The organism is Nocardia pseudobrasiliensis NBRC 108224 (genome assembly GCF_001613105.1).
GTDB lineage: Bacteria > Actinomycetota > Actinomycetes > Mycobacteriales > Mycobacteriaceae > Nocardia > Nocardia pseudobrasiliensis.
On sequence record NZ_BDBS01000005.1, the window covers coordinates 1 to 56,687 of the forward strand.

General features: G+C 67.0%; 55 protein-coding genes and 1 pseudogene (1 of these 56 running past the window's edge). 31 read left to right on the forward strand and 25 right to left on the reverse strand.

Going from position 1 to position 56,687, the window contains the following annotated elements:
• Positions 1-27 precede the first annotated feature (27 nt).
• From NP4_RS07020 to NP4_RS07030, 3 genes are all read left to right on the forward strand, one after another.
• Positions 28-714 carry a hypothetical protein gene (locus NP4_RS07020; RefSeq protein ID WP_067993811.1) on the forward strand — a complete coding sequence of 229 codons (687 nt, stop codon included), beginning with the start codon at positions 28-30 and terminating at the stop codon, positions 712-714.
• A gap of 415 nt (positions 715-1,129) precedes the next feature.
• Positions 1,130-4,615: a DNA-directed RNA polymerase subunit beta gene (gene rpoB / locus NP4_RS07025; protein ID WP_067993814.1), complete on the forward strand. Its 3,486-nt coding sequence runs from the start codon at positions 1,130-1,132 to the stop codon at positions 4,613-4,615.
• 95 nt (positions 4,616-4,710) lie between these two features.
• Complete coding sequence (locus NP4_RS07030; protein WP_067993817.1) at positions 4,711-8,664, forward strand: DNA-directed RNA polymerase subunit beta'; 3,954 nt, start codon at positions 4,711-4,713, stop codon at positions 8,662-8,664.
• Between the two features lie 183 nt (positions 8,665-8,847).
• On the opposite strand, the gene NP4_RS07035 is transcribed toward NP4_RS07030, so the two are convergent.
• Positions 8,848-9,792, reverse strand: coding sequence for an EamA family transporter (locus tag NP4_RS07035; RefSeq protein ID WP_067993820.1), 945 nt, complete (start codon positions 9,790-9,792; stop codon positions 8,848-8,850).
• Positions 9,793-9,830: 38 nt separating this feature from the next.
• Here NP4_RS07035 and NP4_RS07040 point away from each other — a divergent pair, with 38 nt between their 5' ends.
• From NP4_RS07040 to NP4_RS07050, 3 genes are all read left to right on the forward strand, one after another.
• Complete coding sequence (locus tag NP4_RS07040) at positions 9,831-10,361, forward strand: CGNR zinc finger domain-containing protein (protein WP_067993823.1); 531 nt, start codon at positions 9,831-9,833, stop codon at positions 10,359-10,361.
• A gap of 186 nt (positions 10,362-10,547) precedes the next feature.
• Positions 10,548-11,741, forward strand: coding sequence for a Cmx/CmrA family chloramphenicol efflux MFS transporter (locus NP4_RS07045; RefSeq protein WP_067993826.1), 1,194 nt, complete (start codon positions 10,548-10,550; stop codon positions 11,739-11,741).
• Positions 11,742-11,770: 29 nt separating this feature from the next.
• Positions 11,771-12,241 (forward strand): PaaI family thioesterase, encoded by a 471-nt coding sequence (locus NP4_RS07050; RefSeq protein ID WP_067993829.1) that lies wholly within the window; start codon positions 11,771-11,773, stop codon positions 12,239-12,241.
• On the opposite strand, the gene NP4_RS07055 is transcribed toward NP4_RS07050, so the two are convergent.
• Entirely contained in the window at positions 12,210-12,863 is a 654-nt protein-coding gene (locus tag NP4_RS07055; protein ID WP_067993832.1) for a DUF8020 domain-containing protein, read from the reverse strand. The genes NP4_RS07050 and NP4_RS07055 overlap by 32 nt on opposite strands.
• Before the next feature lie 105 nt (positions 12,864-12,968).
• Positions 12,969-13,973 carry an aldo/keto reductase gene (locus NP4_RS07060; protein ID WP_067993835.1) on the reverse strand — a complete coding sequence of 335 codons (1,005 nt, stop codon included), beginning with the start codon at positions 13,971-13,973 and terminating at the stop codon, positions 12,969-12,971.
• Between the two features lie 101 nt (positions 13,974-14,074).
• Between NP4_RS07060 and NP4_RS07065 the strand changes: the two genes are divergently transcribed.
• Positions 14,075-14,950 carry a helix-turn-helix transcriptional regulator gene (locus tag NP4_RS07065; RefSeq protein WP_067993838.1) on the forward strand — a complete coding sequence of 292 codons (876 nt, stop codon included), beginning with the start codon at positions 14,075-14,077 and terminating at the stop codon, positions 14,948-14,950.
• On the opposite strand, the gene NP4_RS07070 is transcribed toward NP4_RS07065, so the two are convergent.
• The 4 genes from NP4_RS07070 to NP4_RS07085 are packed head-to-tail and all read right to left on the reverse strand — an operon-like array spanning position 14,947 to position 17,219.
• Positions 14,947-15,915: a pirin family protein gene (locus tag NP4_RS07070; protein WP_067994770.1), complete on the reverse strand. Its 969-nt coding sequence runs from the start codon at positions 15,913-15,915 to the stop codon at positions 14,947-14,949. The genes NP4_RS07065 and NP4_RS07070 overlap by 4 nt on opposite strands.
• A 9-nt stretch (positions 15,916-15,924) precedes the next feature.
• On the reverse strand, positions 15,925-16,239 hold the full coding sequence (locus NP4_RS07075) for a GNAT family N-acetyltransferase (RefSeq protein WP_067993842.1): 315 nt from the start codon (positions 16,237-16,239) through the stop codon (positions 15,925-15,927).
• A 4-nt stretch (positions 16,240-16,243) separates the two neighbouring features.
• Entirely contained in the window at positions 16,244-16,723 is a 480-nt protein-coding gene (locus tag NP4_RS07080; RefSeq protein WP_067993844.1) for a carboxymuconolactone decarboxylase family protein, read from the reverse strand.
• 34 nt (positions 16,724-16,757) lie between these two features.
• Positions 16,758-17,219, reverse strand: coding sequence for a MarR family winged helix-turn-helix transcriptional regulator (locus NP4_RS07085; RefSeq protein ID WP_067993847.1), 462 nt, complete (start codon positions 17,217-17,219; stop codon positions 16,758-16,760).
• Positions 17,220-17,313: 94 nt separating this feature from the next.
• Here NP4_RS07085 and NP4_RS07090 point away from each other — a divergent pair, with 94 nt between their 5' ends.
• Positions 17,314-17,928, forward strand: a complete 615-nt coding sequence (locus NP4_RS07090) for a GTP cyclohydrolase II (protein ID WP_067993850.1) — start codon at positions 17,314-17,316, stop codon at positions 17,926-17,928.
• Between the two features lie 23 nt (positions 17,929-17,951).
• Here the strand turns inward: NP4_RS07090 and NP4_RS07095 are convergent, their stop codons facing one another.
• The 5 genes from NP4_RS07095 to NP4_RS07115 all read right to left on the reverse strand — a co-directional run bounded on the left by NP4_RS07095 (position 17,952) and on the right by NP4_RS07115 (position 23,851).
• Complete coding sequence (locus NP4_RS07095) at positions 17,952-18,275, reverse strand: STAS domain-containing protein (protein WP_067993852.1); 324 nt, start codon at positions 18,273-18,275, stop codon at positions 17,952-17,954.
• The gene (locus tag NP4_RS07100; protein ID WP_067993855.1) at positions 18,272-22,141 is read right to left on the reverse strand and encodes a SpoIIE family protein phosphatase; all 3,870 of its coding nucleotides are present in this window, start codon (positions 22,139-22,141) and stop codon (positions 18,272-18,274) included. The genes NP4_RS07095 and NP4_RS07100 overlap by 4 nt, the downstream gene beginning before the upstream one ends.
• Positions 22,138-22,509: an STAS domain-containing protein gene (locus NP4_RS07105; protein ID WP_067993858.1), complete on the reverse strand. Its 372-nt coding sequence runs from the start codon at positions 22,507-22,509 to the stop codon at positions 22,138-22,140. Before NP4_RS07105 ends, NP4_RS07100 begins: the two co-directional genes overlap by 4 nt.
• Before the next feature lie 44 nt (positions 22,510-22,553).
• Positions 22,554-23,276, reverse strand: coding sequence for a PAS and ANTAR domain-containing protein (locus NP4_RS07110; RefSeq protein WP_245997724.1), 723 nt, complete (start codon positions 23,274-23,276; stop codon positions 22,554-22,556).
• A 143-nt stretch (positions 23,277-23,419) separates the two neighbouring features.
• Positions 23,420-23,851, reverse strand: coding sequence for a MerR family transcriptional regulator (locus NP4_RS07115; RefSeq protein ID WP_067993861.1), 432 nt, complete (start codon positions 23,849-23,851; stop codon positions 23,420-23,422).
• A gap of 67 nt (positions 23,852-23,918) precedes the next feature.
• Between NP4_RS07115 and NP4_RS07120 the strand changes: the two genes are divergently transcribed.
• Positions 23,919-24,119, forward strand: a complete 201-nt coding sequence (locus NP4_RS07120) for a hypothetical protein (RefSeq protein ID WP_062514336.1) — start codon at positions 23,919-23,921, stop codon at positions 24,117-24,119.
• Here NP4_RS07120 and NP4_RS07125 read toward each other — a convergent pair.
• The gene (locus NP4_RS07125; RefSeq protein WP_067993864.1) at positions 24,116-24,607 is read right to left on the reverse strand and encodes a SixA phosphatase family protein; all 492 of its coding nucleotides are present in this window, start codon (positions 24,605-24,607) and stop codon (positions 24,116-24,118) included. The two genes, NP4_RS07120 and NP4_RS07125, sit on opposite strands and share 4 nt — an antisense overlap.
• Positions 24,608-24,785: 178 nt before the next feature.
• On the opposite strand from NP4_RS07125, the gene NP4_RS07130 reads away from it, so the two are divergent.
• Complete coding sequence (locus tag NP4_RS07130; protein ID WP_067993867.1) at positions 24,786-26,453, forward strand: FAD-dependent oxidoreductase; 1,668 nt, start codon at positions 24,786-24,788, stop codon at positions 26,451-26,453.
• A 5-nt stretch (positions 26,454-26,458) separates the two neighbouring features.
• On the opposite strand, the gene NP4_RS07135 is transcribed toward NP4_RS07130, so the two are convergent.
• A complete protein-coding gene (locus NP4_RS07135; protein ID WP_067993869.1) occupies positions 26,459-27,196 on the reverse strand; it encodes a hypothetical protein in 738 nt (245 codons plus the stop codon).
• Positions 27,197-27,206: 10 nt separating this feature from the next.
• Positions 27,207-27,998 (reverse strand): acyl-[acyl-carrier-protein] thioesterase, encoded by a 792-nt coding sequence (locus NP4_RS07140; protein ID WP_082875639.1) that lies wholly within the window; start codon positions 27,996-27,998, stop codon positions 27,207-27,209.
• A 222-nt stretch (positions 27,999-28,220) separates the two neighbouring features.
• Between NP4_RS07140 and NP4_RS43530 the strand changes: the two are divergent.
• Positions 28,221-28,721, forward strand: a pseudogene (locus NP4_RS43530) (DUF7373 family lipoprotein); the annotation flags it as partial.
• 57 nt (positions 28,722-28,778) lie between these two features.
• On the opposite strand, the gene NP4_RS07150 reads toward NP4_RS43530, so the two are convergent.
• Together NP4_RS07150 and NP4_RS07155 are read right to left on the reverse strand one after the other, a co-directional pair.
• Positions 28,779-29,954 (reverse strand): transglycosylase SLT domain-containing protein, encoded by a 1,176-nt coding sequence (locus NP4_RS07150; protein WP_067993878.1) that lies wholly within the window; start codon positions 29,952-29,954, stop codon positions 28,779-28,781.
• The gene (locus tag NP4_RS07155; RefSeq protein ID WP_067993879.1) at positions 29,951-30,265 is read right to left on the reverse strand and encodes a WXG100 family type VII secretion target; all 315 of its coding nucleotides are present in this window, start codon (positions 30,263-30,265) and stop codon (positions 29,951-29,953) included. Before NP4_RS07155 ends, NP4_RS07150 begins: the two co-directional genes overlap by 4 nt.
• 116 nt (positions 30,266-30,381) lie before the next feature.
• Between NP4_RS07155 and NP4_RS07160 the strand changes: the two genes are divergently transcribed.
• From NP4_RS07160 to NP4_RS07170, 3 genes are read left to right on the forward strand one after another with little or no spacing between them, the layout of a single operon-like run.
• Positions 30,382-31,356, forward strand: a complete 975-nt coding sequence (locus tag NP4_RS07160) for an NADPH:quinone oxidoreductase family protein (RefSeq protein WP_067993881.1) — start codon at positions 30,382-30,384, stop codon at positions 31,354-31,356.
• A gap of 45 nt (positions 31,357-31,401) precedes the next feature.
• Positions 31,402-32,382: a phosphotransferase gene (locus NP4_RS07165; protein ID WP_169813682.1), complete on the forward strand. Its 981-nt coding sequence runs from the start codon at positions 31,402-31,404 to the stop codon at positions 32,380-32,382.
• Positions 32,379-33,500, forward strand: coding sequence for a winged helix DNA-binding domain-containing protein (locus NP4_RS07170; protein WP_067993884.1), 1,122 nt, complete (start codon positions 32,379-32,381; stop codon positions 33,498-33,500). The genes NP4_RS07165 and NP4_RS07170 overlap by 4 nt, the downstream gene beginning before the upstream one ends.
• A gap of 1 nt (position 33,501) precedes the next feature.
• Here NP4_RS07170 and NP4_RS07175 read toward each other — a convergent pair whose 3' ends face one another.
• Complete coding sequence (locus NP4_RS07175) at positions 33,502-34,023, reverse strand: Lrp/AsnC family transcriptional regulator (protein WP_062514311.1); 522 nt, start codon at positions 34,021-34,023, stop codon at positions 33,502-33,504.
• A gap of 136 nt (positions 34,024-34,159) precedes the next feature.
• Here NP4_RS07175 and hppD point away from each other — a divergent pair, with 136 nt between their 5' ends.
• The 8 genes from hppD (at position 34,160) to nshR (ending at position 42,135) form a co-directional block, all read left to right on the forward strand.
• Positions 34,160-35,362, forward strand: coding sequence for a 4-hydroxyphenylpyruvate dioxygenase (gene hppD, locus NP4_RS07180; protein WP_067993888.1), 1,203 nt, complete (start codon positions 34,160-34,162; stop codon positions 35,360-35,362).
• A 50-nt stretch (positions 35,363-35,412) separates the two neighbouring features.
• On the forward strand, positions 35,413-35,943 hold the full coding sequence (locus tag NP4_RS07185) for a DUF3558 domain-containing protein (RefSeq protein WP_067993898.1): 531 nt from the start codon (positions 35,413-35,415) through the stop codon (positions 35,941-35,943).
• An 8-nt stretch (positions 35,944-35,951) separates the two neighbouring features.
• On the forward strand, positions 35,952-36,488 hold the full coding sequence (locus NP4_RS07190; protein ID WP_067993901.1) for a DUF3558 domain-containing protein: 537 nt from the start codon (positions 35,952-35,954) through the stop codon (positions 36,486-36,488).
• A gap of 370 nt (positions 36,489-36,858) precedes the next feature.
• Positions 36,859-37,233 carry a 30S ribosomal protein S12 gene (gene rpsL, locus NP4_RS07195; RefSeq protein WP_062514304.1) on the forward strand — a complete coding sequence of 125 codons (375 nt, stop codon included), beginning with the start codon at positions 36,859-36,861 and terminating at the stop codon, positions 37,231-37,233.
• Positions 37,233-37,703, forward strand: coding sequence for a 30S ribosomal protein S7 (gene rpsG, locus NP4_RS07200; protein WP_062514302.1), 471 nt, complete (start codon positions 37,233-37,235; stop codon positions 37,701-37,703). The genes rpsL and rpsG overlap by 1 nt, the downstream gene beginning before the upstream one ends.
• A 164-nt stretch (positions 37,704-37,867) precedes the next feature.
• Positions 37,868-39,973: an elongation factor G gene (gene fusA, locus NP4_RS07205; protein ID WP_067993903.1), complete on the forward strand. Its 2,106-nt coding sequence runs from the start codon at positions 37,868-37,870 to the stop codon at positions 39,971-39,973.
• Positions 39,974-40,051: 78 nt separating this feature from the next.
• The gene (gene tuf, locus NP4_RS07210; RefSeq protein ID WP_062514297.1) at positions 40,052-41,242 is read left to right on the forward strand and encodes an elongation factor Tu; all 1,191 of its coding nucleotides are present in this window, start codon (positions 40,052-40,054) and stop codon (positions 41,240-41,242) included.
• Between the two features lie 92 nt (positions 41,243-41,334).
• On the forward strand, positions 41,335-42,135 hold the full coding sequence (gene nshR / locus NP4_RS07215) for an NshR/TsnR family 23S rRNA methyltransferase (protein ID WP_067993906.1): 801 nt from the start codon (positions 41,335-41,337) through the stop codon (positions 42,133-42,135).
• Between the two features lie 13 nt (positions 42,136-42,148).
• Here the strand turns inward: nshR and NP4_RS07220 are convergent, their stop codons facing one another.
• The 4 genes from NP4_RS07220 to NP4_RS07235 all read right to left on the reverse strand — a co-directional run bounded on the left by NP4_RS07220 (position 42,149) and on the right by NP4_RS07235 (position 45,383).
• Entirely contained in the window at positions 42,149-42,895 is a 747-nt protein-coding gene (locus tag NP4_RS07220; protein ID WP_067993908.1) for a hypothetical protein, read from the reverse strand.
• A gap of 100 nt (positions 42,896-42,995) precedes the next feature.
• Positions 42,996-44,180 (reverse strand): lipase family protein, encoded by a 1,185-nt coding sequence (locus tag NP4_RS07225; RefSeq protein WP_373863817.1) that lies wholly within the window; start codon positions 44,178-44,180, stop codon positions 42,996-42,998.
• A 226-nt stretch (positions 44,181-44,406) separates the two neighbouring features.
• Positions 44,407-45,036, reverse strand: a complete 630-nt coding sequence (locus NP4_RS07230) for a TetR/AcrR family transcriptional regulator (RefSeq protein WP_114755603.1) — start codon at positions 45,034-45,036, stop codon at positions 44,407-44,409.
• The gene (locus NP4_RS07235; RefSeq protein WP_067994783.1) at positions 45,036-45,383 is read right to left on the reverse strand and encodes an SPW repeat domain-containing protein; all 348 of its coding nucleotides are present in this window, start codon (positions 45,381-45,383) and stop codon (positions 45,036-45,038) included. Before NP4_RS07235 ends, NP4_RS07230 begins: the two co-directional genes overlap by 1 nt.
• A gap of 155 nt (positions 45,384-45,538) precedes the next feature.
• On the opposite strand from NP4_RS07235, the gene NP4_RS07240 reads away from it, so the two are divergent.
• From NP4_RS07240 to NP4_RS07250, 3 genes are all read left to right on the forward strand, one after another.
• Positions 45,539-46,723 carry an NAD(P)/FAD-dependent oxidoreductase gene (locus NP4_RS07240; RefSeq protein ID WP_082875642.1) on the forward strand — a complete coding sequence of 395 codons (1,185 nt, stop codon included), beginning with the start codon at positions 45,539-45,541 and terminating at the stop codon, positions 46,721-46,723.
• A gap of 478 nt (positions 46,724-47,201) precedes the next feature.
• Positions 47,202-47,981, forward strand: a complete 780-nt coding sequence (locus tag NP4_RS07245; protein WP_067993920.1) for a glutamate racemase — start codon at positions 47,202-47,204, stop codon at positions 47,979-47,981.
• Entirely contained in the window at positions 47,978-48,712 is a 735-nt protein-coding gene (locus NP4_RS07250) for a DNA alkylation repair protein (protein WP_067993923.1), read from the forward strand. Before NP4_RS07245 ends, NP4_RS07250 begins: the two co-directional genes overlap by 4 nt.
• On the opposite strand, the gene NP4_RS07255 is transcribed toward NP4_RS07250, so the two are convergent.
• On the reverse strand, positions 48,709-49,764 hold the full coding sequence (locus NP4_RS07255) for a ferredoxin--NADP reductase (protein ID WP_067993926.1): 1,056 nt from the start codon (positions 49,762-49,764) through the stop codon (positions 48,709-48,711). The genes NP4_RS07250 and NP4_RS07255 overlap by 4 nt on opposite strands.
• Positions 49,765-49,802: 38 nt before the next feature.
• Positions 49,803-50,426 carry a mycofactocin system transcriptional regulator MftR2 gene (gene mftR2, locus NP4_RS07260; RefSeq protein ID WP_082875643.1) on the reverse strand — a complete coding sequence of 208 codons (624 nt, stop codon included), beginning with the start codon at positions 50,424-50,426 and terminating at the stop codon, positions 49,803-49,805.
• A gap of 382 nt (positions 50,427-50,808) precedes the next feature.
• Between mftR2 and mftF the strand changes: the two genes are divergently transcribed.
• The 3 genes from mftF to NP4_RS43320 all read left to right on the forward strand — a co-directional run bounded on the left by mftF (position 50,809) and on the right by NP4_RS43320 (position 54,115).
• Positions 50,809-52,200 (forward strand): mycofactocin biosynthesis glycosyltransferase MftF, encoded by a 1,392-nt coding sequence (gene mftF / locus NP4_RS07265; protein WP_067993929.1) that lies wholly within the window; start codon positions 50,809-50,811, stop codon positions 52,198-52,200.
• A 133-nt stretch (positions 52,201-52,333) separates the two neighbouring features.
• On the forward strand, positions 52,334-53,707 hold the full coding sequence (locus NP4_RS07270) for a GAF domain-containing protein (RefSeq protein WP_067993931.1): 1,374 nt from the start codon (positions 52,334-52,336) through the stop codon (positions 53,705-53,707).
• A gap of 42 nt (positions 53,708-53,749) precedes the next feature.
• Positions 53,750-54,115 carry an acyl-CoA synthetase family protein gene (locus tag NP4_RS43320; protein ID WP_067993933.1) on the forward strand — a complete coding sequence of 122 codons (366 nt, stop codon included), beginning with the start codon at positions 53,750-53,752 and terminating at the stop codon, positions 54,113-54,115.
• Between the two features lie 70 nt (positions 54,116-54,185).
• On the opposite strand, the gene NP4_RS41560 is transcribed toward NP4_RS43320, so the two are convergent.
• Positions 54,186-54,512, reverse strand: a complete 327-nt coding sequence (locus NP4_RS41560) for a hypothetical protein (protein ID WP_169813681.1) — start codon at positions 54,510-54,512, stop codon at positions 54,186-54,188.
• Here NP4_RS41560 and NP4_RS07280 point away from each other — a divergent pair.
• The 3 genes from NP4_RS07280 to NP4_RS07290 all read left to right on the forward strand — a co-directional run.
• The gene (locus NP4_RS07280; protein ID WP_082875687.1) at positions 54,433-54,606 is read left to right on the forward strand and encodes an MbtH family NRPS accessory protein; all 174 of its coding nucleotides are present in this window, start codon (positions 54,433-54,435) and stop codon (positions 54,604-54,606) included. The genes NP4_RS41560 and NP4_RS07280 overlap by 80 nt on opposite strands.
• 17 nt (positions 54,607-54,623) lie before the next feature.
• Complete coding sequence (locus NP4_RS07285; protein ID WP_067993939.1) at positions 54,624-55,334, forward strand: NUDIX hydrolase; 711 nt, start codon at positions 54,624-54,626, stop codon at positions 55,332-55,334.
• Between the two features lie 99 nt (positions 55,335-55,433).
• Positions 55,434-56,687, forward strand: partial view of an ArnT family glycosyltransferase gene (locus NP4_RS07290; RefSeq protein ID WP_114755604.1) — the 5' portion only. 663 nt of this gene lie beyond the right edge of the window; the window shows 1,254 of its 1,917 coding nt (coding positions 1-1,254); its start codon is at positions 55,434-55,436; its stop codon lies beyond the right edge, outside the window.

The window sequence follows — 56,687 nt, forward strand, 5'->3', positions numbered from 1 at the left end:
GCCCGGACAGTAAGGAGGTTCACGACCATGAATTCCCGTCGCCCGATCAACCGGGTCACCTCCCGCCGTCGTCCCGCCGCCGCGCTCGCGCCCGCGAAGAAGACCACCACGCGCCGGGTCGCCGGTCGTCCCGGTCCCGCGCAGCAGCGCAAATCCGAGGTCGTCGAGGAGTCCGCCGCATCCGGTCGGCGCTGGCGCCTGCCCCGGCGCGCCGAGATCGTCGGCGCCTCGCCGTGGCGTCCGGCCGTGCTCTGCCTGATCGCCGCGGCGCTGCTGGCGGCCTTCGCGGTGACCGCCGCGTTCCGTCCGGGCGTGGACGATTCCAACCGGGCCTATCTGGACAATGATCAGACCGCTCAGGTGAAGGCCGCCGCGGGCCAGGTGCTGAGCGCGGTCTACGGCGTCGACGCCAAGGATCTCGCGGGATACAAGGCCGCGGCCCGCAAGGTACTGACCGGTAAGGCGCTGGCCGATTCGGACAAATACCTCGACGGTGTGATGCAGGCGTATCAGCAGACCGGGGCGAAATCCGAGGTTCACACCGAGCCCGTTGGTGTGACTTTGCTCACCGCCGATCGCGCCGAAGTTCTCGCGAACACCACGGTCGGACTCACCAAGGACGGCGTCGCGCAGCCGAGCGCGTCGGGCCCGATCTTGCTGCGTCTGGAGAAGGTCGACGGGCACTGGTTGGCGAGCGACCTGCCCAATCTCTGAGGTCAGCGGGTGAATTGCCAGCGCCACAGGCGATCTCGGGGCCGCTGTGGCGGCCTCGCCACTTGACGAGTCTCGTCCGACCAGTCACGCTATTCACAACAGCGGCAGCTGTCACAGGGTCGAGTGCCCCGGTTGAGACGCAGCCGACGAGTCCGAACGCAGCCAGCGGAAACGGGCTCGGCGCGCCAACCGTTTGAAACTCGACTCGGGTGGTACTTTGACACCCCTTCTGTATGGGTGTAGGTTTGGACGTTGCGCTGGCTGCCTCCTGTCCATACCTTGATCGCACTACGAAAGTTCCACCGTCGAGGTGTTACTTCCGTTTTTTGCTGTTCGGGTTTCGTGCGGGGTGTAACCAGCGGAACTCGTAGCAAAGACAAGCGACGGTCGCGGACCACCACGCGACGCGCGTGAGGTGCTGGAAGGACGCATCTTGGCAGTCTCCACCCAGACCAAGGCCGGTATCCCCGGAGCCCCGAAGCGGGTGTCTTTCGCGAAGATCCGTGAGCCTCTCGAGGTTCCGGGTCTTCTCGATCTACAGACCGACTCGTTCGCCTGGTTGATCGGTTCGCCGGATTGGCGGGAGAAGGCGATCGCCCGTGGCGACGTCAATCCGTTCGGCGGGCTCGAGGAGGTGCTCGAGGAGCTCTCGCCGATCGAGGACTTCTCGGGATCGATGTCCCTGTCCTTCTCCGATCCGCGCTTCGAAGAGGTCAAGGCCTCCATCGATGAGTGCAAGGACAAGGACATGACCTACGCGGCGCCGTTGTTCGTCACCGCGGAGTTCATCAACAACAACACGGGTGAGATCAAGTCTCAGACGGTCTTCATGGGTGATTTCCCGATGATGACCGACAAGGGCACGTTCATCATCAACGGCACCGAGCGCGTCGTCGTCTCGCAGCTGGTCCGCTCGCCGGGCGTCTACTTCGACGAGTCCATCGACAAGGGCACCGAGAAGCTGCTGCACAGCGTCCGCGTGATCCCGAGCCGTGGCGCGTGGCTGGAATTCGACGTCGACAAGCGCGACACCGTAGGCGTGCGTATCGATCGCAAGCGCCGCCAGCCGGTCACCGTGCTGCTCAAGGCGCTCGGCATGACCACCGAGGAGATCGTCGAGCGCTTCGGCTTCTCCGAGATCATGATGTCGACGCTGGAGAAGGACAACACCGCCGGTCAGGACGAGGCGCTGTTGGACATCTACCGCAAGCTGCGTCCGGGCGAGCCGCCGACCAAGGAGTCCGCGCAGACCCTGCTGGAGAACCTGTTCTTCAAGGAGAAGCGTTACGACCTCGCGCGCGTCGGCCGCTACAAGGTCAACAAGAAGCTGGGCATCCACCCGGGCGAGCCGATCATCGGCTCGGTGCTGACCCGCGACGACATCATCACCACCATCGAGTACCTGGTCCGCCTGCACCAGGGCGACACCATGATGACCGCCCCCGGCGGCGTCGAGGTGCCGGTCGAGGTCGACGACATCGACCACTTCGGCAACCGTCGCCTGCGCACCGTCGGCGAGCTGATCCAGAACCAGATCCGGGTCGGCCTGTCCCGTATGGAACGCGTTGTGCGCGAGCGCATGACGACCCAGGACGTCGAGGCGATCACGCCGCAGACCCTGATCAACATCCGTCCCGTCGTGGCGGCGATCAAGGAGTTCTTCGGCACCTCGCAGCTGTCGCAGTTCATGGACCAGAACAACCCGCTGTCGGGTCTGACCCACAAGCGTCGCCTGTCGGCGCTGGGCCCGGGTGGTCTGTCCCGTGAGCGCGCCGGTCTGGAAGTCCGCGACGTGCACCCCTCGCACTACGGCCGCATGTGCCCGATCGAGACGCCGGAAGGCCCGAACATCGGTCTGATCGGCTCGCTGTCGGTGTACGCGCGGGTCAACCCGTTCGGCTTCATCGAGACGCCGTACCGCAAGGTCGTCGATGGCCGGGTCACCGACGAGGTCGTGTACCTGACCGCCGACGAAGAGGATCGCCACATCCGCGCCCAGGCGAATTCGCCGGTGGACTCGGACGGCCGCTTCCTCGAGGACCGCGTCCTCGCCCGCCGCGGCAACGAGGAGAACGAGCTCGTTCCGGCGACGGCCGTCGACTACATGGACGTCTCGCCGCGCCAGATGGTCTCGGTCGCGACCGCGATGATTCCGTTCCTCGAGCACGACGACGCCAACCGTGCCCTCATGGGCGCGAACATGCAGCGTCAGGCCGTGCCGCTGATCCGTTCCGAGTCGCCGCTGGTGGGCACCGGTATGGAACTGCGCGCCGCGGTCGACGCCGGCGATGTGGTCGTCAACGAGAAGCCCGGTGTGGTGGAAGAGGTTTCGGCCGACTACATCACCGTCATGCACGACGACGGCACCCGCCGCTCGTACCGCATGCGCAAGTTCGCTCGCTCGAACCAGGGCACCTGCGCCAACCAGCGTCCGATCGTGGACGAGGGCCAGCGGGTCGAGAAGGGCCAGGTTCTGGCCGACGGCCCGTGCACCGAGAACGGTGAGATGGCGCTGGGCAAGAATCTGCTCGTCGCGGTCATGCCGTGGGAGGGTCACAACTACGAGGACGCGATCATCCTGTCGCAGCGCCTCGTGGAGGAGGACGTGCTCACCTCGATTCACATCGAGGAGCACGAAATCGACGCCCGTGACACCAAGCTCGGCGCCGAGGAGATCACCCGGGACATCCCGAACGTCTCCGACGAGGTGCTGGCCGATCTCGACGAGCGCGGCATCGTGCGCATCGGCGCCGAGGTCCGCGACGGCGACATCCTGGTCGGCAAGGTCACCCCGAAGGGTGAGACCGAGCTGACGCCCGAGGAGCGGTTGCTGCGCGCGATCTTCGGTGAGAAGGCCCGCGAGGTCCGCGACACCTCGCTGAAGGTGCCGCACGGCGAGTCCGGCAAGGTCATCGGTATCCGCGTGTTCTCGCGCGAGGACGACGACGATCTGCCCCCGGGCGTCAACGAGCTGGTCCGGGTGTACGTGGCGCAGAAGCGCAAGATCCAGGACGGCGACAAGCTCGCCGGCCGCCACGGCAACAAGGGCGTCATCGGCAAGATCCTCCCCAAGGAGGACATGCCGTTCATGCCCGACGGCACCCCGGTCGACATCATCCTGAACACCCATGGTGTGCCGCGTCGTATGAACATCGGCCAGATCCTGGAGACCCACCTCGGGTGGATCGCCAAGGCCGGTTGGCAGGTCGACGGCGATCCGGAGTGGGCGAAGAACCTGCCCGAGGAGATGCTCGGTCAGCCCGCCGACACCAATATCGCGACCCCGGTGTTCGACGGTGCGCAGGAGAAGGAGCTGACCGGTCTGCTCGGCTCGACCCTGCCCAACCGCGACGGCGAGGTCATGGTCAACTCCGACGGCAAGTCGGTGCTGTTCGACGGACGTTCCGGCGAGCCGTTCCCGTATCCGGTCGCGGTCGGCTACATGTACATCCTGAAGTTGCACCACCTGGTCGACGACAAGATCCACGCGCGTTCGACCGGTCCGTACTCGATGATCACCCAGCAGCCGCTCGGTGGTAAGGCGCAGTTCGGTGGTCAGCGCTTCGGTGAGATGGAATGTTGGGCCATGCAGGCCTACGGCGCCGCCTACACCCTGCAGGAACTGCTGACCATCAAGTCCGACGACGTGGTGGGCCGCGTGAAGGTGTACGAGGCGATCGTCAAGGGCGAGAACATCCCCGAGCCGGGCATTCCGGAGTCGTTCAAGGTTCTGCTCAAGGAACTCCAGTCGCTGTGCCTGAACGTCGAGGTGCTGTCGTCCGACGGCGCCGCGATCGAACTGCGCGAGGGCGAGGACGAGGATCTCGAGCGCGCCGCGGCGAATCTGGGAATCAACCTGTCCCGCAACGAGGCTGCGACGGTCGACGACCTGGCGCAGTGAGCCGATTCGGTCCCCGAGCCCCCAAAGGGGCTCGGGGGCAAACCAACTAGCGAATTTTGCTCGAAACTCAACCCGAACAGGGGAAAGGAAGTTACGTGCTAGACGTCAACTTCTTCGATGAACTCCGGATCGGCCTGGCGACCGCCGAAGACATCCGTAACTGGTCCTACGGAGAGGTCAAGAAGCCGGAGACCATCAACTACCGCACGCTCAAGCCGGAGAAGGACGGCTTGTTCTGCGAGAAGATCTTCGGTCCCACCCGGGACTGGGAGTGCTACTGCGGCAAGTACAAGCGCGTGCGTTTCAAGGGCATCATCTGTGAGCGCTGTGGCGTCGAGGTGACTCGCGCCAAGGTGCGTCGTGAGCGGATGGGCCACATCGAGCTGGCCGCGCCGGTCACCCACATCTGGTACTTCAAGGGCGTGCCCTCGCGCCTGGGCTACCTGCTCGACCTGGCGCCGAAGGATCTCGAGAAGATCATCTACTTCGCCGCCTACGTCATCGTGGCCGTCGACGACGAGCTTCGGCACAACGAGCTCTCCACGCTCGAGGCCGAGATGGAGGTCGAGAAGAAGAACGTCGCCGACCAGCGCGACGCCGATCTCGAGGCCCGCGCCCAGAAGCTCGAGGCCGATCTGGCCGAGCTCGAGGCCGAGGGCGCGAAGTCCGATGTGCGCCGCAAGGTCAAGGACGGCGGCGAGCGTGAGATGCGTCAGCTGCGCGACCGTGCCCAGCGTGAGCTGGACCGGCTCGACGAGATCTGGAGCACCTTCACCAAGCTGTCGGTCAAGCAGCTGATCGTGGACGAGGTCCTCTACCGCGAGCTGCAGGATCGCTACGGCGAGTACTTCACCGGCGCCATGGGTGCCGAGGCCATCCAGAAGTTGATGGAGAGCTTCGACATCGAGGCCGAGGCCGAGAACCTGCGCGAGACCATCCGGACGGGCAAGGGGCAGAAGAAGCTTCGCGCCCTCAAGCGCCTGAAGGTCGTCGCCGCGTTCCAGACCAACGGCAACTCGCCGATGGGCATGGTCCTCGACGCCGTTCCGGTGATCCCGCCGGAGCTGCGCCCGATGGTGCAGCTGGACGGTGGCCGCTTCGCGACCTCCGACCTGAACGACCTGTACCGCCGCGTCATCAACCGCAACAACCGCCTCAAGCGACTGATCGATCTGGGCGCGCCCGAGATCATCGTCAACAACGAGAAGCGGATGCTGCAGGAGTCGGTCGACGCCCTGTTCGACAACGGCCGCCGCGGCCGCCCGGTCACCGGACCGGGTAACCGCCCGCTGAAGTCGCTGTCGGATCTGCTCAAGGGCAAGCAGGGTCGTTTCCGTCAGAACCTGCTCGGTAAGCGCGTCGACTACTCGGGCCGTTCGGTCATCGTCGTCGGTCCGCAGCTGAAGCTGCACCAGTGTGGTCTGCCGAAGCTGATGGCGCTCGAGCTGTTCAAGCCGTTCGTCATGAAGCGGCTGGTCGACCTGAACCACGCGCAGAACATCAAGTCCGCCAAGCGGATGGTCGAGCGGCAGCGGCCGCAGGTGTGGGACGTCCTCGAAGAGGTCATCGCCGAGCACCCCGTGCTGCTGAACCGCGCGCCCACTCTGCACCGACTGGGCATCCAGGCGTTCGAGCCGCTGCTGGTCGAGGGTAAGGCGATCCAGCTGCACCCGCTCGTCTGTGAGGCGTTCAACGCCGACTTCGACGGTGACCAGATGGCCGTGCACCTGCCGCTGTCGGCGGAGGCGCAGGCCGAGGCCCGCATCCTGATGCTGTCCTCGAACAACATCCTGTCCCCGGCGTCCGGCCGCCCGCTGGCCATGCCCCGCCTGGACATGGTGACCGGCCTGTACTACCTGACCCGCCTGGAAGAGGGCGCCAAGGGCGAGTACCGCCCCGCCACCAAGGACGAGCCGGAATTCGGCGTGTACTCCTCGCCGGCCGAGGCCCAGATGGCCGTCGACCGCGGTGAGCTGACCGTGCGTTCGCTGATCAAGGTCCGCCTGACCAACCAGCGTCCGCAGCGCGAGGTCGAGGCCGAGCTGTTCCCCGACGGCTGGACCCGCGGCGATGCGTGGATCACCAAGACCACGCTGGGCCGGGTCATCTTCAACGAGCTGCTCCCGGCGGACTACGCGTTCATCGACGAGCAGATGCCGAAGAAGCGTCAGGCGGCGATCATCAACGATCTCGCCGAGCGCTACCCGATGATCGTGGTCGCGCAGACCGTCGACAAGCTCAAGGACGCCGGTTTCTACTGGGCCACCCGGTCCGGTGTCACCGTCTCCATGTCGGACGTTCTGGTTCCGCCGGAGAAGACCGAGATCATGGAGCGCTACGAGGCGCAGTCGGATCAGATCGAGAAGAAGTACCAGCGTGGTGCGCTCGATCATCAGGAGCGCAACAACGCCCTGGTCAAGATCTGGCAGGAGGCCACCGAAGAGGTCGGTAAGGCGCTGCGCGCGCACTACCCGGCCGACAACCCGATCATCACGATCGTCGATTCGGGCGCCACGGGTAACTTCACCCAGACTCGTACCCTCGCGGGCATGAAGGGTCTGGTGACCAACCCGAAGGGTGAGTTCATCCCGCGGCCGATCAAGTCCTCGTTCCGCGAGGGCCTGACGGTTCTGGAGTACTTCATCAACACCCACGGTGCGCGAAAGGGTCTGGCCGACACCGCGCTTCGTACCGCCGACTCGGGTTACCTGACCCGTCGTCTGGTGGACGTGTCGCAGGACGTCATCGTCCGCGAGACCGACTGTGGCACCGAGCGCGGTATCAACGTGCACATCGCCGAGAAGCAGCCCGACGGCACGCTCATCCGCGATCCGCACGTCGAGACCAGCACCTACGCCCGGACCGCGGCCGTCGACATCGTCGACGCCAAGGGCAACGTCGTCGTCGAGAAGGGTCACGACATCGGCGACCCGGCCATCGACGCGCTGCTCGAGGCGGGTGTCACCGAGGTCAAGGTCCGCTCCGTGCTGACCTGCACCTCCGGTACCGGTGTGTGTGCCATGTGCTACGGCCGCTCGATGGCGACCGGCAAGCTGGTCGATGTCGGCGAGGCCGTCGGTATCGTCGCCGCGCAGTCCATCGGTGAGCCCGGTACCCAGCTGACCATGCGTACCTTCCACCAGGGTGGTGTCGCCGGTGACGACATCACGGGTGGTCTGCCCCGCGTGCAGGAGCTGTTCGAGGCTCGTGTGCCCAAGGGCAAGGCCCCCATCGCGGAGGTCTCGGGTCGCGTGCGGCTGGAGGACGACGACCGCTTCTACAAGATCACGATCATTCCGGACGACGGTTCGGAAGAGGTGCTCTACGACAAGCTGTCGAAGCGTCAGCGGCTGCGGGTGTTCAAGCACGAGGACGGTTCCGAGCGTCTGCTCGCCGACGGCGACCATGTCGAGGTCGGCCAGCAGCTGCTGGAGGGTTCGGCGGATCCGCACGAGGTGCTGCGCATCATGGGCCCGCGTCAGGTGCAGATCCACCTGGTGCACGAGGTCCAGGAGGTGTACCGGTCGCAGGGCGTGTCCATCCACGACAAGCACATCGAGGTCATCGTCCGGCAGATGCTGCGTCGCGTCACGATCATCGACTCGGGTGCGACGGAGTTCCTGCCCGGTTCGCTGGTCGAGCGCGCCGAGTTCGAGGGCTCGAACCGCCGCGTCGTGTCCGAGGGCGCCGAGCCCGCGGCCGGCCGTCCGGTGCTGATGGGTATCACCAAGGCCTCGCTGGCCACGGATTCCTGGCTCTCGGCCGCCTCCTTCCAGGAGACGACCCGCGTGCTCACGGACGCCGCGATCAACTGCCGCTCCGACAAGCTGATCGGCTTGAAGGAGAACGTGATCATCGGCAAGCTGATCCCGGCCGGTACCGGTATCAACCGCTACCGCAACATCCAGGTCCAGCCCACCGAGGAGGCCCGCGCGGCCGCCTACGCCGTCCCGTCCTACGACGACACCTACTACACCCCGGACGGCTTCGGCCAGACCACGGGTGCCGCGGTGCCGCTGGACGACTACGGCTTCAGCGACTACCGGTAATCCTCGGGTAGCCAACAGCATTCGGCCCCCGCTCCGATTTTCGGAGCGGGGGCCGAATGCCATTTGGCATATCGGAGGCAATCCGACGGGGTGACTACCGCCCAGCATCACCCCTCGGACCAGCCGATTCACGGCGTCCGTTCTTGATCGAAATCGAACTTCCCGAAGTCACCTGGTGAGCCGTCAAGCGTCGGCCGGTTCCGGTTCGCCCAGGCGGACTACCACCAGGCCGGTGAGGATCAGTGCGCCGCCGAGGAATTGGATCAGGCCCGGGGCTTCGGCCAAGAGGAGCCAGGCGAAGAGGATAGCCGCGAGGACCTCGGTGAGGGCTATGAAGGAGGCCAGGCGGGAGCCGAGGTGGCGGGTGGCGGCTATGCCGGTGGTGTAGGAGATGGCCGCGGTGATGGTGCCGAGGGCCAGGAGGGGGAGCCAGAGGGGGGTGGTGAAGTGGGCGTAGGGGATCGGGGTTGTGGTGGCGCGGAGGGGCACTATGCCGATGGCGCCCGCCGCGAGGAGGGTGAGGCCGCCGATGAGGAGGCCGCCGGTGGCCAGGACCGTGCCGGGAAGATCGGCGCCGCCGCGGGCGGAGAGGATGAAATAGGCTGCGGCGCCGAGCATTGCGGCCAGGGCCCACGCGATGCCGACCCAGTTCGCGCCGATGCCCGAGCGCAGATCCAATACCAGGACCAGGCCCGCGATCCCGAGGACGCCGCCGAAAATCGTTGCACGGCTGGGTCGTTGGCCTCGGCTCAGCCACAGCCAGCCGACCACGGCGATCGGCGCGGTGTATTCGATCAGCAGGGCCGCGCCCACCGTCATATGCGCGACCGCGCTGAAATAGGCGAGTTGGGTGCCCGCGACCGCGGTCAAACCATAGGCGCAGATCAGTCCGGCGTTGCGGCGCAACGGATCCCAGTCGCCGCGCAGCTGACGCAGCGCCAGGGGCAGTAGCACGACCCCGCCGACCAGCACCCGCACGGCCACCACCGCCGCGGCGCTCCACCCCGCGGACATCAGTCCGTGCGCGAGCGCCCCGGACAGGCCGAAGGACGATGCCGACAGCAGTGCGAGCAGCAGTCCGGTGCGCAGCCGGGCCGGCGCCGAGATGTCATGTGTCATCGTCCCCATGACTCATGACGCTAGAGAGCCGCTGGTAATATGTCAATGTGCTTTTCGCTCATGACACCGAGGAGGCGCTCGCGGCGGCGGTGGAACTGGTCAACTCCGCGGTCGAGCCGGACACGCTGCTCGACGCAGCGCAATTGGACGAATTCTTCGTCCGGCACGGCTATACCGGATCCCACACCGGCGACGCCGCCGAACTGGCGGCGGTCCGCACCCTGCGCGCCCCCCTGCGCCGCCTGCTCACCAGCGATCGCGACGCCACGGTCGAGGCGATCAACGAAATCCTCGCGACCCACCGGGCCCTCCCGCAGCTGGTCCGCCACGGCGACGTCGACTATCACATCCACGCCGTACCCCCCGACGCTCCGCTGGCCGTCCGCATCGCCGTCGAAACCGCGATGGCCATGATCGATCTCGTCCGCGAGGGCGAACTGAGCCGCCTGGCGATCTGCGCAGACGAAACCTGCGACGGCATAGTTCTCGACCTGTCCCGCAACCGATCTCGCCGCTACTGCAGCACCGCCTGCGGCAACCGCAACGCCGTCGCCGCCTACCGCGCCCGCCGCAAATAGATCGGCCCGCTCGGCTCGTTTCAGATTTTTTTGTTAGAGTTGCGAACATGTCCTCTCCGGAGTCCTCCAGGCGCTAGCCGCCGGGTGCGGTGCACTCGGGCGGCGTTCTCATCGAATTCGCTTGTCCCGTCGCACATCCGCGCGTCCGGCTTCCGTGCATCTGGTAGCTCGACTCTGTGGAGAGATATGCCCATCGTGGTATTCGCCCTGGCCGCGGCCGTATTCGCCCAGGGCACTTCGGAATTCATGTGCTCGGGTCTGCTCGCGCCGATCGCCGCCGACACCGGCGTCTCGATCGGTACGGCGGGCCTGCTCACCTCGTTGTTCGCCGTCGGCATGATCATCGGCGCGCCGACCATGGCCGTCACCGCCGGGCGCCTGCCCACCCGGCGGGCCCTTACCGGATTCCTGCTGATCTTCCTCATCGCGCACGTAATCGGCGCGCTGACAACGACATTCGCCGTACTGTTGGCCACCCGAGCGATCGCCGCGATCGCTAACGCCGGATTTCTCGCGGTGGCGCTGGCCGCCCTGCCCGCTCTGGTCGGGCCGGATCGGGTCGGCCGGGCCACCTCGGTCGTCCTGGCCGGGGTGACGCTCGCCTGCATAGCCGGTGTGCCCGCGGGAACTGTGCTCGGGCAGCTGTGGGGCTGGCCGGCCGCGCTGTGGGCGGTCGTTCTCGTCGGCCTGCCCGCACTCGCCGCGCTGTGGTGGCTGGTCGATTCGGGCGAAATAACCACCGCTTCAGGCGATTCCGTAAGGCGTGAGTGGCGTGTGCTGGGCGACTCGCGCGTGCGGACGCTGCTGGTGTCGGGCGCGCTCGTCAACGCCGCCACCTTCGCCGCGTTCACCTATCTCGGCGTCCTGGTCACCGATGTGAGCGGCGCTGCGGCACAGTGGATTTCGGTGGCCCTCGCGGCCTTCGGCCTCGGATCTCTACTGGGGGTGAGCATGGCGGGACGCTATGCCGATCGCTTCGCCGAGCGGATAGTCGTCCTCGGCGCGGTCACGCTGGTACCGCTGTGGCTCTGTACGGGTTGGGCGGCTCGATCGCTCCCGGCCCTGCTGATTGCCGTCGTCCTCGCGGGCGCGCTGTCGTTCGCGGTCGGCTCCACGCTGATCGGACTGATCGTCCGCCACGCCTCCGCCGCGGCGCCACGCCTGGGCGGCGCGCTGGCGACGACCGCTCTCAATATCGGCGCGGCCGCCGGCCCGGCCATCGCGGGCCTCGCGATCGGCGACGATCCCCGCGCGGCCCTCTGGATCGCCGCGGCGCTGGCCGCATTCGCCGCGCTGCGCACGGTCCTGCCCCGCCGCGTCGGGGCAGCCGATCTCGCCCCGGCCATGGACAAGCAGCACCGCACCCGGTATGAAAATTAGAACACGTTTCAATAGCGATGGGAGCGGCGATGACCGACGCGGCACTGGGTGAGCTGGTGATGGCCGGATTCAAGAAGTTGGGCTTCATCCGGTTCGCCGGAATCGAAGGTTCGGAGTATCGGCCCGGCCGCAATGTCGTGACGATGACACCCACGCCGGAGCATCTCAATCACAACGGAGATCTGCACGCGGCCATGCTGTTCGGCCTCGCGGAGACCGCGGCGATGGGCGCGTCGGTCTCGGGAATCGTGGATTTGATGGCGGAGACCTTCATCGTCGCGCGCGACGGCCGGATCGAATATCTGGCGCGGGCCAAGGGTTCGGCGGGTCCGTTCGCGGCGACCTCGGAATTGACCGCCGCGCAGGTGGATCGGATGCGGGCCGATATTCAGGCCCGCATCCCGATCGAAATGGCGCTGCCGGTGGAAATCACCGACGGCGCCGGAAATCCGGTGGCGAGGGCCGAATTCACCGCGGTGGTTCGACCACGCCGGCAATGAGACCGTTCACCGATTCCAATGCGGTGTCCAGGGCGGGCTGACCGCCGGCGACGTAGATACCGGCGGCGGCGCCGATCAGCCCGCCCAGCACCGTCGTGATCGGCACGGTGATGAAATCGACGATGAACAATCCCGCGGGGAAACCGAGGACGAATCCGATCGCGGCCCCGATGGCCGCACCCGTGGCCACCGCGGGCAGATGTGTCTGCACGATATCGAAAAGTCGACGCTGCAATTCGATATCGCGCAGCGGCGCGGGAGTCTGAGCCGTCGGGGTGAGGGTCAGGCTGTGGCCCGCGTCGCCGATCTCGGGAGCGAGTTCGATGCGCTTACCGGCGATATCGTAATGCAGCGGCAGCGCGGCGATCTGCTGCCCCGAATCATCGGTCACCGCAATTGTTTCCGAATCCCAGGTGGCGAGGAACCGGCCCGCCGCGATGGTGCTCACGGCCGCCCGGGAATCCTCGCTGACCCCGACCCGATAGTCCACGCCGTGATCGGTCCCGTTCACCGCGGGCCCCGGCTGCTCCGGCACCGCCGGTTGCGCCCCCGCCACCCCGGTGACCCCGGCCGCCACGCTCACACAGAGCCCGGCCACCGCAACGATTTTCGCGATCCTCATCCGCACTTCTCTCACAATCACAATTCGGTAAACCCGACGTTTCGAATGAACCTACCGGCTGCGGAGCGTGAGGAAAAGCGTTGTCGTGCGGCGCATATGGGAAACCTAGCGTTCGCTGTCGAGCGTGGCCATTTGCGGCGCGGCGTACCGCTCACCGGCCACCCGATCGGCCGGGACCGCGGCCTCGATGGCGGCGAGTTCGGCCTCGGTGAGGCGAAGGTCCAGGGCCGCACGCGCTTCCGCCCACCGGTCGCGGCGGCGAGCGCCGATCACCGGGACGATATCCGTGCCGCGCGACAGCGCCCAGGCGATGGCCAGCTGGGCGATCGTGACCCCGCGGGCGGTCGCGATGTCGGCCAGCGCGTCGACCAAGCGGAGATTGGCGGTGAGATTATCGCCCTGGAAGCGCGGGCTGTGCGCGCGGAAATCGTCGGCGGCGAAGGTGGGCCGATCGCGCAGCGAATCGCTGAGCAGTCCGCGCGAGAGCACGCCGTAGGCGGTGATACCGATGCCCAGTTCGCGGGCGACAGGAAGGATTTCGGCCTCGATGCCGCGGGAGATCAGGGAGTATTCGATCTGCAGATCCACGATCGGATGGACGGCCGCGGCCCGTTTCAATGTCTCCGCGCCCACCTCGGACAGGCCGATATGGCGGACATAGCCCTTCTCGATCATGTCCGCGATCGCGCCGACGGTCTCCTCGATCGGCACGTTCGGATCCAGGCGAGCCGGGCGATAGATATCGATGTGATCGACGCCGAGCCGTTGCAGCGAGTAGGCGAGGAAGTTGCGGACCGCCTCCGGCCGACTGTCGAAGCCACCCCAGCTGCCGTCGGGTCCGCGCAGTCCGCCGAATTTCACACTGAGCAGATAGTCCTCGCGCTTGCGATCGGCCAGTGCGCGCTGGATGAGCATCTCGTTGTGGCCCATCCCGTAGAAATCGCCCGTATCGACCAGATTCGCACCCGAGTCGAGGGCGGCGTGAATGGTCGCGGCGGATTCGGCCTCGTCGGCCCGGCCGTACATCCCCGACATGCCCATCGCGCCCAGTCCGATGCGCCCGACCTCGGGGCCGGTGCTTCCCAGTCGCACCTTCTCGATATTCGTCATGTGAACGATCCTGCGCGCGCCGCACGGCGTCCGGGAGAGAGCGCGTATCGGGGGATCGGCGATCCCTGGCTGCGCGGGCGGTTCGGGAGCACAGTGGAACGATGGACCGTGCCGAACTCGCCGATTTCCTGCGTCGCCGTCGCGAGCAGCTGCAACCGGCCGATGTCGGTCTGCTGCCGGGTGTGCGCCGCCGCACCCCGGGCCTGCGCCGCGACGAGGTCGCCCTGCTCACGGGCATGTCGACCGACTATTACACCCGGCTCGAACAGTCCCGCGGACCGAATCCCTCGATGCAGGTGCTCAGCTCCCTGGCCCGTGCGCTGCGGCTGACCGACGACGAACGTGACCACCTGTACCACCTGTGCGGTCACCCCGCCCCGACTCGCGTCGGCGGCAGCGGGCACGTCGGCCCCGGCCTGCTGTTTCTGTTGAACAAGCTCACCGACACCCCGGCCTGCGTGGTGTCGGATCTGGGCGAGATCCTGGTGCAGAACCGGATGCACGTCATCCTCATGGGCGATGCCGCGGGCCACACCGGCATGGATCGCTACCTGCTGTGGCGCTGGTTCACCGACCCGGGCCAGCGCCGCAAATTCCCCGACGAGGACTGGGAACGCCTGACCCGCAAACATGTCGCCGATCTGCGCGCCACCGCGGCCCGCCGCGCGGGCGACGCCGATGTGACCGAACTGGTGACCCGATTGCGCGCCGCCAGCGCCGAATTCGAACGACTGTGGACCGAACACGAAGTGGCCGTGCGGATCTCCGACGCCAAACGCGTCGACGACCCGCGCGTCGGCCTGGTCGATCTGGTCTGTGAAACCCTGGTGACTCCCAACGCCGCCCAGTACCTGCTGGTGTTCTATCCGCGGCCCGGCACCGACGCCCAGGAGAAACTGGATCTGTTGCGCGTCATCGGCACTCAGACCATGCCGAGCGAATCCGATTCGCGCACAGCCGCTCCCGAACCGCGCTAGCGCCGCTTGCGCGGCTTCAACCGCAGATTCGGCAGCGGCGGCGCGGGAATGCGTTGCTGCGGTGGGTGTCCCGCGATATCACCGAATCGGGCGGTGTCGTGGTTCTCCCAATCGGTGCGCGCGGCGTCGATCTCGTCATGGCTGCGGCCGACGAAGTTCCACCACATCACCAGATCCTCACCGAACGGTTCGCCGCCGATGAGCACCGCGTGCGCGCCGGACTCGCTCGACAGTGTCAGCTCGTCGCGGTCACTGCCCAGATACAGCAGCGGGCCCGGCGCGGTGACCGTTCCCGCCACGGTCAGCTCGCCCTCGATCACCAGTACGGCATATTCGAATTCCGTTGTGAGCGGCAGGGTTACCGCCGCATCCGCGGCGATCCGCAGATCCGCGCCGACGATCGGGGTGTAGGCCGCGGCGGGGGAGCTCACCCCGCCCAGCGAACCGATCAGCACCCGCGCGCTGAGCCCCGGTAGTTCCAGCACCGGCAGTTCGCGATGCTGTTCGAAATGCGGTTCGATCCACCGCTGATCATCGGGCAGCGCGATCCAGAACTGCAGCCCGTGCCCCGCGGGCGCACCGGCCACGGTGTACTCCGAATGTGCGATACCGCGCCCGGAGGTCATCAGATTCAGCTGCCCCGGCTCGATCCGCACATCCGAGCCGACGCTGTCGCGATGGCGGATCCGGCCGTCGAACGGCCAGGTGACGGTCTGCAACCCGATATGCGGATGCGGATCGATATTCGGCGGCAGATCCTCGCTGGGCGCGGTGGAGCCGAAGTGATCGAGAAAGCACCACGCGCCGACGGTCGGCAGATCCCGTTGCGGCAGTACACGTTCCACGGTGACGCCGCGCACGCCGCCCAGCGGCACCACGCGCGCGGGATAGAACTCCGCGCGCGGGCCGGGTGCGGGCGAGGCCTCGCACACCGTCGCGTCCGGATGCTGTTCGAGATCACTCACCGCGATCACTCACCGCTGAATTCCCTTCCCGGCCACGTGCTCGTCGTATTCCGGATGCTTGTCCAGCCAGCCCTTGATGAACGGGCAGCGTGCCACGATCACCCGTCCCCGCGCCACCGCATCCTCGATCGCGTCGTGTGCCAGGACACTGCCGAGGCCCTTACCGCCGAATTCGGTGTCGATCTCGGTGTGGATGAAGACGGTGTCGTCATCGTCGTGCTCCCGGTACTCGGCGAATCCGGCCAGCTTGTCGCCGTACCAGATCTCGTAGCGGTGTTGCGCGTCGTTGCGGACGACGGCTGTGGTCACAGCCTGCTCGCTCATTGGTTCAGTTCTCCTTCCGTGCCCGCACCGGATGCCTGCTCATGATCGACACGCGATTGAATGCACCGATGGTGGTCGCGACCCAGATGACGACGGATACCTGATCATCCGACATGTGTTGTCGCGCAAGAGCATACTCACGCTCGAGGGTCTGTTCATCGGGCAATGCGGTGGTCAGCTCGGCCAGACTCAGCGCGGCGCGCTGGGCCGGGGTGTAGAGGTCCGAGCGTCGCCAGGCCGCCAGCACATCCAGCTGCTGCTGGGTGACTCCCGCCTCGACCGCGGCCCGGGTGTGCAGGTTCAGGCAGAACGGGCAGCCGTTGAGCTGCGAGACGCGCACATTGACCAGTTCGACCAGGGCTCGGTCCAGCCCCGCCGTCGCGGCCGCGGTGCGGATCGCGAGGGCCACCCCGTTGAGGGCGTGGAAGGGCTCGGGGGTCTGCTTATCGATCCAGATACGGGCGTCCGGCGTGGGTGATTGCATAGCGGACGAATCGTAACCGGGTACCGGAATCCGTTCAGCGCTCGTCGCGCAGCCTGCGAACGATCTCACTCAAACCGTCGCCGAGGGTGCCGAGTTGTTCGGGGGTGAGTACATCGATGAACAGCTCGCGCACGGTCGCCACATGGCCGGGGGCGGCCTGTTCGAGTTTGCGCCGCCCGGCCTCGGTCAGCACCGCGTAGACCGCGCGCATATCGCTCGGACACGATCGCCGCCGGACGAGTCCCGCGTGTTCGAGCCGGTCGATCTGATAGGTCAGCTTGCTCTTGGAGTTGAGCAGTGTGGTCGCCAACTCACTCATCCGTAGTTCGTGCTCGGGTGCGCCGGCGAGCTGGACCAGAATCGCGTACTGCAGATGCGACAGTCCGGCATCGTTTTCCAGCTGTTGGTCGAGGCGGCGGTTGAGCAGGCCCCCGGCGGTGATGAAGGCAAGCCAGGCGCGCTGCTCGGTTTCATTCAGCCAGCGCGGAACGCTCATGCTGGCAGGTTACCGTTCGTTGTTCTGGTTGGAATAACTTCCACAAAGCTTCGGTTCAAATTTGAACGAAGCGTCCCAGGACATCGGAGCAGCCATGACAGATACGGCCACGGTCCGCACTAGCGTGCGTATTCCGCTCACCTTCGGTGACGGCTATTCGGCGAGTGCGGAGGCGGTCACCTTCGACGGTCTCGCCGACGGGAAGGAACATCTCGCGCTGCTGCTCGGTAATCGGCCGCTCTCGCGCACACCGCTGGTCCGGCTGCATTCGGAATGTCTTACCGGGGACGTATTCGGTTCGGCGCGTTGCGATTGCGGTCCGCAGCTGCGCGAGGCGGTCGAGCGGATCGCCGAGACCGGCGGCATTCTGCTGTATCTGCGCCAGGAGGGCCGCGATATCGGGCTGTACAACAAACTCGACGCCTATGCCCTGCAGGATCAGGGCCTGGACACCTATCAGGCCAATACCGCGCTGGGCCTGCCCGAGGACGGGCGCGACTATCGCGCCGCCGCGCAGATGCTCAGCGCACTGGGCGTCGCCGCGGTCGATCTGCTGACCAACAATCCGGACAAGCCCCGTCAGCTGCGCACCCACGGCATCGAGGTGCGCGAGACCGTCCCGACCGGCGTGCATGCCACGCCGTCGAATCTGCGGTATCTGCGGGCGAAGGCCGAACATACCGGCCACACAATACGTTTGATCGGATGAAGGAGGCGGATCCGAACGCCCGGTTATTCGAGGCTGCGGGCCGCGGTGTCGGCGTTGTCGTGGAAGGGCAGATCCACCAGTTCGGCCGCGCGATGTATCGGACTGCCCGGCGCCAGCACCAGCACCACGGCGTCATCGGCCAATAAGCGATCCAGGGCCGCGAAACCCGCGCTGTCGAGATAGCCGAGCAGGCTCAACTCGAGCAGCAACGGTCGCCGACCGGGCAGTGCCGCAACCGATTCCGCGAAATCCCCGGCATTGGTCACATCGACCTCGCCGGTGACCGCGACCGTCGGTGGCCTCCCCGCCAGACCGTCGGTATGCAGTTCGAATGCGGCTCGGGTCATGACCGATCTCCGTTCGGCGGATGCGATGCGATTGCGGCCGGGTGATCGAACCGCAGGGTGATGCGGGTGCCGCGGGCCGTCCGGACGGTGTCGACGCGATCGGCCAGACCGTTGATGAGCCTGAGCCCGCGCCCACCCAGCGCACTGCGATGGCTGGCCGAGGAGTCGTGGGACCAGCGGCCGGTATCGCTGACGACCGCGGTCAGATGATCGGTGTGACGGAAGGCCTCGAGGGAGACCGTATCGTGCGGATCGGAGCGCGCCCCGTGCTCGATGGCATTGGTCACCGCCTCGCCGACCGCGAGCAGAATATCGCTGCGGCGCTGGAATTCGACGCCGAGATCGTCGAGCCAGCGCCGCAAACGGTCGCGCAGCGCGGGCACCTCGTCCGGCGTGGCCGCGATGACCATGGCCAGGCTGTCGGGGCCGCTGTGCACCGGCCGCACCGCGAGCATCGCCACATCGTCGGTATAGCCGCCGGGCGGGGCCATGCGGCGCACCAACTCGTCGCAGACCGCGCCGACCGGCAGCCGGGCGCAGGCGGCGAGAGCCGTTCGCAGCCGGTCGAATCCGTCGTCGAGCGTCTCACCGGGCCGCTCGATCAGCCCGTCGGTGTAGAGCAGCACCAGACTGCCCGGCGGCAGCTGTTCCCGACCGGTCGGATCTTCCCAGCGGCCGGGCCAGGCGGCCACCGGCGGGCGGCGACCCCGAAGGAGGTAGCGGGCCTGCCCGTCGGGGGTGAGCAGCAGCGGATAGGGATGGCCCGCGCAGGTGTAATCGATTGTGCCCCTTGATGTGTCGAGTATCGCGTAGCTGACCGTCGCGCAGCGCGCCCCGGCGACCGTGGCCGCGTACCGATCCAGATCCTCCAGCAGCGCGGCCGGATCGGTGGCGGTCAGCGCGGTCGCGGCCAGCGCCGCGCGCAATTTGCTCATCACGATCGCCGCGGGCAGACCGTGTCCGACCACATCGCCGACCGAAATGCCCAGCCGGTCGGGATCTTTCAGCGGTGTGGCCAGATACCAGTCGCCGCCCACCCGCATCGCCTCACCGGCGGGCTGATAGATCCCCGACACCACCGCGCTGGTGGAGCGGTGATCCAGATCGAGCAGATGTTCCTGGAATTCGACGGCGATGCGGTGCTCGCGCTGCAGGATCCGTACCCGGCTCAGCGCCGATTCGACCATTTCGGCGGTGCGGGCGAGGATGTCGAGTTCCGCGCCGCCGAACGGATACGGTTCGGCCCACAGCAGGACCAGCGCGCCGGCGATCCGGCCCGCGTCGTCGCGCAGCGGATGCGCCACCAGGGCCCGGACATGTCCGGCGACATCGGCGCTGAAGTGTCGATAGCGGGCGTCCAGCGCGGCGATATCGCTCACCACCACCGAGTGGCCGGTGCGCACGACCTCGACGACCGGATTCGGCGTGTCCAGATCCAGGACGTGATAGCGATCGCGCAGTTCGGTGGGCAGATCACCGGCGTATTCGGTTCGGATGCGCTCGGTTTCGGGGTCGAGCACCGCGATACCCGCCGCGATCGCCCGGGCCGTGCCGATACTCGAATCGAGCAGTGCCGTCAGGATTTCGCCGGTGGTGTCGGTGGCCTGCAATGCCGCGTCGAACTGGGCGAGGGCAGTGGCGCGGTGGGCATCGGCTTCGCGACGCCGCCGCCGGATCCGCTCCCGGTCGGCCGCGGCCACGCGCGCGGCGACCCGGTCGACCAGATCCTGGGAGGCGAAGGGCTTCGGCAGATAGTCGTCGGCGCCACCGGCGAAACCCGCACTCGCGGAATCGCTTCCGGTCCGGGCGGACAGCATCAGCACGGGCGTGGACGCCAATGCCGGGTCCGCGCGGATGGCGTCGACGAGTTCGAAACCGTCCATCCCGGGCATCATCACATCGGTGATCACCACATCGGGACGGTGTTCGCGCACCGCGCGCAGTGCCGCCTCGCCGTCGGCCACCAGCATCGTGCGCCAATACGCCGACAGCACCCGATCGACATGTCTGCGCATATCGGCATTGTCGTCGGCGACCAGTACCAGGGGCCGCCCGTCCGTCGCATCCGGTGCGGGGGTCTCGATCAGCCACTGTCCCGCCTCGGCGACGAACGGATTGTCGTAGGCGGTCGAGATGACCTCGAGTTCGGCGGACGGGGCCGCGGTCGCGGCGGGCAGTCGAATGGTGACCGTCGTACCCTTTCCCAGCTCACTGTCGATCGCGACGGTCCCGCCCTGTAGTTCCACCAGCCCGCGTACCAGCGACAGGCCGATGCCCGAACCCTCCACGCTGCGCCCGCGGGCGTTGTCGGCGCGGTAGAACCGTTCGAACAGCCGGCCCAGATGCTTGCGGGCGATACCGATCCCGGTGTCGCGCACGGTGATCCGGCTGCCGTCGGGCTCGGCGCGCACCTCGACCCGGATCGAGCCGTCGAAGGTGAACTTGATCGCGTTGGACAGCAGGTTCAGCACGATCGTCTCCCACATCGCGGTGTCGATCTCCGCGGTCACCGAATGGCAGTCGATGACGAGCTCGATTCCGGCGCGCTGGCACAGCTCGGCGAACGACGCGGCGATATTCGCGGTGCGCAGGCCGACGTCGGTGGGCACCCGATTCGCGTTCGCCCGCCCGGCCTCGATGCGGGAGAAGTCCAGCAGCGAATCGACCAGCCGCAGTAGCCGTCCCGCATTGCGATGCGCGGTGGCCAGCCGGTCGGCCAGCACCGGATCGTCGGCTTCGGCCAGGGCGTCGTCGAGCGGTCCCAGCAGCAGCGTGAGCGGGGTGCGGAATTCATGACTGACATTGGTCAGGAAGGTGGTCTTGGCGCGGTCGAGTTCGGAGAGCGCGTCGGCGCGTTTGCGTTGGTGCTCATAGGAGATCGCGGCGGCCAGGGCCGAGGCCAACTGATCGGCCAGCAGGCGGCAGAAGGCTCGATACTGCTTATCGAGGGGACGGTGCGGATTCGTGCCGACAACCACCGCGCCGCGCACCGGTCCGTCACCCAGCGGCAGCACGAGTGCCTGCTCGGGACAGTCGCTTTCGAGAAACTCGAGGCCGGGGACAACCGTGGGGAAGGCGTCGAGCACCTCGATGTCCGCGCGCGTCCACCGGGTCGGGTCGGAGTCGGTCAAATGCGACAGCGAGTGCGGCATCGCCGCCTCACCGGCCGGTGTCGCACCGCGCAGCAGGGCATCCCCGGCGTCGTCGTCGTGGACGTACAGCGCCAGCAGCGGCACATCCGCCGGATGCCGCGAACAGGCCGTCAGCGCGGCGCGGATCGCGTCGTCCGACGTACGGGTCTCCATCACCGCGGTAGCCATGGCGTTGAGCAGATGCAGTCGGCGATCGCTGAGGACCCGGTCGGTGGTCTCGTTCACCGCGCAGAAGACGCCGTACACCGAGCCATCGGCGCCGAACATCGGGCTGTAGCTGAAGGTGAAGTACCGCTCTTCCGGCCGCCCGGACGTGACCAGCGGCAGCATCAGGTCCCTCGACCAGGTCGCCTGTCCGGTGTCGAGTACGCCCCGAAGCATCGGTTCGATCTGGTCCCAGATCTCCCACCACACATCATGGGCGGCTCTGCCCAGCGCGGCAGGATGCTTATCGCCCATGATCCAGCTGTAGGGATCGTTGTAGACGAGGAACAGTTCAGGTCCGCCGATCCACAGCACGATGGGAAAACGCGAGGTCAGTGCGACCGCGACGATCGAGCGCAGTTCACCCGGCCAGTCGCACAGCGGCCCCAGCGGATGTGCGGCCCAGTCGAATTCGCCGAACCGCCTGCCCATCTCCCCGCCCGTCGTGATCGCGGCGGCCAGATCGGCGGGGATCGCCGACTCGTCGCGAGGCAGGGGCTCGGCGGTCACGGCTGCGACTCGGAATCCTCTGGTAGCAGGGCCTGGTCCAGGGTCGGGAAGATCGCGAGCACGCTGTCGAGGTTGGTCACCTGCAGCGGTCGCAGCACGCGCCCGTGCTCGGCCACCAGCCGCACCGCGACGCCCGCGGCCCGCCCCTGTTCATGGCATTCCAGCGCGGCGTTGAGGCCCGCGCTGCCGAAGTAGCTGACCTCGGCCAGGTCGAGCACCAGCAATCGACCGGGGTGTGTCGAGGCCAGCGCCAACCCCTCGGTCAGCTGTTCGACCAGTATCCGGACGGTGCTGATGTCCACGTCGCCGGCGGCGCGCACGATCACCGCGTCCGTTCCGACCTCGTGGTCGACCGTCAAACGTCTCACCTGAGCCCGCCTCGGTATTCGATCCGTTGTTGCCGTACTAAAGATTACGACTGCCTCGTGGCCGATGTCCGGCTCGCCTGCGTATCAGACTGCTCCTCCTCGGGCCCGATCCGCTCGTGCACGGTCAGCAGCAGATGATCGAATCGGCTCTGCACGGCCGGCGGGGCAGGCGGCAGCGTATCGATCTCGGCGATCAGCTGGGCGGCCAGCGTGCGCAGTTTGACGTTGGTCTCCTGCGAGCGCCAGCGCAGAATCCGGAAGGCCTGGTCGGCATTGATGCGGTAGATCCGCATCAGCACGCCCTTGGCCTGTTCGATGATCGCGCGCGATTCGAACAGTTCGGGCAGCGTTCCGTCGAGGACCTCCTGCCGCTCCTCGGCCAGGGTGTCGGTGACATCGATGTAGTAGCCGGAGGTGCCGACCACCACGCCGGAATCGTCGAACATGCGGTCGGCCACCACGATCACGTTGTGGATCAGGCCGCGCGTGTCGATGAAGCGATGTCGGCTGGAGAACGACTCGCCCGAATGCAGGGCGTAGTCGAGGACGTCCTGGACGTGGGCGCGGTCGGCGGGATGTTTATGCGACAGCAGCAGCTCGGTCGTGGGTTCCACCTCGCCCGGCTCGTAGCCGTGCATCCGCGCCACCTCGTCGGACCATTCCCAGCGCTGACCGACGAACCAGAAGCGGAAACTGCCCACCACCGGTCGGTGGTCGGCGGACGAGATGACCTGGTCGGTCTCCGGAAGGTTTTCGGGCCCCTGCACATCTGGAGTATCCCATTCGGGTGCGGGCCTTACGAGCCGAGGCATCAAAATTCGGACCCGATCATTGACTTTCGGCAGTCCCAGGTGATAGCTGCCAGCAGCCCGCTGTCGAGAGTGCCGGGCGGGCGGGGTGCGCTACCGCCTCAGCAGGCGGTATTCGATTGCGGCGCTGCGCTTCTGGATTCGTAGATGCCGATTTTGTAATCCAGCACGGCGATGGTCTGCTGCAATTCCTCGATGCGGGCGAGCACCTCGGTGCGGGTCTTGCGGAACATCTCGAGCCGCTGCGGCGTGGTCGAATCCCCGGCGCGAACGAGTTCGGCGTAGTGCAACATGTCGGCCACCGACATTCCGGTGCAGCGCAGTCTGCCGATCAGCTCGAGCCAGTTCAGATCGCGGTCGCTGAAGCGGCGCTTACCGGCGGCGTCGCGACCGACGTAGTTCATCAGGCCGATCCGTTCGTACCAGCGCAGCGTGTCGCGGCTGAGTCCGGACCGCTCGGCCACCTCGCCGATCGAATAGCGGGGGCGTTCGTAGGACTCGTCGACCATCGGCTCCGGTGTGGTCACGCTCATCTGTCCCACGGTACTCACCTGGAGTGGGCTCCAAGCAAGTTGGGGCGGACCGGCCTACCCTTGACGCATGGCAAAAGAGATCGACCGGATCAGGGCGCGTTCGGCCCTGGAGACGGTCAAGGAAAGCCCCGTCATCGCCGTGATCGCGGCGCTGCCGGCCCTCGTCCTGCTGGGCGTGGTCTGGTGGCTGACCAACTGGTTCGTCGCCCTGATCGTGCTCGTCCTGCTCGGCGCGGTCGTGGTGGTCCGGGGGCGGCTGATCCGCTAGCGGGGGACGTGGAATCGAACCAGTTCGCCGGTTCCGGTATCGGCATCGGCCCACGGCCGGTCGAATTCCAGTACGGCCAGCGCCGAGGTGGGGAATTTGCGGCTCAGATCCGCGGCGGCCGCCGAATCGCGGTTGGCCGCCAGTTCCCAGGCGGTCCACGGCATTCCGGGGGCGTGACCGATCACCAGCAGGGTGTCGATGGCGTCGTCGGTCAGCTGGACCAGTTCGATCAGCGAGCGCGGTGACGCCTCGTAGATCGACGGTTCGAATTCCACCGGCGCGGTGATACCGGTCGCGGCCAGCGTCTCGCGGGTGCGCGTCGCGGTCGAGCAGCGCACGGCGTCGATCGGCGGCTGGGTACGGCGCAGCCATTCACCGGCGAGTCCGGCCTCGCGCTGCCCGCGCGGCGCCAGGGGCCGTTCGTGATCGGCAACGCCCGGTGGATAGCCGGATTTGCCGTGCCGCATCAGGATCAGGGTCCGCGCCATGGCCACTACGGTAGGCCGCTTCCGTTCGACAACCGGGCAGCCATCCGGAGATGTAGCTCACTCTCGAGGCACACTGAAGGTGGCATCACAGCCGCCCTGTCAGCTTCATGGTTGTGACGCGCGCCCCGGCCCACCGGGTCGGGGTACCACCGAGAGATGTTTCGAGGATCCGCGAAATATGGCCTACGTGATCACGCAGCGTTGTTGCAACGACGCCAGCTGCGTACCCGAGTGCCCGGTCGACTGCATTCGTCCCACTCCCGAGCAACCCGAGTTCGCGACGACCGAGCAGCTCTACATCGACCCCGATACCTGTATCGACTGCGGCGCGTGTGTGGATGCCTGCCCGGTGGAGGCCATCTTCTCCGAGGACGATCTGACCGCGTCGCTCGCGCGATTCCGCGATATCAACGGCGCCTACTTCGAGCGTCATCCGCTGGAATCCAATTTCGACCCGCTGGTCACCCCCGCACGGCCGCCCAAGGAGTTGGGCACGCTGCGGGTGGCGATCGTGGGCGCGGGCCCGGCCGCCTGCTACGCGGCCGAGGAACTGCTGCGGCGCGCCGATGTCGAGGTGGAGCTGTTCGACCGGCTGCCCACGCCATGGGGTTTGGTGCGCGCCGGTGTCGCGCCCGATCATCCCGGCACCAAGACGGTGTCGAATATGTTCGACAGCGCCTTCCGCCGCGACACCCTGCAGTTCTATCTGAATGTCGAGGTGGGCGAGCACATCTCGCACGAGGAGCTGCTGAGCCATCACCACGCGGTGATCTACGCGGTCGGCGCGTCCACCGATCGGCGGCTCGGCGTGCCGGGCGAGGAGCTGGCGGGCAGTCATTCCGCCACCGAATTCGTGGCCTGGTACAACGGCCATCCCGATTTCGCCGAGCGCACCTTCGACCTGTCCGGTGAGCGGGCGGTGATCGTCGGCAACGGCAATGTGGCCCTGGATGTGGCACGCGTGCTGACGCTGGATCCGGAGGAGCTGGCCAAGACCGATATCGCCGACCATGCCCTGGACGCGCTGCGGCAGAGCAATATTCGCGAGGTCGTGGTGCTGGGCCGGCGCGGGCCCCTGCAGGCCGCCTACACCTCCTCGGAGTTCCTGGCGCTGGGATATCTGAAGGGTGTCGACGTCGTCATCGACCCGGCCGAACTCGAACTGGACCCGGAAAGCCGTGCGCTGCTGGACGATCCGGATATCGAGCCAGCCCTGCGGCTGAAATACGAACTGGCCCGGGAGTACGCGGACAAGACGCCCGATCCGGCCAACCGGCGCATCGTCTTCCGCTATCTGACCTCGCCGACCGCCCTGACCGGAACGGATCGCGTGGAGGGCGTCGAATTCGCGCACAACGAATTGGTCGCCGAGGGCGAGACCCTGCAGGCCCGCGCGACCGACCGCACCGAGACGGTGTCGGCCGGATTGGTTCTGCGCTCGATCGGCTACCGCGGCCGACCGATTCCGGATCTGCCCTTCGACGAGCGCGGCGGCATCGTCCCGAACGAGGGCGGCCGCGTCCTCGCCGACGGCGACCCGATCCCCGGCGTCTACGTCGCGGGCTGGATCAAACGCGGCCCCCGCGGCGTGATCGGCTCCAACCGCGTCGACGCCGCCCAAACCGTCGACCACCTCCTGGTCGACTTCACCTCCGGCAAACTCCCCACCCCCACCGCCGACCGAACCTCCCTCAAATCCCTGCTCACACAACGCCAACCGGACCTGGTCGACCGCGACGGCTGGAAGGCCATCGATGCCGCCGAACGCTCGGCGGGCAAGTCGGGCGGCCGCCCCCGAGTGAAGTTCACAACCCGCGAGGACTTACTGAAGGCCGCCCGCTCCTGAGGACCTCACCGAGCCAGCAAGTTGATCCGCAACCCATCCCGCGTACACGCCGACGGCACATTCGGATCCGCCTGCGCCGCACAGTTCCACCCCTCGATGACCGCGTGATCACTGTCGGAGATCCGGGTGGCGTACTCCGAGGCCACATTGACCGCCTCGGTGCAGCCGACCTGACCCGCGGGCGTGTCCACGGCGATGACCGTGCGCGTCCCGCCGCCCGCATCGGTGACCGTCCCGCAGTTCACGTCGGCGGCGGGGATCGGTGCGGGCGTGGGCGTGGGTCCGGTCGGCGTCGCCGGTCCACCGCCGCCGCGCAGGCCGATGAACCGGCTGTCCTTGAAGCAGACGTACGGCGTGCCCGGATCCGGTTGCGGCTGACAGGTCCAGCCGTCCACGGTCACGGCGTCGCCCGTCCGCGGTGTGCCCACATAGTGGTCGGCGACCGTGATCGCCTCGGTGCAGCCGACCCGGCCGTCCGCGGTCGAGATCGCGATCACGTTCGCGGCCTTGCCGTTCGAACCGTTCACCGGGCCGCAGTCGACATCGGCCGATCCGGGCGCCGGCGGCGCGGGCCTCGGTACGGCGGAACTCGTATTCGACTTCGCCGCAGTGGAATTGGCGGTCGCCACGGAAGTGGTACCGGTGGTCGAGGATTTCGCCGAATCGGATGCTTGGCCGCAGCCGGTGAGTCCGAACAGCAGGGCAGCGGTGGTGGCGCCGAGCGCGAGGGAGGTCGTTCTCACACCTTGCAAACTACGCGCTATTGCCCGGATTGCCGGGAAGCGGGCCGATCCGCACCGTCGTGGTCGTGGTTCCGCCGACCACGAACCACAACCGCAGCACCGGATGTCCGGTGCGATCGCCCGGCTCGTAGCGGCTGCGCACGCTGATGTGCTGTCGCGCCAGCACCGGCGCGATGTATTCGATGACCGCCCGATGCGGCCCCGCGACCAACTTCGGGAAGTCGACCAGGAAATGCTCCACGGCCTGCCAGTAGGCGGCGTTGTTGACGTGATTGAACTGATCGATATCGGTGGCGCGCACCGGAAACGGCAGTTCGGTATCCGATTCCGGCGGCGTCGGATCGACCAGCCACGGCCGCCAGCGCAGCCGATGTTCGGTGGCGGTGCGGGCCAGATGCGCCAGACCCTCATCGCTGATCCGGGTCGGCCGATTGGTCATCTCGTTGATATTGATCCAGAAACCCTCGGTCTCGATGAGGCCGCCGTTCTCGCTGGTGATCCGGACCCGCATATTCGTCCAGCGGGTGGACATCGCCGAACACCAGCGCTGCAATCGCACCCGGTCCGGCCACAGCACGGGCCGCACCACATCGATCACCGTTCGCCGGACGATCCACTGCGGATCGGTACGGTGGAAGAACCCGGCGTGCAACTCCTCTTCCGCGATGTCCTGCAGGTATCGAGCCACGGTGTCGAACCGCAACCGGTTGTACGGATCCACATCGCCAGCCCGGACGGGCCACGCCGAGGCAAAGCCCATGCCCTCCTGGGGAAGCGGGGCGAGTGGCTGATCGAGTGACACTGGTGCTCCTCGCGCTGCACGGTGTGCCGCGTTCTCTTGCGTGCTGTTGTGACATGACTTTACGGGGCGTGCGTCACACTGTGATGTTCAGTTGTGTCTACCGAGGCGTAGCCGATGTCCGATTCGCCCGTTCGTAATCGGCCGTTTCGGCCGGGTACCGGTACTATCCCCCGATGAAGTAGCGAGGGGAGGGACCGCGGGTGAAACCGTTGGGGCCACACGATCCACGCTCGGTCGGCCGCCACCGCTTGCTCGCGGTCATCGGACTCCGTCGGCGCCTCGGCCGCCGCCCATACCGACGCACAATCGGTGACCCGCTATCTGGATGCCTCGGCCGTTCCGATCCTGGAGAAACTCGGCTTCTCCACCGCCTCCGCCGACGGGGCCGTGCCGCTGGACAAGGAGGGTCTCGCGGTGACCGTGCTGCGCTTCCCCGATGCGACCGCGGCGAAATCCGCTGCCGCCGAAATAGATTCGGCGAATTTCGCCATCAGCCCCGAGAACGCGCCCGTCCGCCTGCCGCGCTTCCCCGACTCGGCCGCACACTGGCGACCGTCCGCCCCCACCCTGGGAAGTGCCACCGCCCACGGCGTATTCACCATCAGCATTCTCGCGGACGCCCGAACCACGGACCTGAACCGGCTCATCGACAACACCCAGAAATACCTCGACGCCGAGCTCCCCGAACTGGACCGCTTCACGCCGACCCCGCCCACCGAATTACCCACGCTGCCACAGGATCCGGACCGCCTCCTGGTCCGCGCTCTACACGGAGGTCGATCAGTAGCCGACGTAATCGCCGCCGTGCCGTACGGCGACCACTCCGGGCACATTGCCCAGCGAGCCGTAGCGGTCGATCGCGTAGCGGCTGGCGGCCAGGATGTTGTCGACCGGGTTCTTGATCTGATTGTGGCCGTCGACGGCGTAGCTGTTGAAGGTGGGTTCGATGGTTTGCATGAGGCCGATCGAGGGGTGGCCCGCGGCGGCATTGCTGTCCCAGCCGTTGACGATCGACGGGTTGCCGCCGGATTCGTGCTGGATGATGATCGCCAGGGCCTCCTCGTCGATGGCGTCGGGGGGATAGCCCATCTGGATCAGGATCTTCTTGGCCTCGGCGATCCAGTCCTTCACATCGCCGCTCACGGGGACGGGGGCCGAATTCGCGGCCGAGCCCAGAGAACTGAAATCCGTTCCGGTGAGGCCGGTTCCGCCGTGGTAGCCGAAGCCGCCGCCGTTGTGGGTGTTGGAGCCGTTGCCGTAGGAGACATTGCCGACGTTGTGGCTGGGGACCGGATTGGAGGCCGGGGGAGGCGCGGTGACGGCTGCTGGGGCTGTCGGCGCGGGGGCCGCCTTGGCTCCGGTGGCCGGGTCGCCCAGATTGTCGAAGGCCGTGTCCACCTTGGTTTTCGCGGCGTTCACCGCGGTGCTCGCCGACTCCGCGATCAGTTCGGCCTGCTTCAGGGCATTGACGACCGCGGACTGATGCTCGCTTGCCTTGTGGTCCTCTTCGAGCTGCTTCTGCTGAACCTCGTCATCGCGCAATCCCAAACCCGACCAGTACTCCTTGCGCTTGGTCGCGGTAACCGTTCCGGCTGCGGCTACTTCGAAGGGGCCGGGCGCCTGATCGTTCTGAGCGGGATGCAGTGCGGCGTCGCGCGCGGCGAGAACGGCCTTCTTGGCGTTCTCCAGATTCTCCACCTGCTGGGACAACGCCGTCTGCAGATCCAGCAGCGCCTGACTCACCCCCGAGGCCCGCGACTTCTCCGTATTCATCCGCCCTTCGGCGATATCCGCACTCCCACCCGACCACTTCTTGTCATTGCGAAGCGCCTGTGTATCGGTGTAACCCTTGTTGACCGCCTGGTCCAGGTCGGTGCTGAGTTTGCCGACCGCGGCCGCGGCGGTGGTGAGTTGGCCGGGGTTCCACTGCTCTACATCGGGGATGGTGAGGGTCATGTGTGGAGTCCGATTCTGGTGAGCTTGTCGCGGAACTCGTCGTCGGTGAGTTGGACGACCTTGCCGGATTGCTCGACGCTCTCGGCGATCTTGGTGAGGCGGTCGCCGATGCGTTTCACGGCGTTGTCGACCGAGGTCTGGGCCTGGGTGCAGGTCTGATTCCACTGGGTGCCGGGTAGGGCGTTGACCGCGTCGGCCAGGCCGGAGCGCAGTCCGGTGACGGACTGGGCCTCCGCGGTGAGATTGTTCGCGAAGGTTTGCAGCGCAGCGAGATCCACGATCATGCCGCGCGGCGGCTGGTCGTCGGCCATGACTCCCCCTCAGGCTCTGTTCAGCGACTCAGCGTAACAAAAGCCGGACCTGTGGACAGCCCCGTGCGAAGAACGGTTAACTTGTTGCCATCAGCCTTGGACAGAGAGGTCGGCACATGCGCGCAGCCCAGGTCAGCAAGCTCGAGGGGCCCGAGGCCATCGAGATCGTCGACATTCCGGAGCCGGTGCCCTATCCGGGTGCGGTGGTGATCGATGTGCACGCCGCGGGAGTGGCGTTCCCGGATGTGCTCATGACCCGGGGCCTGTATCAGATGAAACCGGAGCTGCCCTTCGTCGTCGGCGGCGAGGTGGCCGGAATCGTGCGCGAGGCGCCCGCCGACGCGCATGTCCGCGCGGGCGATCGGGTGCTGGCGCTGACGATGCTGGGCAATGCCATGGCCGAGGTCGCGCTCGCGCCCACGCAGATGGTGTTCGCGCTGCCGGAGAACGTCTCCCTCGAGGCCGGCGCTGGCATCATCTTCAACGATCTGACCGTGCACTTCTGCCTGCGCAACCGGGGTCGGCTCGCCGCGGGGGAGACCGTACTCGTACACGGCGCCGCGGGCGGTGTCGGCACCTCGACGCTGCGCATGGCCGCGGCCCTGGGCGCTGGCCGGGTGATCGCGGTGGTGAGCACCGAGGACAAGGCCCGGGTGGCACGGGCCAATGGCGCGACCGATGTGGTGCTCACCGACGGTTGGCTGGCCGCGGTCAAGGAATTGACCGGCGGGCGCGGGGTCGACATCGTGCTGGATCCGGTCGGCGGCGACCGCTTCACCGACAGCCTCCGTTCGTTGGCGCGCGGCGGGCGGCTGCTCGTGGTCGGTTTCACCGCCGGTGAGATCCCCACGGTGAAGGTCAATCGCCTGCTGCTCAACAATGTCGAGGTGGTCGGGGCGGCCTGGGGCGAATGGGTGATGTCGCATCCGGGTTATCTGCAGGAGCAGTGGGCCGAGGTGGAACCGTTGCTGGCCGCGGGCAAGATCGCCCCGCCGGATCCGGTCCTCTATCCGCTGGACCGGGCCGCGGATGCGGTTGCCTCGCTGGACAATCGGACCGCCACCGGCAAGGTCGTGGTGACGCTGCGCTGAAAAAGACGGCGAAAGCTGTCGGTCGCTCCGCATATGCTGCCGATCATGCTGACCCCGCCCGTCGATCTGTCCGTGCAGACCCTGCGCATGGTGCTGCACGCGCACTGGGGTATCGACGCCGACGTGATCGACTATCGCCCGGTGGGTTTCGGCAGCCACCACTGGTCGGCCGACAGCCGCTGGTTCCTCACCATCGATGAGCTGGACCTGCGCCGCGCTTCCCGCGACGACTCCACCGCGGCGGCCTTCGCGCGATTGGACGCCGCGCTCGGCGCGGCGGGTGCGTTGCGTGACAACGGTTTCGACTTCGTCGTCGCGCCCGAACCGGATCGCGACGGTGCGCTGGTGGTTCGCTTCTCCGAGCGATTCGCCCTGGCCTGCTATCCCCAGCTCGCCGGTGAGAGTTTCGAGTTCGGCGAATACCGCGACGAGACCCACCGGCGCGCGGTCCTCGACATGCTCGTCGCGATTCATACCGGCCCGCGACCGATCTCTGCGCGCACCGACGATTTCGCCATCGCACACCGCGAGGAACTGGAACTCACCCTCGCCGACGAGCGGGTGCCCGACCGCGGCCCGTACGCCACGGCCACCGGAGAGTTGCTGCACGCCAACGCGTTCGCGCTGTGCCGCGCGATCGACCGCTACGACGCCCTGGTAACCGAGGCCCGCACCGCCCCGGCCCCGATGGTGCTCACCCACGGCGAGCCGCATCCCGCCAACACCATGCGCACCGACGACGGTTGGCGGCTCATCGACTGGGACACCGCGCTGATCGCACCGCCGGAACGTGATCTGTGGGATCTGGATCCGGGCGACGGATCCCTGCTCGCCGCCTACGCCGAGGCCACCGGCACGCGGCCGCGCCCGGACCTGCTGGAGCTGTACCGCCGTCGCTGGGACCTCACCGATCTGGCGGAATACGTACACCGCTTCCGTTGCCCGCACACCGGCTCACAGGACGACGTCAAATCCTGGGAGGAGTTGCGCGGACTCGTCGCCACTCTCGCCGAGGACCACCCGTGACCGCCGATCTCGTACCCGATCGGGTACTCAACCGCACCCTGCTGGACCGGCAGCATCTGCTGCGCCGCTCGACGCTGCCCGTGGCGCGAATGTGCGAACATCTGATCGGACTACAGGCCCAAGACGTACCGCCGCCGTTCATCGGATTGTGGAGCCGGACGGTCGATTTCGATCCCGAGACCGTCTCGACCGCGCTGACCGAACGCACCCTGGTCCGAATCACCCTGATGCGCGGCACGATTCACCTGGTCACCCCCGCCGACGCGGTGCGCATCGCCCCGCATATCCAGCCCGAGCTGGAGAAGGTTCCGTTCCGGAAAGGTTTCAACTACGGCGCGATGGTCGGCCTCGATCCGGATGAGGTTCGCGCGCACGGCGAACGGATCCTGGGCGACGAGCCGATGTCGGCCGCCGAACTGCGCTCCCGCGCGGCGGAGCTGTATCCGGATCGCGATCCGGGCGCGGTCGTGCAGACCTGGCTGTATCAGCTACCGGTGCTGCAGACCCCGCCGCGCGGTCTGTGGAAGAACAACAGCCGGCCGGTCTGGTCCCGCATCCAACCGTGGGTCGGCGCACCGCTGGAACCGGATTATCCGCTGGCGGAGTTGATACTTCGCTATCTGCGCGCCTTCGGCCCGGCGAGCACCATGGATGTGCAGACCTGGTCCAAACTGCTGGGCATCAAGGAGGCCGTCGACCGACTCGGCGATCGGGTGCGCACCTACACCGATACCCGCGGTCGCACCCTCTACGACGCCGCCGATGCCGAACTCGTCGATCCGGATGTGCCCGCGCCGGTACGTCTGCTCGGCTGGTACGACAATCTCGTGCTGTCCCATCAGGATCGCGGCCGCGTCGTGCCCGACGGCGCGGCGCCGGCGTTGCAGCGCATGGCCACCCAGGTCTCGCCGATCCTCGTCGACGGCTATGTGTCGGGCAGCTACAAGGTCTTCACCGATCGCACCCGGGCGCGATTGCGCATCGTGCCCGGCAGGCAGTGGTCGGTGACCGAACGCGAGGAGGTCGAGGCGGAAGCCCATGCGCTGCTCGAATTTCTGGAGGCCGACAGGGAACCGTCGGTCGAAATCCTCGCGCCCGGTGCGGATCTGCGGATCTGACTCAGGATCCCGCGTTGCGGTAGGCGGGCGCCTTACTCGTCCCGGCCGGGGTCAGCGTGCGCAGCAGCGGCAGCGTGCGATGGGCGACCACGGTCGACAGCACGATCACGCTGTGCGAACGCACCACGGCCGCGCTGCGATCGATACTCAGCAGCACCGCCTGCAGACCCGCATGCGATTCCGCGCCGATCCGGCAGAGCACATCGGCCGATCCGGTGGTGGCGTACGCCTCGAGCACGCCCGGAATCGTCTCGAGATCGGCGGCGACCGCGTCGAGCGCCCCCTGTGCGATCTCGAGGGTGACGAACGCCTGGACGTCGAATCCCGCCGCGGTCACGTCGATATGCGGATCATAGGAAGCGATCACCCCCGCCTCCTCCATGCGGGCGATCCGCGACTGAACGGTTGCCCGGGCCACCCGGGTGCGACGGGACAGCTCGAGAATGCCCGCCTTCTGGTATTCGTGCATGGCCGACAGGATCGCCAGGTCCAGTTCGTCCAGCTTCGCGACAGTGCGCCCCATAGCCCTCTTCCTCAGCTCGCGGTGTTCTATTCAAATTGTCCAGCACACCGACCGAGTTGGTGACGTATTTCACCACAGTGTCCAAATAATTTCGGCGATATTGCTCAGTCTTGCGGTCCGACGATTACCTAGATGCATGACTACCGAGCACCTTCCCCGGGATACCAGGTCCGCAGTGCCCAGCGACGACGAGCTTCGTGTCCTGGTCGGCCTGGTCGACCACGATCCGGACAGCGATCCGTTCCCGGTCATCGGCTGGGACGCGGTGGTGTGGGTGGTCGGGAACGCCACCCAGACCGCGCACTACATGCAGTCGGCCTTCGGCATGCGGCTGGAAGCGTACTCCGGCCCGGAGACCGGCAACCGCGATCACAAGTCCTACGTATTGCGCAGCGGCAGTGCGCGATTCGTGATCAAGGGCGCGGTCGATCCGGACAGCCCGCTGGTCGGCCACCACGATCGACACGGTGACGGCGTCGTCGACATCGCCCTCGAGGTGCCCGATGTGGACAAGTGCATCGAGCAGGCCCGCTCGCAGGGCGCCACCATCCTGGCCGAACCGTACGAGGAGTCCGACGAATTCGGCACCGTCCGCGTCGCGGCGATCGCGACCTACGGCGAGACCCGCCACACCCTGGTCGACCGCTCCCGCTACGAGGGCCCGTATCTGCCCGGCTACGTCACCCGTCAGTCCACCCACGTGCCGCGCGAGGGCGCGCCCAAGCGGCTGTTCCAGGCCATCGACCACGTGGTCGGCAATGTCGAGCTCGGCAAGATGGACGAGTGGGTGGAGTTCTACCGCCGCGTGATGGGCTTCCAGAACATGGCCGAATTCGTGGGCGACGATATCGCCACCGAATACTCCGCGCTGATGAGCAAGGTGGTCGCCAACGGCAACCACCGGGTGAAGTTCCCGCTCAACGAGCCCGCGGTCAGCCGCAAGAAGTCCCAGATCGACGAGTACCTCGAGTTCTACCGCGGCGCGGGCGTGCAGCACATCGCGCTGGCCACCGGCGACATCCTCACCACGGTCGACGAACTGCGTCGCCAGGGTGTGGAATTCCTCAACACCCCCGACGCCTACTACGAGGATCCGGAACTGCGCGCCCGCATCGGCAAGGTCCGGGCGCCGGTCGAGGAGCTGAAGTCGCGCGGCATCCTGGTCGACCGCGACGAGGACGGCTACCTGCTCCAGATCTTCACCAAGCCGATCACCGACCGCCCCACGGTGTTCTTCGAACTCATCGAACGCCACGGCTCCCTCGGCTTCGGCAAGGGCAACTTCAAGGCCCTGTTCGAGGCGATCGAGCGCGAACAGGAGGCCCGCGGCAACCTCTGACCGATCCGCGGCCCGCCGGGCGATGCCCGAATCCCAGTAGAGTTCCCTCCATGCGGAGGATCTCGGCGGCCATCGTCACGGGCGCGGCTCTCGCGACGCTGGTGACCGCCTGCGGGTCGGATAAGAACAAGATGGACGACGCACCGGTGCGGCCGCCGATGAAGGTGGCCGCACTCGGTCCGTTCGTGGGGGAGTGCGGCAACGTCACCGACGACGAGGTGCGTGATCTGGGCGGATTGGGCCAGATCACCCAGGCCTTCAAGAATTCCGTCGGATGCAACTACCAGGGCGGCGGAATCGACGGGCCCACGGTGACTTTCGCGTCCTATCGCGGCAGTCCCATCGAGCGTGAGCGGGCGTGGGTGACCGCGCAGGGGCGCAATCCGGAGAGTATCGAGGTCGGCGGGCACAAGGGTTTCCAGGACGCCGATCCGCAGGGGCTCATCTGCGATTTCGCGGTGCAGCTCGGTGACGACTTCTTCGAGTGGTCCACCTTCGCGGGCTCGTTCGCGCTGCCCAACGCCAACCCCTGCGACAAGAACCGCAAATTGGCCGAGCTGACCGTGCAGCGATTGAAATGAGGGGCCCCATGAGAGCACGAGTCGCGACGGCGGCCCTCGCCGCGCTGGCGGTGACGGCGACGATCGCGGGCTGCGGCCGGACCATCCCCGGCTCCGCCCAGCCCGCGGGCAGCAGTGGCGGGGTCAATATGAACTTCGACAAGCTGCTGCGCGAATGCGAGGTGGTGACCCCGGATCAGATCGCCAAGACGACCGGCGCCCAGGGCACCCCGGGCACCTTCAACGGCGCGGTCTGCATGTGGTCACTGTCCGGCGCGCCGGGCGGCGACGGTATGGCCACGCTGAACTGGTACGAGATGGGCACCCTGAGCAACGAGAAGGCCAACAACGATCGGCTCGGCTATCAGACCACCGATGTCAACGTGCAGGGCAGGCGCTCGCTGCAGGTCCACCGACCCAATGATCCCAACTCCTGCGGTGTGATGGCCCCGGCCGCCGACACCGGGATCATCGGCTGGTGGATCAACTACCGGCCCGGCGGCCATCCGGATCCGTGCGATGTCGCGCAAAAACTGGCAGAGTTGACCCTGAACCTCGCCCGATAGACCGCATATTGGTCCGACCCGTCACCTACCACGGGGTACCCGCTTTTGCCCCCCGCCGCGCCGACGGGTATCGTGGATCGCTGTGCCCGGGAACTGCGGGCAAGCTTGTGTGCAGGACGTAAGCCAGCGAAAGCGGCCGACCGTTTCACCGTGCCCTAAATGAGCGGTACGCGCTGCGCGCGACACGCCCGACCTCGGGACGCGAGGAACGCGGCTCGGGACGCGGGTGAAAGCTCGATGACAGTGAAGTGAACGGACAGGCCCGGAGGCGGAAGCTTGCGTAACCACGCAGGGCCCGAGTGAACTTCGCCGACAAGTACAGACATGAAGAGTTCCAGACACCTGGTTACTGAATAAGGAAAGCCGGTATATGCCAACCATCAGCCAGCTGGTCCGCAAGGGTCGTCGCGACAAGGTCGCGAAGACAAAGACTGCGGCCCTGAAGGGGAGCCCGCAGCGTCGTGGCGTGTGCACCCGCGTGTACACCACGACCCCGAAGAAGCCGAACTCCGCGCTGCGCAAGGTCGCGCGTGTTCGCCTGACCAGCGCGGTCGAGGTCACGGCCTACATCCCCGGTGAGGGCCACAACCTGCAGGAGCACTCGATGGTGCTCGTGCGCGGTGGTCGTGTGAAGGACCTCCCCGGTGTGCGCTACAAGATCATCCGCGGCTCGCTCGACACCCAGGGCGTGAAGAACCGCAAGCAGGCCCGCAGCCGCTACGGCGCCAAGAAGGAGAAGAGCTAATGCCTCGCAAGGGCCCCGCTCCCAAGCGTCCCCTCATCAACGATCCGGTGTACGGTTCGCCGCTGGTCACCCAGCTGGTGAACAAGGTGCTGCTGGACGGCAAGAAGTCGATCGCCGAGCGCATCGTCTACGGCGCCCTCGAGCAGGCGCGCGAGAAGACGGGCACCGATCCGGTCGTGACCCTCAAGCGCGCGCTGGACAACGTGAAGCCGGCCCTCGAGGTCAAGCCGCGTCGTGTCGGTGGCGCCACCTACCAGGTGCCGGTCGAGGTCCGTCCGGGCCGCGCCAACACCCTGGCGATGCGCTGGCTGGTGAACTTCTCCCGGCAGCGTCGTGAGAAGACCATGGTCGAGCGTCTGGCCAACGAGCTGCTGGATGCCAGCAACGGTCTGGGCGCCTCGGTGAAGCGCCGCGAGGACACCCACAAGATGGCCGAGTCCAACCGGGCCTTCGCGCACTACCGCTGGTGATTCACCGCCCGGCCCGCCGGTGAAGGAACGGCGCCGGGAGGCGAGTCACAGTCGGGCGTGGCACTGCAGGCACTCTCAGGCCACGCCCGACGTTGAAAAAGTGATGACCCACCGACAGGGTCGTTCCCGTAAATCCCAACTAGCTACGAGCGGGGAAGATTTCCGTGGCACAGGACGTGCTCACCGACCTCAACAAGGTCCGCAACATCGGCATCATGGCCCACATCGATGCCGGCAAGACCACGACAACCGAACGCATCCTCTTCTACACCGGTATCACCTACAAGATCGGTGAGGTTCACGACGGCGCGGCCACGATGGACTGGATGGCCCAGGAGCAGGAACGCGGCATCACGATCACGTCGGCCGCGACGACCTGCTTCTGGAAAGACAACCAGATCAACATCATCGACACGCCGGGCCACGTCGACTTCACGGTCGAGGTGGAGCGCTCGCTGCGCGTGCTCGATGGCGCGGTCGCCGTCTTCGACGGTAAAGAGGGCGTTGAGCCGCAGTCCGAGCAGGTGTGGCGACAGGCCGACAAGTACGACGTCCCGCGTATCTGCTTCGTCAACAAGATGGACAAGCTGGGCGCGGACTTCTACTTCACCGTCCAGACCATCAAGGACCGCCTGGGCGCGAAGCCGCTGGTCATCCAGCTGCCGATCGGCGCCGAGGACACCTTCGAGGGCATCGTCGACCTGGTCGAGAACAACGCCAAGGTGTGGCGTGGCGAGACCAAGCTCGGTGAGCAGTACGAGGTCGTCGAGATCCCCGAGGATCTGAAGGAGCGCGCCGAGCAGTACCGCCAGGAGCTGCTCGAGACCGTCGCCGAATCCGACGACGCGCTGCTCGAGAAGTTCTTCGGCGGCGAGGAGCTCACGATCGAGGAGATCAAGGGCGCCATCCGCAAGATGACCGTCAACTCGGAGCTCTACCCGGTGCTCTGTGGTTCGGCGTTCAAGAACAAGGGCGTGCAGCCCATGCTCGACGCGGTTATCGACTACCTGCCGAACCCGCTGGACGACGGTGGCACCGACGGCCACGTGCCGAACAAGGAAGACGAGGTCATCCACCGCAACGCCGACGTCACCGAGCCCTTCGCGGCGCTGGCGTTCAAGGTTGCGACGCATCCGTTCTTCGGCAAGCTGACCTACGTCCGCGTGTACTCGGGCAAGGTCGACTCCGGCGCCCAGGTCATCAACTCGACCAAGGGTAAGAAGGAGCGTCTGGGCAAGCTGTTCCAGATGCACTCCAACAAGGAGAACCCGGTCACCGAGGCGCAGGCCGGCCACATCTACGCGGTCATCGGCCTGAAGGACACCACCACCGGTGACACCCTGTGCGATCCGCAGAACCAGATCGTGCTGGAGTCCATGACCTTCCCGGCTCCGGTCATCGAGGTTGCCATCGAGCCGAAGACCAAGGCCGACCAGGAGAAGTTGGGCACCGCCATCCAGAAGTTCGCGGAGGAGGACCCCACCTTCAACGTGAAGCTGGATCAGGAGACCGGCCAGACCGTCATCGGCGGTATGGGCGAGCTCCAGCTCGACATCTACGTCGACCGCATGAAGCGCGAGTTCAAGGTCGAGGCCAACATCGGCAAGCCGCAGGTGGCCTACCGCGAGACCATCACCAAGAAGGTCGAGAAGCTCGAGTACACCCACAAGAAGCAGACCGGTGGCTCGGGTCAGTTCGCGCGCGTCATCATCGCCCTGGAACCGCTGGTCGACGGCGAGGACGGCGCGACCTACGAGTTCGCCAACAAGGTCACCGGTGGCCGCGTGCCGAAGGAATACATTCCGTCGGTCGACGCCGGTATCCAGGACGCCATGCAGTACGGTGTGCTCGCTGGCTACCCTCTGGTGAACGTGAAGGCTTCGCTGCTCGACGGTGCCTACCACGAGGTCGACTCCTCGGAAATGGCATTCAAGGTCGCTGGCGCGCAGGCTCTCAAGGAAGCGGCTCGCAAGGCCGGTCCGGTGATCCTCGAGCCGCTGATGGCCGTCGAGGTCACCACGCCCGAGGACTACATGGGCGAAGTGGTCGGCGACCTGAACTCCCGCCGTGGTCAGATCCAGGCCATGGAGGAACGCAGTGGTGCCCGTGTCGTCAAGGCGCTGGTTCCGCTCTCGGAGATGTTCGGTTACATCGGTGACCTGCGGTCGAAGACCCAGGGCCGGGCGAACTTCTCCATGGTGTTCGATTCGTACGCGGAGGTTCCGGCCAACGTGTCGAAGGAGATCATCGCCAAGGCGACCGGCGAATAAACCGGGCGCTGCACCACCCCTGTAAGTACAAACCGCACTGCTGCTTAGCAAGCACCAACAAGTCCAGGAGGACATCAAGTGGCGAAGGCGAAGTTCGAGCGGACGAAGCCCCACGTCAACATCGGCACCATCGGTCACGTCGACCACGGCAAGACCACGCTGACCGCGGCGATCACCAAGGTGCTGGCTGACAAGTACCCGGATCTGAACGCGGCCTTCGCGTTCGATCAGATCGACAAGGCGCCGGAGGAGAAGGCTCGTGGTATCACGATCAACATCTCCCACGTCGAGTACCAGACGGAGAAGCGGCACTACGCCCACGTCGATGCCCCGGGTCACGCGGACTACATCAAGAACATGATCACCGGTGCCGCCCAGATGGACGGCGCGATCCTGGTCGTGGCCGCCACCGACGGCCCGATGCCGCAGACCCGCGAGCACGTGCTGCTCGCCCGTCAGGTCGGCGTGCCCTACATCCTGGTCGCGCTGAACAAGTCGGACATGGTCGACGACGAGGAAATCCTCGAGCTGGTCGAGATGGAGGTCCGCGAACTGCTGGCCTCGCAGGAGTTCGACGAGGAAGCCCCCGTCGTGCGCGTGTCCGGTCTGAAGGCGCTCGAGGGCGACCCGAAGTGGACCGAGTCCATCCTCGAGCTGATGAACGCCGTCGACGAGTCGATCCCGGACCCGGTCCGTGAGACCGACAAGCCGTTCCTGATGCCGATCGAGGACGTCTTCACGATCACCGGTCGTGGCACCGTCGTCACCGGTCGTATCGAGCGTGGCATCATCAACGTCAACGAGGAAGTCGAGATCACCGGCATCCGCGAGAAGACGCAGAAGACCACGGTCACCGGCGTCGAGATGTTCCGCAAGCTGCTCGACCAGGGCCAGGCCGGCGACAACGTCGGTCTGCTGCTGCGCGGCCTCAAGCGTGAGGACGTGGAGCGCGGCCAGGTCGTCATCAAGCCGGGCACCACGACCCCGCACACCGAGTTCGAGGGCCAGGCGTACATCCTGTCGAAGGACGAGGGTGGCCGCCACACCCCGTTCTTCAACAACTACCGCCCGCAGTTCTACTTCCGCACCACCGACGTGACCGGCGTCGTGACCCTCCCCGAGGGCACCGAGATGGTCATGCCGGGCGACAACACCGAGATGAGCGTCAAGCTCATCCAGCCGGTCGCCATGGAAGAGGGCCTGCGTTTCGCGATCCGCGAGGGTGGCCGCACCGTCGGCGCCGGCCGGGTCACCAAGATCGTCAAGTGATCTTGTCCTTCTTCGGAAGGTGAGTACCACGAGAGGGCCGCTCCCGAAAGGGGGCGGCCCTCTTCGTATTTCGATGAACTAGACTTGCCGATATGACGGCGATGGCCACGATCACCGATAAATCCGACCCCGCGGTGCAGCGAATTCTCGATATCACCAAACCGTCGCGGGCGAACATCAAAACCGCGCTGATCGAGGACATCGAACCGATTTCGCACAGCCTGCGCGCCGGGCTGGAATTCATCGAAATCTATGCGACCGAAAAGAATCCGCTGCCCGACGATGTCGCGGCGCTGGCGCAATCGCGCGGAATCCCGATCCGGTTGATGGATGCCGCCGTCCTCAATCATGTGTTCAAGGCGGAGAAGAAGCCCAAGGTCTTCGCGATCGCGCGCGTGCCGCAGCCCTACCGCTTCGCCGACACCGAGACCAAGCCGGGTGACCTGGTCGTACTCGACGGCGTGAAGATCGTCGGCAATATCGGCGCGATCATTCGGACCTCGTACGCCCTCGGCGTCTCCGGCATCGTCCTGGTCGACAGCGATCTCACCAGCATTGCCGATCGGCGGCTCGTGCGGGCCAGTCGCGGATATGTTTTCTCATTGCCGATCGTACTCGCCGAGCGTGCCGAGGCCGCGAAATATCTGACCGAAAGCGGCCTGCCGATGGTGGTTTTCGATGCCGACGGCGAAATCACCCTGGGCGAGTTGGACCGCCGCGACGAGCGGCTGGCATTACTGTTCGGCAGCGAGAAGACCGGCCCCTCCGACGGTTTCGGCGGTGTGCGCCGACTTACCGTATCCATTCCCATGGCCGAGGCCGCGGAATCGCTGAACGTCTCGGTGGCGGCCGGTATCGCCCTGTATCAGCGCAGTCTGCGGGCCGCGAACTGAAAGAGCTTACCGCTCAGGCGGTTTCGGTGGCCGCCAACAGGGCCTCGGCGAACTGACGCATCTGACCGGCGCCGCCGAACCAGGCGGAGACCAATTCCACCGAGGTGGTCCGGGCGCGATGCGCGGCGCGGATGAACTCCTCCAGCGACGCCTCACCGGATTCGGCCTTCTTGGCGACGGTTTCGAGGGTGTGGCTGGCCAGCAGCAGCCGCATCACCAGATGGATGTCGACGGTGGTCGGGGCATCCTCCAGCGGGGAGCTGGCGTGGCGGTTGGCGGCGCGGCGGGACTGCGGCGGTTCCGGCGCGGCCCGGCGGGATGTGGGCGCGGGCGGTTCGATGCGGCGGGTGGGTTCCGGCTCGAGGCGATGCGCGCTCTCCTCGACGCGGTGATTGTTGTTGTTATTGCTCTCCAGGCGCGGCTGCGGTTCGAGCCGGACGGGTTCGACCGAGGCTCGCGAATCCGGCCGGATCGATACCGACTCGGGTGCGGCGCCGATCGATTCCGAACGCGGCGTGGGCGGTTCGGCCCGGGGCGTGACCGTGGGGGCCGCGCCGGTCGGCCACGGCGTACCCGTATCCGGCTGCGTCCAGTGCACGCCGCTGTCGTGCCCGAGGCCGGTCCGGCCGGTCGAGGTGTCGTAGCCGGTCAGCGCGCTCGTCGGCCCCGAACCCGAATCGTTCACCGGATGTGTGAGGCGATAGCCCTCCGGCCGGGTGCGGTTCGGTTCTCCGAAGCTGGCGAAGTCGGCATCGGTCATAGTGGCCAATGCTAGGCCAGCGGGTCTCATCGTGCCGGAGGCCGCCCGAGTGAGTCCGATCGGGCAGGCGATTTGTCACTGACGGTCCGGTTGCGAAATCTCAGCAGTTGCTCGGCGCCGGTTCCCCGCGCATCCGCGCATCGAGCCAGCTCACCATGGACGGCAGACCGAGAACCGCCGCCGAGAGATGTTCGGGGGAGGGGTTCACCTCGGCCTGCAGCCGCACCCCGGCCGCGCAGTAGCGGGCATTTGTGTCGAGGATCGCATCGATGGGAATGAGCGGATCCGAGGCCGAATGCCATTCGAATACGGGCATGGTCGGGATGCCGTCGAACAGTTCGAGGCTGTTCTCCTCCACCACTTTCCAGGCGTCGGGACTGTCGACCAGCGAGGTGTTGGCCGCGAAATCCAGTACGCTGCGCCCGGCGCCGGTGGCCAGGATTTCATTGGTGCAGCCGTTGGCCATGGCATTGCGGGCCGCCAGACCACGGGGATTCATGTAATCGCTGATCGGCAGGCGATCCGGATATTCGCGTTCGAGCCCGATCGCCGCGGCCATGGCCAGGCCGAAGGCCGGATGCGGATTGGTCCACAGCGCCTTGACCATCGTCTCCAGATTCATCGGCACGCCACCGGTGGCCGCGCCCGCGATATTCAGCTCCGGCGCGTAGGTCGGCTGCAGCGCCGCGGCCCAGGCCGTCGCCATACCGCCGCCGGAATATCCGGCCATGGTGACCGGGCTGTGCGCCACCTGGAGTTCCGGCATGCGCTGTACCGCGCGAATACCGTCGAGGGTTATCTGACCGCCCAGTCGCGCCGCGCCGTAGGCGAATTGGGGTCCCAGATGGTCGGGCAGGGCGATGCTCCAGCCGCGCAGCAGCAGCGCGTTCAGCGCGGGCGCCTCGCGCACCGCGAGATTGGGGTCACCGGTGTACAGCACGTGCGAGACCGCGCACTGGGTGCCGAGGCCGTTGATGATGTGCTGATAGGACAGCAGCGGCCCATCGGGCTGATGGGTGAACGGCGTGAGCACGGTGGTGGTGGCCGCGATCGGCTCGCCGTGGGAATTGGTGGAGCGGAACTTGATCAGCGTGATGGCGGTGCCGGGGAATTCCAACAGCGACGGCATCGCGCGCGCCGCGAGCACATCGCCCGGGGCGTGATCGGCCAGATCCGGCGGGGCGGCATAGAAGGGGTCGGGATCGGGCGCCGGATACAGCGGCTGCGCGCCGGCGGGGACGGCCGCGATCAGGCCGAGCACGATTCCGATGACGACGCTGAGCAGTAGACCGGTATGGCGCTTGATAACCGAACCCTGACTGGTCACACCCATAACCTCCACGGCAAATTGTCAGCTACGGAAGACTGGCCAGTTGGTATTCAAGTGATAAACACGCGGACAGCCAGTAGACACGCCGAATGAAATTCCGGAAGGTTATGTGAATTTCCCGCGCTCTATCGAATGCGAGGTCATCGGGCGAATTTTCGGTAATTCAGTGGATTTCGGCAGCTCAGCCCAGGTGTGTCATTCCGGCGGCGACCACCTGCGAGATATTGAAGATCTCGTCGGCGGTGGCCGCGGTGAGCCCATCGAGCGCGTGCAGCCGATCGGTGGTCGCGATGGCCAGCATGGCCGAGACCCAGGCGCCCGCGCAGGCACGCAGCGTACCGGGTTGTACCGGACCGGGCGCGCTGGCGGCCAGTACCCGGGTGGTGATGTCGAGCAGCTGATCGCGCATGCGGCGCAACTGCGTTCGCACATCGGGATGGGTATCGGCCTCGCGCCACATGATGACGCGCAGGACCGAGGAGTGATGATCGCGCAGATTCAGCGCGGCGTCCAGATTCACCAGGCTCCGGGTCGGATCGCCCGGCGCCACAACGGTTTCGATATTGTCGATCGGCGGGGTCGGCACGCGTTCGGCCATCAGGGCCGACAGGATCGACTCCTTGGTGGGGAAGTAGTAGAAGACCAAGCCCTTGGGGACCTCGGCGGTCGTGGCGATGGCCGCGGTCGCGGTCGCGTCGAAACCGTGTGTGGCGAACAGGTTCTCGGCCGCGTCCAGAATGAGCTGACGGGCGTCGCCGTCGGTCTTCTTACTCCGGCGACGCCCCGCTCGATGGGGTTTGGGCATCTGCATCAGTGGGCGGTGTGCATCCGTCCCGCTACCTGCGGCAGTGCCGCCACCGCTACCACCACGGTCAGCACGCCCACGATCCACGCCGTCCACGACGCGCCATTGTAGGCATGGAAGTTCATCACCCACGGGGAGATGAACAGCAGCACCCCGAACAGGCCCATCGCGTAGTCCAGGCCGGACATCGCCGGGCGGGAGATCTGTGCCAGACCGGTCAGCGCGATGAGCACACCCAGCACGATCAGCGTCCACATCGCCCGGCTGTTGGTGTCGACCCAGATCGACGACAGTGCGGTGAAGACTCCGAGTACGACCGCGATGTAGTCCTGTGCGCGGCTATCGGTGAACATCATGTGCCTCCTCGTGGGCAAGGGATATGTTCTCCACTCGGTATAACTCTGATTGACCGCCCGATCAATATCGGATCGGCAACGATTGCCACGCGCTATGACTATGGTGTGTATCACGGTAGAAAATAGAACGTGTTCTAGAATATCTTGGCGTGATGACTACTGACGGGCGTCCGATCGTGATCGTCGGCGCCGGCCTGGCGGGCCTGCGCGCGGCGGAGGAGTTGCGCCGCGCCGGCTACGCCGGTGGGTTGATCCTGCTCGGTGACGAATCGCGGCTGCCATACGACCGCCCGCCGCTGTCCAAGCAGTTCATCCGCGGCGAGACCGACGATACGACGCTGCGTCCCGCGGAGTTCTTCGCCGACAACGATATCGAGCTGCGCCTGGGGGTGCCCGCCGCCGGAGTGGATACCGCGGCCCGCCTGGTGCGACTGGCCGACGGTTCGGTGCTGGCCTACGGCGAGCTGATCATCGCGACGGGACTGCGCCCCAGACGAATTCCCGGCCTGCCCGAGGTCGTGGGCGTGCACGTACTGCGCGGCCATGCCGATGCCGCGGCCTTGCGCGCCGAATTGTCCGGTGCGAGAACGGCTCTGATCGTCGGCGCGGGTTTCATCGGCTGTGAACTGGCGTCCTCCTTCCGATCCCGCGGGGTGGACGTGGTGCTGGTGGAACCGCAATCGGCTCCGCTGGCCGGGGCGCTCGGCGAACAGGTCGGCGCGCTCGTGGCGCGGCTGCACCGGGAGGCCGGTGTCGACCTGCGCTGCGGCGTCGGCCTGGATTCACTTGTGGTGAAGGATGATTCGGCTCGCGGGGCCCGCCTGTCCGACGGTTCGGCGGTAGCGGCCGACCTGGTGGTCATCGGCGTCGGCTCGGTGCCGGTCACCGACTGGCTCATCGATTCCGGCATCCCCCTGGCGACTCCCGCCCAGGGCGGCGGCATCCTCGCCGACGAATTCGGCCGCACCCCCGTCGACGGCGTCTGGACCGTCGGCGACGTCGCCGCCTGGCGCCACCACACCGGCAACCACCGCCGCATCGAACACTGGACCAACGCGGGCGAACAGGCCCAACTCCTCGCCAGCGCCCTCCTCGGCGCCGAGCCCCCCGCCACCGCCCGGGTCCCCTACGTCTGGAGCGACCAGTACGACCTGAAAATCCAAATCCTCGGCACCCCGTCTCCCACGGACGACATCCGAATCATCGAAGACAACGGCCACAAATTCGTAGCCCACTACTACACCGCCGACACCCTCACCGCCGTCATCGGCGCAGGCCGCCCCGGCCAGGTAATGAAAATGCGCGCCCACCTGGCCAACACCCCAACCATCACCTGACCGCCCCCGCCCCCGACAAGCCCCCGCCTCCTGTCTTTTGTAGCCCGCCCGCCGGAACTACCACCTCGTCTCGTTGGCTGGCTACCAGGCTCACCTCGTCCCCGCCGTCCGGCCGCCGGGTCTGCTTTCGCCGCTCGACGGCCGGGCTCACCTCGTCTTGTCGTGCCGGGCTCGCGTCTTGTCCTGTCGTCCGGTCGCCGGGTCTGCTTTCGCCGCTCGACGGCCGGGCTCACCTCGTCTTGTCGTGCCGGGCTCGCGTCTTGTCCTGTCGTCCGGTCGCCGGGTCTGCTTTCGCCGCTCGACGGCCGGGCTCACCTCGTCTTGTCGCGTCGGGCTCGCGTCTTGTCCCGTCGTCCGGCCGCCAGGCCGGGCGGCGGGTCTCCGAATCGGCGGGCGAATCGGACCGTTGGGTGGTCTTGGGTGTGAGGTTGCCTATGCGACGGAGGTCGGGTCGGGGGGCGCTAATACAGTTGGGCGTGTGATCGTCTCGCTGATCGACTCGGGACTGGGCATGTTGCCCACGGGGGCGTGGTTGCGTACGTTGCGGCCGGATTTGGATCTGCTGCTGCAAACCGATCCGGATGGGGCGCCCTGGGGGCCCAAACCGGAGCCCTGGGTGGTCGAGCGGGTGCTCGAGGCGGCTCGGCGGGCGCTGCGGCTGGGAGCCGAAGTCATCGTGCTGCCGTGTAATACGGCCAGTGTGACCGCGCTGGAACATGTGCGGGCCGAGGTGGGCCCCGAGGTGCCGGTGGTCGGGACCGTGCCGGCGATCAAGCCCGCGGCCGCGGTGTGCCGCACGGTGGCGGTGTGGGCCACGGCCGCGACCACCGCGAGTCGCTATCAAGCCGATCTGATCGCCCGATTCGGCGGCGACGCCGATGTGGTCGGCGTGGCCTGCCACGGTCTGGCCGATGCCATCGACCACGGCGATCTGCCCGCCATCGAGGAGGCGATCACCAAGGCCGCCGCGCAGACCCCGCCCGGTACCGAGGGCATCGTGCTCGGCTGCACACACTACCCGCTCGTCACCGATTCGATCATCGCCGCGCTGCCGGACCACGTTCGACTGTTCGACAGCGCCGAAGCCGTTGCCGCGCAAACCCTCCGGCGCATCGATGCCCTCGACCGCCGGTCCACCGGTTCGGGTACGGTCACGGTCCTCAACAGCGGCCGACCCGGCGCGCTGCCCCCCGGCGCGGCGGCCTTCGAATCCGGGCGGATCCTCGGCGCCACCGCCGACGTCGGCAGCCGGGGATGACCCCGACCGCCGCCGAGGTGCAGCGGGCCCTGGCGGCAGCGGCCGATCCGGCCGACGCCATCCACCTGCAGCGGTTCTTCAAGACCGGCCCCGGCGAATACGGCGAGGGTGACATCTTCCTCGGCGTCCGGGTCCCCGCCACCCGCGCGGTCGCCAAACAGTTTGCCGGACTGCCGCTTTCCGAGATCGACGTCCTACTGGACAGCCCCGTCCACGAACACCGCCTCGCCGCCCTGGTCATCCTCAACGCGACCATGGCCAAGGCGATGAAGCCGCGCACGAACGACCCAGCGGCCCAACAGCGGATCGTCGACCTCTACCTGTCCGCCGTCCGCCGCGGCCGCGTGAACAACTGGGACCTCGTCGACATCTCCGCCGAGAACATCCTCGGCCCGTGGCTGTCCACCCGCCCGCGCGAGCTGCTGTTCCAACTGGCCCAACAGGATTCGCTCTGGGAACGCCGCGTGGCCCTCCTGACCACCTTCGCCTTCATCAAATCCGGCGACCCCGCCACCACCTTCGCCCTCTGCGAGCGCCTGCTCGACGACCGCCGCGATCTCATCCAGAAGGCCGTCGGCTGGATGCTCCGCGAGGTCGGCAAGCGTGTCGACCGAGATCTACTGCTGGGCTTCCTCGATCGCCATGCGGCCGAAATGGGCCGCACGGCTTTGAGTTACGCCACCGAGCATCTGGAACCCGAAGTGCGACAACGATATCGCGATATGCGCTAGAACTGGATCTTCAGATGATCGGTGACCGGGTGGGCCTGGCAGCCGAGAATATAACCCGCCTCGATGTCCTCGGGATCGAGAATATCGCTGGTATCCATCTCGACCTTGCCCTCGAGGACCGTGCAGGCGCAGGACCCGCATTCGCCCTCCTGGCAGGAGTACGGCACGTCGATACCCTTGGCGAGCATGATGTCGACCAGCGTCTGGCTGCGCGGCCAGCGCAGGTTGTGCACCTCACCGTCCAGTTCCACCTCGACGGTGGCCGCGTCGGCGGCCTCCTCGTCACTGACCTCGGCGGGCGCGGTCACCGAGAACGGGTCGCCCGCAAGGGAATTGAAGACCTCCGCATGTGTCCGATTGCGCGGCACGCCCAGCTGGGCCAGTGCGTCGTGGACGCGATCCATGAAGGGTTTGGGGCCGCACATGAAGGCCCGGTGCGCGGTGTAAGGCGTGACGAGCGCCGCCAGACCCTCCACGCTGGGCAACCCCTGCAGGGTTTCCAGCCAGTGCAGTACAACCAGCCGCTGCGGATGCTTGTCCGCGAGTTCGCGCAACTCTCCGGCGAAGATGACCGAGTCGTGATCCCGGTTGGCGTAGATCAGCACCACCCGGCCGTCGCCGCGCGCCAGCGCCGATTTCAGGATCGACATCACCGGGGTGATTCCGCTGCCCGCGGCGAACAGCAGCAGATCCTCGTCCAGATCCTTGGGCGTGAAAACGCCCGAGGGCGGCAGCACTTCGAGCTCGTCGCCCGCCTTCACGTTGTCGCACACCCAGTTCGACGCATAACCCTCGGCCGTGCGCTTGACGGTGACCTTGGGCCGATCGTCGGTATGCGGTGAGCTGGCCAGCGAATAGCACCGCGCCACCGAGCCGGTCCGATCGCTGGGGATGCGCAGGGTGAGGAACTGCCCCGGCTGATAGGTGAACCGCTCCCGCAGTTCCTCGGGCACGTCGAAGACCAGCGAGCAGGCGTCGGCCGTCTCGGCGATGACCGCGGCGACGCGAAGCACGGCCGATCGAGAGCCGTGTGGCACTTCAACGGTGGTCATGGTGTCCTCTCAGGCCATAACTAGAACGTGTTCTAGTTTTATAGTACGTGGCCGTCCCTTTGTCGGACAAGCTGAGCCTCCAGGCCCGAGATCAGCACCCCGATGCCGAAGTCGTAGGAGTACTTCCCGCGCAGATCCCCGATATGCCGCACCGCGCGCTCGACCGCCTCGGGCAGTGCGACATCCACCAGCCCCGCTCGATCCCGCGGATTCACCCGCGCCCGCCCGAACAGATACGTATGGATCGTCGCATATGCGGCGAGCACATTGCGATCGTCGAATCCGGCCTCGAACAAGATCTCCATCACCGCGGCGATCAGATCGAGTTGTTTGCCGAGCATCTGCTCGATGAGTACATCGCCGAGTCCCGGATGTTTGCGCAGCTTTTCGTCGATCTGATCGATGAGATCACGCAGTCGTTCTTGCCACGGCCCCGATTCCGGTGGCGGTTTGCGGACTCCGGTCAGCGCCGCCGTGGCGACCAGATCCAGTAGTTCCCGTTTGTCGGCCACGTAGTAATACGGGGCCATCGGAGAGACGCCGAGTTCGCGCGACAACCGGCGCATGGACAGTTTGTCCACCCCGTCCTCGCGCACGACCCGCAATGCGGCCTCGACGATCTCGGATTCCGACAATGTATTGCCGCCCCCGCTCGTCTGCATCCGTCCGACTCCCATGCCACCTCGCGACTTGTGCCGAGCCCCACCGCCCGTCGGCAACCCGTCATCTACTGTTCAACGTGCTTTTTCCCTCCGCAGTCTAGAGCGCCGATCGCGGTGTGGGTCCGCGTGTGCGCGGGTTGCTCGCAGAACGCCGAGGCAACGGCGGGTCGCGGTATTTGCCGATGGTGAACCAGCGCGATGTTCACGGTGATCTTCATCGCATCCACGTGGAAGTTGCGGCCGGATTGCCAGCAACTTCGTCGAATAGCAGACCGGTCGCCGGGCGACGCGCCGGGAGGCGCGCGCGGTATTCGTATCGAATTCGATCCGTTTTTTTCGACACGGTATGCCCGAACGGCAATCAGCGCATAGCATCCCAGGAATGCGCCATGATCGACTGCCCGACGGGTTCGGGGTGCGAATCGATCCACGGGTGCGCACCTACTCCGGTGGACGGTACCTGGTCGGTGGTTCTCCGACGAGGTTGCTGCGGCTCGCGCCGGAGGCGGCCGCCCTGATCGGTGACGGCTATCTGGAGGTGACCGACCCCAAGTCGGCCGTGATTGCCAGACGGCTGCTCGACTCCGGTGTCGCCAATCCCCGTCCGCGCCTGCTGCCCTCGCCCGAGGATGTGACGGTAGTGGTGCCGCACTACAACGACGCCGCCGGCCTGGAGCGACTGCTCGGTACGTTGCGCGGGCACAGTGTGGTGGTGATCGATGACGGTTCGGACCGTCCGGTACGCATTCCGCGCACCCGCGGCCGCTGCCGAGTCACCGTGCTGCGCCACGATCGCCGCCACGGCCCGGCCTCGGCGCGCAATGCCGGATTGCGAGCGGCGACAACCGAGTTCGTCGCGTTCCTGGACTCGAATGTCGTGCCCCGCGCGGGCTGGCTCGAGGTGATGCTCGGCCATTTCAGCGATCCGGAGGTGGCCCTGGTCGCCCCGCGCATCGTCGCGCGCGAACCCGATACGACCGTGCTGGGTCGCTATGAGCACACCCGCTCCACGCTGGATCGCGGGCGGCGCGAGATGGCCGTCACCGCACACGGCGCGGTGTCCTATGTGCCCGGCGCCGCACTGCTGGTGCGGCGGCGCGCGCTGCTGGCCGAGGGCGGCTTCGACGAGCGGATGCGCGCGGCCGCCGATATCGATCTGTGCCGCCGCCTCGAACACGTGGGCTGGCGGCTGCGTTACGAACCGGCCGCGCACGTCGCCTGCGACCATCCGGTGTCGTTCGGAAAGTGGTTCGGGCGCAAGGTGTCCCATGGCGCGGGCGCCGCGCCACTGGCGCGGCGGCACGCCGATGCGGCGGCCCCAGCCTCGGTGCCGTTCTGGGCCGTGGTGGCCACCGCGCTGCTGGCCGCGGCGACCCGCTGGAGTCTGATCGCCGGACTGGCCACCCTGATCGCCGCGCTGATCCGGCTACGCCGGGTCTTCGCCGAACTCGACAACCCGACCCGTGTCGCGGCAATTCAATTGGCGCGCGGCTTCTCCGGCGGCGTCTGGCGGATCGCCTCGGCGCTGTGCCGGCACTACTGGCCGGTGACGCTGCTGGCCATGGTGGTCTCCGGTCGCATCCGCCGGATCGCGCTCACCATGGCCGTCGCCGACGGTCTGGCCGACTGGTTCACCCACCGCGAACCCGGCGGCCTGGATCCGGTGCGCTATCTGTTCTGCAAACGCCTCGACGATCTCGCCTACGGCACCGGTCTGTGGTGGGGCGCTGCGCGGGCGCGCAACATCACGGCCTTCCGTTCCGACGGGCGGTAGGGGGCCGCGCGAGTGCCGACTGCCTCACATGTCGCCCGTGGCGCCGCCATGATGTGACCTGGCGGACAAACGCCGGACTCGGGACGTCCCGGTGTTTGCCCGCCGGTACAGTTTGGGGCGGGAAGAAAGGCAAATGGTCAGCAATCTCGCAGGCGGCAACGCTGTCGGACACGGGGTCGAGCCGGGGACCCAACTCGGTGCGCTGGAATCCTATGCCGCCCAGGCACACGGCTATCTGACCGTCGGTGGCGAGCAACTGGGTCAACTAGCCGGATTGTTGCGTCCACTGATCCTCGAATCGTGGCTGCGCAGTGTGCGCGGTGGGGTGGATCCGATGGACGTGCTCGACGGGCGCGGGTTGCGCGGCGCGGATCTGCAGCGCTATCGCGACAACCATCCGACCACGGCCGTGATGCCGTTGGTGGACAGGCTGTTACTGCAGGACGCGACGAGTACCGGATTGATCGTCGTGATCGCCGACCAGTTCGGCCGGGTGCTGTCGGTGCACGGCAATCCCGATCGGGTGTGCGCCGCGGCCGAAGTCGGGCTGCGCGAGGGCAACGATCTGAGCGAGCGCCGGGTCGGCACCAATGCCGTGGGCCTCGTGGTGCGCACCGGCCGCGCGACCTGGATCCACGGGCCCGAACACTATCTGCACCGCATGCATCGGATCACCGGGGCGGCCGCGCCCGTGCACGATCCCGACGGCCGCCTGGTCGGCGTGCTGATGATCGCCGGTGGCGTGCGGGTCGCGCGCCCGGAGATCCTCGCGCTGGTGAAGGCCGCGGCGACGGCGGCGGAGATGGATCTGATGCTCTCGGCCGTGCGCGCACAGCAGGGCGGAGCGGAACGCTTTGGCGGAGTGCGGGATTCGTCGGATCGGCCGCCCGCCGGGCGGCTGGCGCTGGATGTGCTCGGGCTCGGGCAGCCGCAATTGACCGTCGCCGGTGATCGAGTTCCGCTGTCCCAGCGGCACGCCGAGATCCTGCTACTGCTGGCCGAACATCCCGAGGGTCTGTCCGCCGATCATCTGGCGCTGCTGCTCGACGACACCGATCTGGACAACGCGACCATTCGCGCGGCCATGTCCCGGCTGCGCGCGGTGGTCGGCCCGCAGGCCTTCGGCTCGCGGCCGTATCGGCTGCGGGTACATCTGGCCAGCGATGTGGAGGCGCTGCGGGCGGCCCTGGATTCCGGCGATGTGGATGCCGCGGTTCGGCTCTACACCGGACCGGTGCTGCCGCGTTCGACCGCGCCGGGCGTCATAGATATTCGCGATGAATTGCGGGTGCGACTGCGGACCGCGGTGTTGCGCTCGGGTGAGCCGACTGTGCTGCGCCGCTGGACTTCCGGGGCCGAGGGCCGTGACGACACCGCGGCCTGGGTGGCCTACCGGGCGACCGTCGATCGCGATTCGGCGCTGTACGCCCAGATCGAGGCCAAGATCCGGGTGCTCGATCGGCGCCTGGGTGTCGATGCAACGCAGATGCAACGTTTCGACTCGTAGGCTGCGCATCCGAATCGTCGAGATCGACGCCTCGACGCCGGGGTGCGGTGCTGCGGAAGCCCCGCCGCCTTCGATGTCTCGGCGTGGGAGTTGTTCTGGCCCTTGCGGATCGGCGCGACCCCGGCGCTCGCTGAGCATGGCGGATTTCGAGATCCGGCCTATCTGCGCCGAGTGATCGCCGAATACGGGGTGGGCACGGTACATTTCGTCCCATCGATGCTGGAGGTCTTCCCACTGGTATCGAGGGTCCGGTCCCGCGATCGCGGCGGCCGCTGGCTGGCACGCGGGCCCGCCTGTACGACCTGTACGGTGACGACCGCTGATTCGACCGGCGTGCCGATCGGCGCGCCGGTGTTCAAAACCCGGCTGTACGTGCTCGATTCACGTCTCCGGTCGGGTCCCGGGTGAGCTGTATCCGTCGGGGGTTCAGCTCGCCCGGGGCTACGTCGGAACCGGAGTACTTGGGGCGCACCGACTTTCAGGGTGAAGCGGCGCGGTCGAAGCAATCCTCGCGGCCGCCGACCTCGCGCTTCCCGATCTGTCGGTGCGGACGAGTACGCTGAACACCGGAGCGACCAAGTTCGATCTGCAACTGACGGTCACCGAAAGCTTCGCTGGTGCCGGTCCCGGGGAAGGTCCGGCACCGGCGGGGATCCAGGCGGACGATCGACGCTTGGGCCCGAATGGTCGGCCCGTCGGAAATCGCGCGCGAGAAACGCGATTCGATGGGAAGCCCCGTCGACGACGATGCCCGACAGCATTCGCTGTGGCCGATATTCGCCGCGATCCCCAGCGGTTGGATCATCGTTCACGGAGCCCGAATGCGCGCCCAGCGCTTGGACTTCGTCGCCGCCCGCCGTCCCGATCCGCATCCGGCCGCGATATTATCGTCATTTTGACGATTACAATCCGATTCATGGGCAATGCTTTTCGCCTCAATGCGGCGGTCGGGGTGGAATTGGTGGTACTCACCCTGGGCGCGCGTTCGGTGCCCAATGACACCCTCTGCGCACTGCTGGTCCAGCGGCTTTTCGCACCCTATCGCGGGCGCTGGGGGCTGCCGGGTGGTCTGATGCAATCGGAGGAGAGTCTGTCGGCCGCGGCCGTGCGAGTTCTGCGTGAGGAGACCGGAATTCGCGGCGACCAACTGCATTTGGAGCAGCTCGCCACCTACGGCGAACCGGGCCGCGACGCCCGCGGGCGGATGATCAGCATCGCGTATTTGGCGCTGGTCCCGAATCTGCCCGCGCCCAGTGCCGGACCCGATGCCGCGGCCGCCGCGATCTGGTCGGTGGAGCAGATGCTGGCCGATCGTGGGCGGCTGGCCTTCGACCATCACCGCATTCTGACCGACGGCGTCGAACGGGCCCGCGCCAAACTCGAATACACGCCGCTGGCCACGGCCTTCTGCGGCCGCGAATTCACCGTGGCCGATCTGCGCCGGGTCTACGAGGTGATGTGGGGCAGGACCATGGATCCGCGCAATTTCCATCGCAAGGTGACCAGCACGCCCGGCTTCGTCGAGGCCACCGGCCGTACCACCACTCGCGACGGCGGCCGACCCGCACAGCTGTACCGGGCCGGACCCGCTCGGGTTTTACATCCGCCGATATTACGGCCGAACTGAAACGCCCACAGGAAACTCCCAGCTGTCCTCGAGCATGCCTGCCAGCCGCGCTCTCTACGCTCACCGACGATCGGACAGGCGTGTGGGAAAGGCGGAGACATGGTGCAGCAGATACGGGCCCGGACGGCCTGGGAGCTGCCGGGACTGGTGACGCTGCTGACCGCGACCGCCGTGCTGTATCTGTGGGGTCTGCGCGCGGCCGGATGGGCCAATCCGTATTACGCCGCCGCCGTACAGGCCGGCACCCGGAGCTGGAAGGCGCTGCTGTTCGCCTCGCTCGATCCCGGCAATGCCATCACCGTCGACAAGCCGCCCGCCGCGATGTGGGTCATGGGTCTGTCGGGCCGGTTGTTCGGTTTCAGCGCCTGGTCGATGCTCGTCCCGCAGGCGCTGATGGGGGTGGCGGCGGTCGCGCTGCTGTACGGGGCGGTGCGGCGCTGCAGCGGCCCGGCCGCCGGACTGCTGGCCGGTGCGGCGCTGGCGGTAACTCCGGTGGCGGCGTTGATGTTCCGCTACAACAACCCGGACGCGTTGATGACACTGCTGGTGGTCGCCGCCGCGTACTGCGTGGTGCGGGCGCTGCAATCGCCGAATCCGCGCTGGCTTTCGGCGGGTACGGGCTGGCTCGCGCTCGCCGGCGTCGCGGTCGGATTCGCCTTCCTGGCCAAGATGATGCAGGCCTTTCTGGTGCTGCCCGGTTTGGCGCTGGTGGTCCTGGTTGCCGCGCCCGGCGGAATCGGCGCTCGCATAGGCAAATTGCTGACCGCCGGGGTGGCCGTGCTGATGTCGGCGGGATGGTATCTGGCGCTGGTGGCGCTGTGGCCCGCCGATTCGCGGCCCTATATCGGTGGTTCCACCGACAACAGCCTGTGGAATCTGGCCGTGGACTACAACGGGCTGGGCCGGGTGCTCGGCAATCAGGGTCGTGGCGGCGGCTATCACGGTGCGACGCAACCGCTTCCGGACCCCACGCATCCGCTGGCGTCCGCGCCCCAGCATCCGGCCGGACCGCATTTCGGTGGGATGGCCGGTGGCCACGACGGCGTGCTGCGGCTGTTCCAGGATTCGCTGGCCACCGAATTCGCCTGGCTGCTACCGGTTGCCGTGCTCGGGCTGATGGCCGGGCTGTGGATCACCCGGCGCGGACCGCGCACCGATCCGGATCGGGCGGGTCTACTGCTCTGGGGCGGCTGGCTGGCGAGTACGGCCGCGGTGCTCAGCTATATGAGCCGCTCGTTCCACACCTACTACACCGTCGAAATGACCCCGGCCATCGCCGCGCTCGCGGGTACGGGCGTGGTCCTGCTCTGGCGTCGCCGCGAGCACTGGCAGGCTCGGGCGGTACTGGCCGTC

Excerpts from the sequence above, each read along its gene's own strand:
- NP4_RS07280 (WP_082875687.1), top strand. The coding sequence starts at position 54,433 with ATGGGAAGCCCCGTCGACGACGATGCCCGACAGCATTCGCTGTGGCCG.
- NP4_RS07285 (WP_067993939.1), top strand. The coding sequence starts at position 54,624 with ATGGGCAATGCTTTTCGCCTCAATGCGGCGGTCGGGGTGGAATTGGTG.
- rpsL (WP_062514304.1), top strand. The coding sequence starts at position 36,859 with ATGCCAACCATCAGCCAGCTGGTCCGCAAGGGTCGTCGCGACAAGGTC.
- NP4_RS07220 (WP_067993908.1), bottom strand. The coding sequence starts at position 42,895 with ATGACCGATGCCGACTTCGCCAGCTTCGGAGAACCGAACCGCACCCGG.
- NP4_RS07060 (WP_067993835.1), bottom strand. The coding sequence starts at position 13,973 with ATGACGAATATCGAGAAGGTGCGACTGGGAAGCACCGGCCCCGAGGTC.
- NP4_RS07155 (WP_067993879.1), bottom strand. The coding sequence starts at position 30,265 with ATGGCCGACGACCAGCCGCCGCGCGGCATGATCGTGGATCTCGCTGCG.
- NP4_RS07080 (WP_067993844.1), bottom strand. The coding sequence starts at position 16,723 with ATGCAATCACCCACGCCGGACGCCCGTATCTGGATCGATAAGCAGACC.
- NP4_RS07250 (WP_067993923.1), top strand. The coding sequence starts at position 47,978 with ATGACCCCGACCGCCGCCGAGGTGCAGCGGGCCCTGGCGGCAGCGGCC.
- NP4_RS07165 (WP_169813682.1), top strand. The coding sequence starts at position 31,402 with ATGCTGACCCCGCCCGTCGATCTGTCCGTGCAGACCCTGCGCATGGTG.
- NP4_RS07095 (WP_067993852.1), bottom strand. The coding sequence starts at position 18,275 with ATGACCCGAGCCGCATTCGAACTGCATACCGACGGTCTGGCGGGGAGG.
- NP4_RS07115 (WP_067993861.1), bottom strand. The coding sequence starts at position 23,851 with ATGAGCGTGACCACACCGGAGCCGATGGTCGACGAGTCCTACGAACGC.
- NP4_RS07055 (WP_067993832.1), bottom strand. The coding sequence starts at position 12,863 with ATGAGGATCGCGAAAATCGTTGCGGTGGCCGGGCTCTGTGTGAGCGTG.
- NP4_RS41560 (WP_169813681.1), bottom strand. The coding sequence starts at position 54,512 with ATGATCCAACCGCTGGGGATCGCGGCGAATATCGGCCACAGCGAATGC.
- mftF (WP_067993929.1), top strand. The coding sequence starts at position 50,809 with ATGCGCCATGATCGACTGCCCGACGGGTTCGGGGTGCGAATCGATCCA.
- NP4_RS07085 (WP_067993847.1), bottom strand. The coding sequence starts at position 17,219 with ATGAGCGTTCCGCGCTGGCTGAATGAAACCGAGCAGCGCGCCTGGCTT.
- nshR (WP_067993906.1), top strand. The coding sequence starts at position 41,335 with ATGACGGCGATGGCCACGATCACCGATAAATCCGACCCCGCGGTGCAG.
- NP4_RS07035 (WP_067993820.1), bottom strand. The coding sequence starts at position 9,792 with ATGGGGACGATGACACATGACATCTCGGCGCCGGCCCGGCTGCGCACC.
- NP4_RS07150 (WP_067993878.1), bottom strand. The coding sequence starts at position 29,954 with ATGACCCTCACCATCCCCGATGTAGAGCAGTGGAACCCCGGCCAACTC.
- mftR2 (WP_082875643.1), bottom strand. The coding sequence starts at position 50,426 with ATGCAGACGAGCGGGGGCGGCAATACATTGTCGGAATCCGAGATCGTC.
- NP4_RS07065 (WP_067993838.1), top strand. The coding sequence starts at position 14,075 with ATGGACCGTGCCGAACTCGCCGATTTCCTGCGTCGCCGTCGCGAGCAG.
- NP4_RS07230 (WP_114755603.1), bottom strand. The coding sequence starts at position 45,036 with ATGCAGATGCCCAAACCCCATCGAGCGGGGCGTCGCCGGAGTAAGAAG.
- NP4_RS07090 (WP_067993850.1), top strand. The coding sequence starts at position 17,314 with ATGACAGATACGGCCACGGTCCGCACTAGCGTGCGTATTCCGCTCACC.
- NP4_RS07175 (WP_062514311.1), bottom strand. The coding sequence starts at position 34,023 with ATGGGGCGCACTGTCGCGAAGCTGGACGAACTGGACCTGGCGATCCTG.
- NP4_RS07050 (WP_067993829.1), top strand. The coding sequence starts at position 11,771 with ATGACCGACGCGGCACTGGGTGAGCTGGTGATGGCCGGATTCAAGAAG.
- hppD (WP_067993888.1), top strand. The coding sequence starts at position 34,160 with ATGACTACCGAGCACCTTCCCCGGGATACCAGGTCCGCAGTGCCCAGC.
- NP4_RS07190 (WP_067993901.1), top strand. The coding sequence starts at position 35,952 with ATGAGAGCACGAGTCGCGACGGCGGCCCTCGCCGCGCTGGCGGTGACG.
- NP4_RS07075 (WP_067993842.1), bottom strand. The coding sequence starts at position 16,239 with ATGAGCGAGCAGGCTGTGACCACAGCCGTCGTCCGCAACGACGCGCAA.
- rpsG (WP_062514302.1), top strand. The coding sequence starts at position 37,233 with ATGCCTCGCAAGGGCCCCGCTCCCAAGCGTCCCCTCATCAACGATCCG.
- NP4_RS07130 (WP_067993867.1), top strand. The coding sequence starts at position 24,786 with ATGGCCTACGTGATCACGCAGCGTTGTTGCAACGACGCCAGCTGCGTA.
- NP4_RS07120 (WP_062514336.1), top strand. The coding sequence starts at position 23,919 with ATGGCAAAAGAGATCGACCGGATCAGGGCGCGTTCGGCCCTGGAGACG.
- NP4_RS07235 (WP_067994783.1), bottom strand. The coding sequence starts at position 45,383 with ATGTTCACCGATAGCCGCGCACAGGACTACATCGCGGTCGTACTCGGA.
- NP4_RS07270 (WP_067993931.1), top strand. The coding sequence starts at position 52,334 with ATGGTCAGCAATCTCGCAGGCGGCAACGCTGTCGGACACGGGGTCGAG.
- NP4_RS07020 (WP_067993811.1), top strand. The coding sequence starts at position 28 with ATGAATTCCCGTCGCCCGATCAACCGGGTCACCTCCCGCCGTCGTCCC.
- NP4_RS07185 (WP_067993898.1), top strand. The coding sequence starts at position 35,413 with ATGCGGAGGATCTCGGCGGCCATCGTCACGGGCGCGGCTCTCGCGACG.
- NP4_RS07045 (WP_067993826.1), top strand. The coding sequence starts at position 10,548 with ATGCCCATCGTGGTATTCGCCCTGGCCGCGGCCGTATTCGCCCAGGGC.
- NP4_RS07255 (WP_067993926.1), bottom strand. The coding sequence starts at position 49,764 with ATGACCACCGTTGAAGTGCCACACGGCTCTCGATCGGCCGTGCTTCGC.
- NP4_RS07160 (WP_067993881.1), top strand. The coding sequence starts at position 30,382 with ATGCGCGCAGCCCAGGTCAGCAAGCTCGAGGGGCCCGAGGCCATCGAG.
- NP4_RS07125 (WP_067993864.1), bottom strand. The coding sequence starts at position 24,607 with ATGGCGCGGACCCTGATCCTGATGCGGCACGGCAAATCCGGCTATCCA.
- NP4_RS07240 (WP_082875642.1), top strand. The coding sequence starts at position 45,539 with ATGACTACTGACGGGCGTCCGATCGTGATCGTCGGCGCCGGCCTGGCG.